General features: G+C 42.5%; 34 protein-coding genes (2 of these 34 cut by a window edge). 25 read left to right on the top strand and 9 right to left on the bottom strand.

All coding sequences use genetic code 11. The annotated features are described in order from the left end of the window. From KTO63_RS07930 to KTO63_RS07885, 10 genes are all read left to right on the top strand, one after another. Positions 1–414 carry the end of a sugar transferase gene (locus KTO63_RS07930; RefSeq protein ID WP_232373082.1) on the top strand. Its footprint begins 756 nt before the window's first position, so only the last 414 of its 1,170 coding nucleotides appear in the window; the start codon falls outside the window, past its left edge; the stop codon is at positions 412–414. Between the two features lie 123 nt (positions 415–537). Next, entirely contained in the window at positions 538–1,440 is a 903-nt protein-coding gene (locus tag KTO63_RS07925; protein ID WP_217790688.1) for a glycosyltransferase family 2 protein, read from the top strand. An 85-nt stretch (positions 1,441–1,525) separates the two neighbouring features. Further along, entirely contained in the window at positions 1,526–2,725 is a 1,200-nt protein-coding gene (locus KTO63_RS07920) for a glycosyltransferase (RefSeq protein WP_217790687.1), read from the top strand. 372 nt (positions 2,726–3,097) lie between these two features. Beyond that, positions 3,098–7,126 carry a PKD domain-containing protein gene (locus KTO63_RS07915; RefSeq protein ID WP_217790686.1) on the top strand — a complete coding sequence of 1,343 codons (4,029 nt, stop codon included), beginning with the start codon at positions 3,098–3,100 and terminating at the stop codon, positions 7,124–7,126. Positions 7,127–7,300: 174 nt separating this feature from the next. After that, positions 7,301–9,340: a T9SS type A sorting domain-containing protein gene (locus tag KTO63_RS07910; RefSeq protein WP_217790685.1), complete on the top strand. Its 2,040-nt coding sequence runs from the start codon at positions 7,301–7,303 to the stop codon at positions 9,338–9,340. 403 nt (positions 9,341–9,743) lie between these two features. Then, complete coding sequence (locus KTO63_RS07905) at positions 9,744–12,824, top strand: PKD domain-containing protein (RefSeq protein ID WP_217790684.1); 3,081 nt, start codon at positions 9,744–9,746, stop codon at positions 12,822–12,824. A 1,080-nt stretch (positions 12,825–13,904) separates the two neighbouring features. Next, positions 13,905–16,484: a PKD domain-containing protein gene (locus tag KTO63_RS07900; RefSeq protein ID WP_217790683.1), complete on the top strand. Its 2,580-nt coding sequence runs from the start codon at positions 13,905–13,907 to the stop codon at positions 16,482–16,484. 232 nt (positions 16,485–16,716) lie between these two features. Beyond that, entirely contained in the window at positions 16,717–19,614 is a 2,898-nt protein-coding gene (locus KTO63_RS07895; RefSeq protein WP_217790682.1) for a PKD domain-containing protein, read from the top strand. 853 nt (positions 19,615–20,467) lie between these two features. Next, positions 20,468–23,017, top strand: coding sequence for a PKD domain-containing protein (locus tag KTO63_RS07890; protein ID WP_217790681.1), 2,550 nt, complete (start codon positions 20,468–20,470; stop codon positions 23,015–23,017). 463 nt (positions 23,018–23,480) lie between these two features. Beyond that, the gene (locus tag KTO63_RS07885) at positions 23,481–25,400 is read left to right on the top strand and encodes a PKD domain-containing protein (RefSeq protein ID WP_217790680.1); all 1,920 of its coding nucleotides are present in this window, start codon (positions 23,481–23,483) and stop codon (positions 25,398–25,400) included. A 126-nt stretch (positions 25,401–25,526) separates the two neighbouring features. Here KTO63_RS07885 and KTO63_RS07880 read toward each other — a convergent pair whose 3' ends face one another. From KTO63_RS07880 to KTO63_RS07865, 4 genes are all read right to left on the bottom strand, one after another. Then, complete coding sequence (locus KTO63_RS07880; protein ID WP_217790679.1) at positions 25,527–26,117, bottom strand: HAD-IB family hydrolase; 591 nt, start codon at positions 26,115–26,117, stop codon at positions 25,527–25,529. Positions 26,118–26,300: 183 nt separating this feature from the next. After that, complete coding sequence (locus KTO63_RS07875) at positions 26,301–27,032, bottom strand: SDR family oxidoreductase (protein WP_217790678.1); 732 nt, start codon at positions 27,030–27,032, stop codon at positions 26,301–26,303. Between the two features lie 109 nt (positions 27,033–27,141). Next, positions 27,142–28,536 (bottom strand): FAD-binding oxidoreductase, encoded by a 1,395-nt coding sequence (locus tag KTO63_RS07870; RefSeq protein WP_217790677.1) that lies wholly within the window; start codon positions 28,534–28,536, stop codon positions 27,142–27,144. A 97-nt stretch (positions 28,537–28,633) separates the two neighbouring features. Then, positions 28,634–29,536 carry a decaprenyl-phosphate phosphoribosyltransferase gene (locus KTO63_RS07865; RefSeq protein ID WP_217790676.1) on the bottom strand — a complete coding sequence of 301 codons (903 nt, stop codon included), beginning with the start codon at positions 29,534–29,536 and terminating at the stop codon, positions 28,634–28,636. Positions 29,537–29,733: 197 nt separating this feature from the next. On the opposite strand from KTO63_RS07865, the gene KTO63_RS07860 reads away from it, so the two are divergent. Beyond that, positions 29,734–31,338 (top strand): hypothetical protein, encoded by a 1,605-nt coding sequence (locus KTO63_RS07860; protein WP_217790675.1) that lies wholly within the window; start codon positions 29,734–29,736, stop codon positions 31,336–31,338. A gap of 165 nt (positions 31,339–31,503) precedes the next feature. Here the strand turns inward: KTO63_RS07860 and KTO63_RS07855 are convergent, their stop codons facing one another. Then, positions 31,504–32,343: a glycosyltransferase family 2 protein gene (locus tag KTO63_RS07855; protein ID WP_217790674.1), complete on the bottom strand. Its 840-nt coding sequence runs from the start codon at positions 32,341–32,343 to the stop codon at positions 31,504–31,506. Between the two features lie 273 nt (positions 32,344–32,616). Between KTO63_RS07855 and recG the strand changes: the two genes are divergently transcribed. The 4 genes from recG to KTO63_RS07835 all read left to right on the top strand — a co-directional run bounded on the left by recG (position 32,617) and on the right by KTO63_RS07835 (position 42,725). Then, entirely contained in the window at positions 32,617–34,752 is a 2,136-nt protein-coding gene (recG, locus tag KTO63_RS07850) for an ATP-dependent DNA helicase RecG (protein ID WP_317195750.1), read from the top strand. 25 nt (positions 34,753–34,777) lie between these two features. After that, positions 34,778–38,428, top strand: coding sequence for a DUF7948 domain-containing protein (locus KTO63_RS07845; protein WP_232373080.1), 3,651 nt, complete (start codon positions 34,778–34,780; stop codon positions 38,426–38,428). A gap of 181 nt (positions 38,429–38,609) precedes the next feature. Further along, positions 38,610–39,689, top strand: a complete 1,080-nt coding sequence (locus KTO63_RS07840; RefSeq protein WP_232373079.1) for a PorP/SprF family type IX secretion system membrane protein — start codon at positions 38,610–38,612, stop codon at positions 39,687–39,689. 294 nt (positions 39,690–39,983) lie between these two features. Beyond that, positions 39,984–42,725 (top strand): PKD domain-containing protein, encoded by a 2,742-nt coding sequence (locus tag KTO63_RS07835; protein ID WP_217790672.1) that lies wholly within the window; start codon positions 39,984–39,986, stop codon positions 42,723–42,725. A gap of 375 nt (positions 42,726–43,100) precedes the next feature. Here KTO63_RS07835 and KTO63_RS07830 read toward each other — a convergent pair whose 3' ends face one another. Further along, positions 43,101–43,577, bottom strand: a complete 477-nt coding sequence (locus KTO63_RS07830) for an FKBP-type peptidyl-prolyl cis-trans isomerase (RefSeq protein ID WP_217790671.1) — start codon at positions 43,575–43,577, stop codon at positions 43,101–43,103. Positions 43,578–43,797: 220 nt separating this feature from the next. Between KTO63_RS07830 and KTO63_RS07825 the strand changes: the two genes are divergently transcribed. After that, positions 43,798–45,213 carry an FAD-binding oxidoreductase gene (locus KTO63_RS07825; RefSeq protein WP_217790670.1) on the top strand — a complete coding sequence of 472 codons (1,416 nt, stop codon included), beginning with the start codon at positions 43,798–43,800 and terminating at the stop codon, positions 45,211–45,213. A 53-nt stretch (positions 45,214–45,266) separates the two neighbouring features. Further along, complete coding sequence (locus KTO63_RS07820) at positions 45,267–45,839, top strand: hypothetical protein (protein ID WP_217790669.1); 573 nt, start codon at positions 45,267–45,269, stop codon at positions 45,837–45,839. Between the two features lie 317 nt (positions 45,840–46,156). On the opposite strand, the gene KTO63_RS07815 is transcribed toward KTO63_RS07820, so the two are convergent. Continuing rightward, positions 46,157–46,696 (bottom strand): LOG family protein, encoded by a 540-nt coding sequence (locus KTO63_RS07815; protein WP_217790668.1) that lies wholly within the window; start codon positions 46,694–46,696, stop codon positions 46,157–46,159. A gap of 253 nt (positions 46,697–46,949) precedes the next feature. Between KTO63_RS07815 and KTO63_RS07810 the strand changes: the two genes are divergently transcribed. From KTO63_RS07810 to KTO63_RS07785, 6 genes are all read left to right on the top strand, one after another. After that, positions 46,950–48,455, top strand: a complete 1,506-nt coding sequence (locus KTO63_RS07810) for a sodium:solute symporter (RefSeq protein WP_232373078.1) — start codon at positions 46,950–46,952, stop codon at positions 48,453–48,455. 222 nt (positions 48,456–48,677) lie between these two features. Next, the gene (locus tag KTO63_RS07805) at positions 48,678–49,310 is read left to right on the top strand and encodes an O-methyltransferase (protein ID WP_217790667.1); all 633 of its coding nucleotides are present in this window, start codon (positions 48,678–48,680) and stop codon (positions 49,308–49,310) included. 97 nt (positions 49,311–49,407) lie between these two features. Then, on the top strand, positions 49,408–50,643 hold the full coding sequence (locus KTO63_RS07800) for a glucosaminidase domain-containing protein (RefSeq protein ID WP_217790666.1): 1,236 nt from the start codon (positions 49,408–49,410) through the stop codon (positions 50,641–50,643). A 49-nt stretch (positions 50,644–50,692) separates the two neighbouring features. Beyond that, complete coding sequence (gene hpt, locus KTO63_RS07795) at positions 50,693–51,235, top strand: hypoxanthine phosphoribosyltransferase (protein ID WP_217790665.1); 543 nt, start codon at positions 50,693–50,695, stop codon at positions 51,233–51,235. Positions 51,236–51,505: 270 nt separating this feature from the next. Next, positions 51,506–53,278 carry a vWA domain-containing protein gene (locus KTO63_RS07790; RefSeq protein ID WP_217790664.1) on the top strand — a complete coding sequence of 591 codons (1,773 nt, stop codon included), beginning with the start codon at positions 51,506–51,508 and terminating at the stop codon, positions 53,276–53,278. A gap of 128 nt (positions 53,279–53,406) precedes the next feature. Continuing rightward, the gene (locus tag KTO63_RS07785) at positions 53,407–53,796 is read left to right on the top strand and encodes a SpoIIAA family protein (RefSeq protein WP_217790663.1); all 390 of its coding nucleotides are present in this window, start codon (positions 53,407–53,409) and stop codon (positions 53,794–53,796) included. A 238-nt stretch (positions 53,797–54,034) separates the two neighbouring features. Here KTO63_RS07785 and dnaJ read toward each other — a convergent pair whose 3' ends face one another. Next, positions 54,035–55,198, bottom strand: coding sequence for a molecular chaperone DnaJ (dnaJ, locus tag KTO63_RS07780; RefSeq protein ID WP_217790662.1), 1,164 nt, complete (start codon positions 55,196–55,198; stop codon positions 54,035–54,037). Between the two features lie 47 nt (positions 55,199–55,245). Then, positions 55,246–55,833: a nucleotide exchange factor GrpE gene (locus KTO63_RS07775; protein WP_217790661.1), complete on the bottom strand. Its 588-nt coding sequence runs from the start codon at positions 55,831–55,833 to the stop codon at positions 55,246–55,248. A gap of 320 nt (positions 55,834–56,153) precedes the next feature. Here KTO63_RS07775 and KTO63_RS07770 point away from each other — a divergent pair, with 320 nt between their 5' ends. Then, positions 56,154–57,338 carry a family 16 glycosylhydrolase gene (locus KTO63_RS07770; protein ID WP_217790660.1) on the top strand — a complete coding sequence of 395 codons (1,185 nt, stop codon included), beginning with the start codon at positions 56,154–56,156 and terminating at the stop codon, positions 57,336–57,338. 105 nt (positions 57,339–57,443) lie between these two features. After that, positions 57,444–57,671 carry the start of a class I SAM-dependent rRNA methyltransferase gene (locus KTO63_RS07765; RefSeq protein ID WP_217790659.1) on the top strand. It continues 945 nt past the right edge of the window, so the window shows 228 of its 1,173 coding nt (coding positions 1–228); it begins with the start codon at positions 57,444–57,446; its stop codon lies beyond the right edge, outside the window.

Below are 57,671 nucleotides of genomic sequence, written 5' to 3'. Positions count from 1 at the left end.
AACGAGCTTAAAAACCTCAATCAGTATAGCGTGTCAGATACAGGAGGTCCGGTGTTTTTCAAAATTAGTAATGATCCACGAATTTCTAAATTCGGATCATTCTTAAGAAACTCAAGCCTTGATGAACTTCCGCAGCTTATCAATGTGTTGATCGGCGACATGTCACTGGTAGGAAACAGACCTTTACCATTGTACGAAGCTGCAACACTCACAACAGATGAGTGGGCTCCACGCTTTCTTGCTCCTGCTGGCATGACTGGTTTGTGGCAAATTAAGAAAAGAGGACATGGAGATATGTCTGCTGAAGAACGCATCAGTCTTGACATCTGCTATGCAGATAAACATAATTTCATGTACGATTTGTGGATCATGGCCAACACGCCAACCGCTGTTTTCCAGAAGTCGAATGTTTAATGATCGATAATCGTGAAAGGTGAATGGTCAATCGTGAATGTTAGAACCTCCGGGTGTTTTATTCACGATTGACCATTCACCTTTCACGATGTACTAAAACTATAACAGCTTATAATATTCTCTGTGCAAAAAGAACCTCTTGTTTCCATAATAACGCTGAACTATAACCAGCTGGCTGTAACCTGTGAGTTCCTGGAATCCACACGCCACCTGACTTACAGTAACTACGAAATACTTGTATGCGATATGGCTTCAACGGAAGATCCCACGGAAGTTATAACGGCAAAGAATTTCCCCAACACAAGAATATTGGTAAGCAAGCAAAATCTTGGTTTTGCCGGAGGCAACAACTGGGGCATGTCTTACGCCAAAGGCGATTTTATTTTCATAGTCAACAATGATACCGAGCTGCCTCCCAATCTTCTAGAACTTTTATTGCAGCCATTTTATAAAGATGAAACGATTGGCGTTGTAAGTCCGAAAATAAAATTCTACTTCGCTCCCAACGTGATACAGTATGCAGGCTTCAACCCGATGAACCCCTACACGGGCCGCACTTCAGAAATTGGCAACAAGGAAGAAGACCGCGGGCAGTACGATATTTCCGGCTATACCAATGGCGCACATGGCTGCGCCATGATGGTAAAAAGGGAAGTAGCAGAAAAAGTAGGTAAGTTCCCTGAAAAGTTTTTCCTTTATTATGAAGAATGGGACTGGTCGGCCAGGATATTAAAAGCAGGCTACAAGATCTGGTACAACGCAGAAGCTGTGGTGTATCACAAAGAATCGATGAGCGTAGGAAAACAAAACCCGATGAAGGTTTACTATCACACCCGCAACCGCATTTTGTACATGAGGCGCAACGCAAGTAAGTTTCAACTGGTTTCATTCTATATGTTTTTTATGTTCCTAACCGTACCAAAATCATTGGTGGGTTATATAAAAAACAGGCAGTTCGAACATTTGAAATTCTTTTTGAAAGGAATAGCCTGGAATTTTTACTCTTCGAGCTATTCACCTATTTGAGTGAAGTTGTAAGTAGTAAGTTTTAAGTTATAAGTATGACTCAGAACTTGCTACTTACAACTTATAACTTACAACTAACAACCAAATGCTACACACAATACTTAACATAATCTTCGCTCTATTCTTTCTTTATCTCGCAGCAAGCGTTCTGTACCTGCTCATGTTGTCCATTGCGGCACGGTTCCGTAAAAAAGTGAACTATGGTGTGGTGGCAGAAAAGAAGAAGATCGCTGTGTTTATCCCGTCGTACAAAGAAGACGGAATCATTGTAGATACAGCGTTGCAGGCCAGCAGGCATTTTTATCCCTCAGAGAAATTTACTGTCATTGTAATTGCAGACAAATTACAACCGGAAACCGTAGCTAAACTAAAAGCCATTCCTGTTGAGGTAGTAGAAGTTGCATTTGATGTGAGCATGAAATCAAAGTCTCTGAATGCCGCGCTTAATAAATTTGCCGGCAAAGGTTACGATATAGGAATGATACTGGATGCGGACAATGTGATGGGAACGGACTGCCTTGAAAAAGTAAACGCTGCTTTTCACAAGGGCTTCGAAGTAGTGCAGTGCCACCGTACCGCAAAAAACCAGCAAACGCCGGTTGCATTGCTCGATGCGATCAGCGAAGAGATCAACAACCATATTTTTCGCCAGGGGCAAAGAGCAATGGGACTTCCTTCGTCATTGATCGGATCTGGAATTGCATTTGATTATTCCTTGCTTCACTATATTTTTAATTTGCCTGAAATACAAAACAATCCCGGGGAAGACAGAGAAATTGACGTGCAGCTGGTAATTAAAAAAATAGATGTTGAGTACATAGAAGATGCCTACGTATATGATGAAAAAGTAGCCAGCGCGGCAGTTTTTGAAAAGCAACGCGTGAGATGGCTCGAGGCGCAGGTAACACATATCAAAGGCTTTTTGCAACCAAAGCTTGCACCACAAAGGCTCAGTCGCGTGTTTATACATAAGTTTTTCCAGTGCTTTTTGTTGCCAAGGTTGCTGTACATCGCACTGTTTGGGTGCATGCTAATGCTGTTGCTGGTGCAATACTTTTTTTCAGCATCTTTCATTTATCCTTCACCGGAAATTTGGATTGCACTTACAGTTTTGTATTTTGTAACCCTATTGCTATCAGTACCAGGTCGTTTTTACACAATGACCACCTTTAAAGCTATATTGCACATTCCTTTATTGGCCGTATCGATGATTAAAGCGATGTTGAAGATCAAAACCAACAGGCGCTATTTCATTCATACTCCCAAGACCTTTTCCTCAAAGTAAATTTTGGGTAATGAGTTATGTGTTTTGAGTTATGAGTAGTTGGCTCAATTTTGACTACCCCTCATAGCTTGGAACATGTGTGCATAATTTGAACGTATTGAGTTGTGAGTCAGGAGTTACAAGTATTTCGCAATATTTCGAGGTGCTCTCAAAACTCAATACTCAGCACTAAAACTTGTCCAAAAATTAAGGCTCCGCCGGGCCTGTTTGGCATTATTTTTAGTGCTTAAAAAGGATTTTTACCTTCCAATGAAAAAAGCAAAGAATTAACCTTGTTTCTCTGTTCCATACCGTAGTTCCCTCCGAAAACAAAACTGACAATCTCCAATTGCCTTTGGTTTTCTTATTTTATTATGCTTAAAACTCCTTAACATGAGGTCGATTCTGCTCGTCGCTCTGATGACTGCTTATTCATTATTTGCCGTAGCCCAAACGCTTACGCCGCACAACATCCCGTCGGCGGGGCATTCAAACATTGGATTTTATGATTTTAAACCGGCGGATTACACCACCAATCCCGCCACCAAATTCCCTTTAATTATTCCATTGCACGGAAATGGGGAAAAAGGAAATGGTACCACACAGTTGGATGCTGTATTTACGTCTGGCATTGGCTACCTTGTGAAACACGGTGCCAGCATGCGTTTCAATTATCCTACCAACGGTGTAAAAGGTTCTTTCCTTGTATTGCTTCCACAGCTTGATCCGGCATACGGAGACTGGCAGCCATTCTATATAGATGAAATGATAAAATGGGCGAAGGCAAATCTTAATGTAGATACAAATCGCGTTTTTATAACGGGCTATAGTCTTGGCGGCGGCGGTACATGGGTGTATCCCGCTTCTTCACTTTTAGCCGCATCGCAGGTTACGGCTGTGATTCCTGTGTCCGGTACGGGGTTGTCGCAAGGTAGCACATGTAACATTGCGCAGGGTGGCACTGCCGTTTGGGCCATTCACACAACGGATGACGACCAGGTGTCTGTTTACAGTACCCAGGGCGTTGTGAACGGTGTGCTGGGCTGTAACCCAAAAAATCCGGTGTTCGGCTGGTACCCTGTAGGGAACCACCAGATATATGACCAAAAAATCTACCCAGACACGACAAACAGGTATTCGTACCCAACTGTATATCAGTATATGCTGGGCATGAACAAGAAGAACACAAAAGCAAACAACCAGGCACCCGTAGCAAACGTGGGTGCAACAGATACCACTGTGGTAGTGAATTCCAGCATGATGTTCTACAAAAAAAGAATCACTGCTGAATTTTCAACTGACCCCAATGATGTGATCTTTCATTACAACTGGCAGATCACTTCCAATAATTTATCTAAAGTTTGGCCCTTTGGTGGCTATCAGCCGATAGACACTTCAACAGCGTGGCCCGCACATGACCTGGATTATAAGAACTTTAGCTGGCCATGGCAGGACCTTGAGTTCCATGCCCTGGGCGATTATACATTCAAACTAACGGTTACCGATACCTACGGAGCCACCAGCACCCAAACAAAAACGATCCACATTACCAATAACGGACAAAACACTGCGCCTGTGGTAGATCTTGGACCAGATCTGACGCTTGCTTCCGGTGTGTCTACCGCTTCTTTCATTGGAACAAAAGTGTTTGACTGGGAAGCGCAAACAATGAGCTACAAAGTAACGCAGGAGGCGGGTCCGATAACTGCAACATTAAGCGCCAACAACTGGTACCAGTTCAATGTGAGCGGAATGACTGCTCCCGGCACTTATACCTTTAAAGTGGCTGCAACAGATGCAGGAGGAGCAACAGGGGTAGATTATGTAAATGTGGTAGTACCGGGGGGAACAAACAAACCGCCGGTGCCAAAAATCACTGCACCTTCGGGCATTGTATTACCGGTCGCCAGTATAACGCTTGATGGAAGCGGTTCTACAGACAGCGATGGCAGCATTGCAGCATATCTGTGGTCACAAACGGCAGGACCTAACACTGCTAACATTGTTACACCAGCCGGAAAAACAACAGTTGTAAATGGTTTGATCGCGGGAACATATACCTTCCAATTGAAAGTGACAGACAACCTGGGAGCAACAGCTGTAACAAGTGCATCTGTAACCGTTACCGCGGCAAATGTTCCACCTGTGGCAAATATCACAGGTACCACAACCATTACACTGCCAACAAACAGTACCACGCTTGATGGTAGTACTTCTACAGACATTGACGGCAGCATTGTGTCGTACAAATGGATGCAAACCACAGGAGTAAGCACAGCAACAATTGCAACGCCAACGGCTAAATCAACCGTGATTAGTGGTTTAATAGCAGGTGGCTACGGTTTTGCTTTGATTGTTACAGATAATCAGTCTGCAACGGATACCATGTACGTTGCGGTAACTGTTAAGGCTGCGGCAAATGTTGCGCCGGTGGCCAGGATAACTGGTGCTACTTCCGTCACTTTGCCTAAAGATTCAGTTGATCTTGACGGTAGTACTTCAACAGACAGTGATGGTAGCATTGCGGCGTATTTGTGGTCACAAACTGCAGGTCCAAACACTGCATCCGCAACAACTCCAACGAAGAATAAAACAACTTTCAAAGGTTTGATTGCCGGTAGTTATACGTTCCAGTTGAAAGTGACAGACAATGGTGGAGGAACGGGAACAACAACAACTACAGTTACTGTTATTCCTTCCGGTTCAACCAATAAACCGCCTGTTGCAAATGCGGGCAGCGATTTCACAACCACAAATAATTACGCTTACTTAAGTGCGGGCGGATCTTACGATCCCGATGGTAGCATTGCTGGTTATAACTGGATACAAGTGAGCGGACCAAATACCGCAACTATTTTGTCTGGCAACACGATGTTCCCAACAGTACAGGGGCTGGTTTCTGGTTCCTATGTTTTCAGAGTGACTGTAACAGATAATCTTGGCGCAACAGATATTGATGATGTGCAATTAACAGTCGGCGGCAACAAACCACCGGTTGCTGATGCAGGAGATGACTTTACTGTAAACGGCGCTACGACTGCAAGCCTGAGTGCAAGTGGATCATCTGATCCTGACGGTAACATCGCGTCATACAAATGGACACAAGTAAGCGGACCAAATACTGCAACCATCGTTTCAAGCACTTCTGTATCAACATCGGTACAAGGATTGGTTGTAGGTGTATATGTATTCAGAGTAACCGTAACAGACAATCTTGGCGCAACCGCAACGGACGATGTTCAGGTAACTGTTAGCAATAACACCAACAACAAAGCGCCAATTGCGAACGCAGGCAACGATTTCAACACAACAAATACTTATGCTTATTTAAGTGCCGGCGGGTCTTACGATCCTGACGGAAGTATTGCCGGTTATAATTGGGTGCAAGTGAGCGGACCAAATACTGCGACAATTTTGGGTGGCAATACCATGTTCCCAACAGTACAGAATTTGGTGTCTGGTGTGTATGTGTTCAAGGTGACTGTTACTGATAACCTGGGCGCAACTGCATCTGATAATGTTCAGTTAACAGTAGGCAACGGCGGCAACAAACCACCGGTTGCCAATGCGGGAGCGGACTTTGGTGTAAACGGCGCTACGACCGCAAGCCTGAATGCCAATGCTTCATCTGATCCTGATGGTAGCATTGCGTCATACAAATGGACACAAGTAAGCGGACCAAATACTGCAACCATTGTTTCAAGCACTTCTGTATCAACATCGGTACAAGGTTTGGTGGTAGGTGTATATGTGTTCAGGGTAACAGTAACTGATAACCTTGGAGCAACAGACACAGATGATGTTCAGGTAACTGTAACCAACAATAACAACAAATCGCCAATTGCGAATGCGGGCAATGATTTCAGCACGGCAAACAACTATGCATACCTGAGTGCCGGAGCTTCATACGATCCTGATGGCAGCATTGCAGCATTCCAGTGGATACAAATGAGCGGACCGAATACGGCGACAATTTTGGGTGGCAATACAATGTTCCCGACCGTTCAGGGATTGATCAAAGGAACATATGTCTTCCGTGTACAAGTAACAGACAATGATGGTGCGTCTGCTACGGACGATGTAGCGATGACGGTAACAAATGTTGCTACGGGTGCATTGATAACGCAAGCAGCTGTAGCAGGCAGAGATTCAGCGGCAGCCGCTGTGCAGATAAGCATTTATCCAAATCCAGCCACCACACAGATTACGGTGTCAAGCACAAACAACTTTGTGGGCAGCTACAAAGTGATAGTGTACGACGCGATAGGCAAAGTAGAAGCGCAATACAACTTTGTAAAATCTGCTGCAGGTTTGGTAAAACAACAATTGGATATTTCGAGACTGCCGATTGGTATTCATTACGTAGAAACAATCTACGAAGGCAATCAGCATTCGACAATTCAGAAATTTATGAAACAATAGAGGCGAAAAGTTGTTAGTTGTTGGTTGTTAGTTGTTAGAAGAATGGACCGTGAGTCTAGGCTAACAACTAATAACTAACAACTATCAACTATTCCAACATGAGACGCTTAACGTGTGGAATAACATTTTAAGCGTCTTTTTTTTGGTAACTTTAATTAAGCCTAAAATCTGTTTATGAAACCAGCTCTACTTACTCTGTTGCTTGTTGTAAGCTTTGGTATTGCGCGTTCGCAACTTGTCCCACACTATATACCGCAAGCACCGGGCGACACCATGGCCCTTGGATTTTACTCTTATACACCACCAGACTACAACAACAATCCTGCAAATAAATTTCCAGTCATCATTGCATTGTCCGGCGCGGGTGAAAAAGGAAATGGTACGACTGACCTTGATAAAGTATTTACTTCTGGAATTGGTTACCTGCTAAAGACTAAGAAAGCCACCATGCAATTCAGCTATCCCAATGGCGTGCATGGATCCTTTGTCGTGTTGCTGCCACAGCTTGATCCTAAATATCTCAACTGGGCACCTGGTTACGTGGGCAGAATGATTTCATGGGCAAAGGCCAATTTAAACATAGATCCAGATAGAATTTTCATAACAGGTTATAGTCTTGGTGGCGGTGGTACCTGGATATACCCGGCTTCGGGTAAGGATTCAGCGATGCGGATAGCTGGAATCGTTCCTGTGTCTGCTTCTGGTTTGCCGGCCGCTAACGCATTTGATTCGTGTAACATCGGCAAAGGAGGAACTGCAGTGTGGGCAATCCATACAAGTGATGATAACCAGATACCTACTACCACGACCAGTAAAATTGTAAATGGTGTCAATGCATGTCTTCCCGCTCCCATAACGCCAATACAAACATGGTATCCGATAGGCAATCACCAAATATATGATCTGAAAATATTTCCGGATACTGCCAATCAATACGCATATCCAAACATCTATCAATGGATGCTGGGCGTAAACAGAAAGAATGTTGGAACGGCAAATCAGGCACCTATAGCAAATGTGGGTGCAACGGACACCACCGTAGTGGTAACAACAAGTTATCATTATCGTAAAACGATCACAGGTGTTTTATCAACTGATCCCAATGATGTTATTATCAAGTACCTGTGGAGCTGGGTTTCGGGAGATAAAACCAAAATATATCCTTTCAACTCGCCCGTGTACTACTTGCCCGTTGATTTCAATAATACTTCCTGGCCCCGTAATGACCTCGACTACAGGAATATGACCTGGCCAGACCAGAACTTCGAATTCACCGCACTGGGCACGTATGTGTTTAATTTGACAGTTACAGATATGTTTGGGGCAACCTCTTCCGTTAACAAAACCGTTAGGCTTACAAACAACAGCGTAAACACCGCTCCATACGTGAGCCTTGGAAATAATGTTACATTGACTGCAACTGCATCCGATACATCAGTCAATATAAGCGCAACAGTTTTTGATTGGGAGACTGCTAACTTGAGTGCTTTTTCGCTAACACCTGACGGAGCAAATCCAACTACAGTCAAAAATGACGTTCCCGGATGGTACCAAACCAAATTGCATCCTTTCATTACACCAGGAGTGTATAAGTTTACATTAACAGCCACAGATGGTCAGGGTTTATCAAATTCCAGTACCATTACAATTACCAAACAGGCACCGCTTCCTGTAACATATCTCTACTTTAACGGAGCCAACAACGACGGAAAAAACATTTTAAAGTGGGCCACCAGCAAAGAACTCAACAATGATCACTTTGATGTGTTGAAAAGCGACGACGGCGTAAATTTTTCAACTGTTGTCACTATTCCGCCATCTACTGCAGCAACCGAAACCAAAGAATATACATTTACCGATATCAGTCCTTTTCCCGGCAATAACTACTACAGGCTTGCTCAGTACGATATTGACGGCACAAAAAAATTATCTGAAATCATCAACATCAGAAACGCAGGGAACACTGTAATAGCAACATACCCTAACCCCATAAAGGATCAACTGTATTTCACCTTAAAAAGCAGCGAAATTAAAGGTGTTGTGAAAGCACGTGTACTTGATGCTTCGGGAAAAGTGGTGAAGCAAATGAATTTTGAAAAGAGCACCAGCGTTTCCAATCAATCTATTCAACTGCCTGGTTTGCAATCCGGCATTTACATATTGGAATTGAGCCAGGACAATGGCTGGCAATCTGTACATAGGTTTGTGAAGTAATTAATAATTAATATAGGCTTCGAAAGGCTTAGGCTGGCATCTCATTTATGCATTCAGACTATGTCTTTCGAAGCCTTCTTGCAACCAGACAGTATCAATTTCAAATCATCACTAATCATGGCAATCATGACAATCATGAGAATCCGTTTTCTCTCTCTTCGAAACTATTTTTTTGCACTTTATAAACAATATCGTTCGAAGCGCTGTTTATAACTGCCTACCCCGTTGAAGAATCTCGATTAGTGTATAGGTATTAACCCTTCTCGTTTAATGTCAATCCGATACTTTTTCAATCTTACCATTTTCATGAACATGATAATCTGCGCCCATCAAATCCAATAGCTCTATCAAAGCATCCATTAGTAGCAATACCAATTATTTAAAAAAAATTAAATGGACTGTTATGAAAAGAATGCTATTATTATTGGCCTTATTCTCGTCCTATTTATCCTTCGGCCAGTTAACCCAGCAACATTTAACTGCCGCAAATGGAACCAAAATCGGTTTCTATCAATTCCTCCCCGCTGGTTATAACCCCGCAAAAAAGTATCCCATGATTGTGTTTCTGCACGGTTCCGGAGAAGTGGGAAATGGTACAAGTGATCTACCTAAAGTATTGAACAATGGAATTGGGCGCCTGATTAAGGCTGGCGCGACAATGACCTTTACAGTAAACGGAGAAACCAGCAGCTTTATAGTTCTTATGCCTCAGCTGGCTTCCAACTATGGTAACTGGCAGGATTTCTACACCGATGAAATGATGAAATATGCCAAGGCTAATCTTAGTATTGACCTGAACAGAATATACCTCACCGGGCTAAGCCTTGGTGGTGGTGGAACCTGGCGATGGTCCAGCAGCGACACCACTCACACTGCAATGTTGGCCGGTATGGCTCCAATTTGCGGAACAGGAGAAACTCAACAATATTTCTGTTGGGTAACATACGACAGGGTAGCTTGCTGGGCATTCCACAATATGGATGACGGTACCGTTCCGGTGGGAAACACACAGTACGCACAAATGACGCTCGATAATTGCGACCCTAACCACAACGAAGTGCGACAATTCACCTACTATCCAAGTGGCGGCCACAATGCCTGGGACAAAGCATACGATACCGGTCACGGTATTCAGAACCCCAATCTTTACGAGTTTTTCTTAATGAATCCCAAGAAAGGGGCGAACCCTGAAATACCAATAGCAGATGCCGGTCCGAATGTTATCTTGAATTTTCCACAAAACTCCACCAATCTCGACGGAAGCAAATCTCGTGATCCGAATGGAGGTACAATTGTTTCCTACAGATGGAGAGCTGTGGAAAGATCCGACCGCGGAACCATACAGTCGCCAAACAGCGCGAAAACAGTGTACAACAACCTGACTCCGGGACTGCACGTTGTTATTTTAGAAGTAGTCAACGACAAGGGCCAGCATGGGTTTGATGTTGTAAATGTTGCCGTTAAAGGCGATCCTAACACAGATCAACCACCGGTTGCCGTGATAATACCTAAGGATACAACCATCAACGCGCCGAGTGACAGCGTTCATCTGGACGGTGAAGAATCTTACGATCCGGATAATCTTCTTATTTATAATTTCCATTGGCAAAAAGCTTCCGGTGCGGCAGGTGATAATATCGTAACGCCTGACGGTTACAAAACCGCAGTTAAAGGACTGAAGCCCGGAACCTACTACTATACATTAACCGTATCAGATTTTGCAGGCAAGACCGATATGGATTCAGTAAAAATTGTTGTAAATCCGCCGCCGTCAAATAACAAACCACCGGTTGCGAATGCAGGTGATGATTTCTCCACCTCAGATAAATTTGCTTACCTGAGTGCGGGCGCTTCTTATGACCCCGATGGTAAAATCACGACTTATTTGTGGTCACAAGCCTCCGGACCAAATACAGCGACAATTCTTTCGGGCAATACAGTCTTTCCAACAGTGCAAGGGCTCGTAGGAGGTACATACAAATTCCGCGTAGTTGTGACCGATAATTACGGAGCAACAGATGATGATACAGTAGCGGTACAAGTGCTCGGAAGCAACAAAGCTCCAATTGCAAATGCCGGTCCGGATCAGAATCTTACATTGCCGGCCAGCACCGCCAAGCTTGATGGTAGTGGATCCAGCGACCCTGACGGTAACATTACCACATATGCGTGGACAAAACTTAGCGGTCCAGCCGGTGGTGATATTGCTTCTCCGGGAAGCGCTAAAACAGATGTGAGCAATCTTGTTGCCGGCACATATACTTATCAGTTAACAGTAACCGATAATATGGGGGCCACAAGCACTGCTACTACACATGTAACGGTGGGCGTATCAAGCAACAAGCCGCCGGTTGCCAATGCCGGTAACGACTTCAGCACAAACGATAATTTTGTTTACCTGAGTGCAGGTGCTTCCTATGATCCTGATGGTTCCATCGCTGGGTTCTTGTGGTCACAGGTGAGCGGTCCAAATACACCAACCGTGCTTTCAGGTAATACGATGTTCCCAACTGTACAGGGTTTGATTGCGGGCACTTATGTGTACAGAGTTGTAGTAACAGATAACCAGGGCACAACAGCACAGGATGACGTTTCGTTTACCGTAAATGCCAATAAGAATCCTGTGGCAGTTATTCCGGGCGAAGTAGTGATTACAATTCCGGGCGGAAAATTCGACCTCAACGCAACGCAATCTTACGATCCTGACGGCACCATTGTTTCTTACGAGTGGAGTGCTTCAAGAAATGGCGTCGTGAATTTGTCGGCAACAAACAAGAGTATGGTTTCATTGGAAGGACTGGTTTCAGGTGAAATTAATTTGAAACTAACCGTCACCGATAACAGAGGAGGTACCGGAACTGCGACCGTACACGTAATAGTTACAACCGATAAGTTGCCTGTGGCAAAAGCCGGATTCGACTTTGTAACATCTAATTCATGGGCATACCTGAGCGGTGCAGGTTCATATGATCTTGATGGCCATATTGTTTCATTTGCGTGGACACAGGCGCAAGGACCAAGCACAGCAAATATCTTAGGCGCAAATACAATGTTCCCAACCGTTTCATCGCTTGTGCCAGGTCTTTACAGGTTTAATTTGGTAGTAACTGACGATGCTGGTTTCTGGTCCAGCGACTACGTAACAGTTGTCGTGATACCATCAAACAGCGAAACTGTTGTTCCTAATGCATTAATCGTTGGAACACTCAGAAACGATCTCTCTGCAAATGGTTCTGCATTACTGTATCCAAATCCGGTGCGCGGAACAGCCAAACTATTGTTGAACAACACTCTTACCGGAAAAGTACAAATAGTAGTATTTGACGCTACCGGTAAAATGCAAATGACAGCGAATTATGATAAACGCACTTCAGACTTCCAGCAACAACTGGATGTTTCCAAGCTTGCTCAGGGCGTTTATTATATGCAGATAATGGTAGATGGAAAATCTGCAAGCTCAGTTAAAAAGTTCATCAAACTATAATTGAAAATTTCATCACTATAAAAAAAGGGCCTTCGGGCCCTTTTTGCTTTCATTACAACAGTCTTCATTTACTAACGTTTGTTAGTAAATGAAGAATATAATTTCAGGAGAATTCTTTTTTGTAGCGGCAAATCTTAGCAAACCTAGGCCCATATGCGTTCACCCCTTATCGTTAGCATTGTTATTTTGCGCAGCTATACATTACAAGTATATGTTATAAGACTTTTTCGGCTGTTGTTTTAAGGACTGTATGATATTAATCATCATCCAGACTAGCTTCTCACGCTTGAAGAATAAATAAGGACGCCTACCTTCGCGTCGCGAAAAGAAAAATTTCGATTTTTTGACAAGTAAAAATCAAATGTTTTTTGGTACAACGCAAAACGTTTGCCTGCTGCTATACTTGTCAAACAGACACCTATCCGCACCCCAAATGAATTTTCGCAATACCCGGATCAGCTTATTTATTTTAAAAATAAATAACTAAAAAGCTCATTTGCAACAGACTGAAAAAGTAGAAGTAAACGAAAACAAAACCTGTCGTTTATTTAGGGCAATTTTATATTTAAACTTCCGTTATACGTTGCAAAAAAATCGAGCTCGGTCCTTAATAGGTAGTCGCGATAAACTTATTCGGGCATTACAACACGAAGATGGGGAAGAATAGCGCCAACATTGAGATGCGCGCAAAATTTCAATAACATAAAAAACTTATACCATTATACACATTTTCCCCATTTTGGTATAGATATTGCTTTAGGAAAACTCCATGAAAACGGAACATTGAATGTTCGGAAGAGAATAAAGGTTTGAGGTTAAGGCACACCGTTAGATGTTCAATTGTCGAATCGCATTTTTGAAGTGGTAAAATGTAATGCGAGACTCACTCACGTACTGGATTTCTGCTACCCCGACCGAAAGCTTATTCAATTCTTATTTTATGTGAAAAAGCAGGACGAATGCTACTATTCATCCATGTAAAGTTTTGTTTGTGCAAAACAGCATGTGGACTGAAACAGGAAAGGTATGCCCTGTTGTTTTTGAAAGTAAATGAAAAATCTGAAAAAAATCTGATTGCAAATGAGATCCTTTTTACTCGGTCTGTTAGTGCTGATTAGTGCTTCCTCCTTCGCACAGCAAGTTGCGAAATCAATGACATCGTCCGCTGGTTTGTTCGTTGGCTTCTATGATTTTAGGCCACCTGGATACGTAGCATCCAACACAACCAAAAAGTATCCGTTGATCATATTCCTCCATGGAATTGGAGAGCGTGGCAATGGTACAACCGATCTTCCCAATGTTTGTGCAAACGGTATACCTCGCAATATTAAATGGGGTTCTACAATGACTTATACAGTTAATGGCGTTACCGAAAGCTTCCTTGTATTGTCTCCGCAACTGGATACAAAGTATGGCGGCTGGGTGAATGGTTATGTAGATGCCATGCTTGAATATGCAAAAGCAAATCTTAACTACGATCCGGATCGCGTATACCTTACCGGCTTAAGCGCCGGTGGTGGTGGTACTTGGGACTATGTGTCGAACAAGGCCGGTAATGCTGGCATTTTTGCTGCAATTGCCCCTGTGTGCGGTTCCAGCTACACTGCTTATGGCATGTGCTACATTGCACAGGCGCATTTGCCTGTATGGGCCTTCCACGCAGTGGATGATGGTACGGTGCCGGTAAGCATGACGCAAAATGCATTGGCGCTGATTAATAAATGCTCACCTGCTCCAAATCCTGCACCAAAAGTAACTTACTACGCTGCAGGTCTTGGCGGACATGGTATCTGGTATATGAGCTACGATGAAACGCACACCTATGCCAATCCAAATCTTTATGAATGGTTCCTCTCAAAAAGAAGAAGCACAAACGGCAATGGTGTAAACCAGGCACCTGTTGTGCAACTGACAAATGATATTTCCCTTGTACTACCAACAAATTCTACAACGCTTGATGCAAGCAAATCTTACGATTTCGACGGTACTGTAGCATCCTATAGCTGGACGCAGGTATCTGGTCCATCTACTGCTGCAATTGCATCTGCTACCTCTGCAACTACAAAAGTTAGTAACATGGTGGAAGGAACCTATGTGTTCCAGGTAAAGATCACTGACGATAAAGGCGCGAGCTCAACCGGTCAGTTAAAAGTATTGGTTCAAACAACTTACGGTGCTGACCTGGCACCAATATGTAAAGCTGGCGATGATTTTACTTCTGCAAACAGCACTGTATACCTAAGCGGTGCGGGATCTTATGATCCTGATGGTAAAATTGCAACGTACCAGTGGTATCAAATCGCCGGTCCTGCAACGGCAACTATTATTGATGGCACTACTCCTTTCCCAACTATCAGTAAGTTAGTTACCGGAAATTACAAGTTCAGATTGGTGGTAACCGATAATCTTGGCAAACCTGCCGATGACACAGTAGCGGTTAGTATATCAACCGGCTCTGTTGTACTTGTTCCGCCTGTAGTAAAGATCACCGGTACAACCACCATTACTTTGCCAACAAATACAACAACACTTGATGGTAGCAGTTCTATCAGTAGTAATGCCAATGGAACCATCAGCAGCTATCAGTGGTCAGAAGTTTCTGGTCCTAATACTGCAACGTTTGGCACAGCTACCGCAAAAGCTACTACGGTAAATGGATTGGTAGCGGGAACTTACAGCTTCCAGTTGAAAGTAACAGATAACCTTGGTTCAACAGGAACAACAGCAGTTTCAGTTACTGTGAAAGCATCTACCGGCAGCAACAAAGCGCCAATAGCTAATGCAGGCGCGGATTTCACCACACAATACAAAGACTACGCATACCTGAGCGGTGGTGCTTCATACGATCCTGATGGAAGTATAGCAACATGGGCATGGACGCAAATAAGCGGACCAAACACAACGAAAATCGTTGCAGGAAACTCTATGTTCCCAACGATCAACAATATGGTAGCGGGTACTTATACTTTCAGATTAACGGTAACTGATAATCTTGGAGCAACTGCTTACGATGATGTGAATGTATCTCTTGGTTCAACGGGTAAACCTCCGGTTGCCAATGCAGGTAACGATTTCAGCACATCTAACAACTATGCATACCTGAGCGGCGGTGCATCATACGATCCTGATGGCAGCATAACAGGATGGGCATGGTCACAGGTAAGCGGACCGAATACTGCATCAATACTTTCAGGAAACTCAATGTTCCCAACAGTTCAAAGCCTTGTTGCAGGAACTTACACCTTCCGCGTGAAAGTAACGGATAACAGTGGTCAGTCTGCAACTGATGACGTAGTGTTAACTGTAACAGCAAAAACTGCAACAACAGCGCTTGCAGGCACAGTGAACACACAAGCTCTGGGTGTAGATGTAAATGCAGGATCTACCAAGGTGAATGACCTGGCGAAAGAGCCAAGCATTTATCCAAACCCTGCAACCAACCAGATCACTGTAACATTCACTAATGATTTTGTTGGCAACTACAAATTCTTAGTGTACGATGTGAAAGGAAAAATTGTAACTCAATATAATTATTCTAAGCAAGCGGGTCAGGTACAGCAAAAGCTGGACATTTCAAAACTGCCTGCAGGAATGTATTATTTGGAAACTATTTATGAAGGCAACCAGAAGGCTGTCAGCAAAAAGTTTGTAAAACTGTAGCACCAGGTAAAGTGCTGATTTGAAGATTTGAAAATTTGAAAATTGTCTCTGTGTGACTTCTCAATTGTAGGTTCAATCTCTTTGAATATTGGAGAGTTGGCAAAACATTGGAAAAGATACACCAGCTGCATTTTCAAATTTTCAAGTTCTCAAATTTTCAAAATGTTCAAATTTGAAAATTGGGTAAGCCGTAGTTGTATGAAACAGATGTTTTTTCAAAAATGATTAAATTATGAAAAGTATTTTACTTATTGCGGGGATTTTGTGTTTGTCAGTGTTTGCGGGAGCGCAACAGGTAGCTCGTAGTTTAACTGCAACTAATGGTAAGAAGATCGGGTTTTATGAATACAAGCCCACAGATTATTCAAAATCAAAAAAATATCCCCTCATCATTTTCCTCCACGGGATTGGAGAGAGGGGCAATGGCACAACAGATCTTCCAAGAGTGTTGGCAAATGCAACGCCACGCATGATCAGGGCCGGTAACACAATGACCTTTACCAATCCTAAAACAGGGGTTAAGGAAACGTTTCTTGTGTTGACTCCTCAATTAGACGTACAATATGGTAGCTGGGAAAACTTTTATGTGGATGAAATGTTGAAGTACGCCAAATCAAACCTTAGCATCGATCCAAACCGTGTGTTTCTATGCGGGCTGAGCCTAGGTGGCGGCGGTGTTTGGAAGTATGCAACCAACTCATTAAAAAATGCAAATCAGTTCGCTGGCATCATTCCGTGTTGCGGAACCGGTGAAGGAACTGATTTTTGTAATTTAAATAAAGCAAAGGTTGGCGTATGGGCATTCCACGCCATGGATGACGGAACAGTGGGAGTGGGCAATACACAGTATGCACAAATTAAATTGGCCCAGTGCAGCCCCGCCATGACAGCGAAGTTTACTTACTACGCATCAGGCGGACATGGCATTTGGGAAAGAGCTTTCGATCCCGGTCATGGTTTTCAGAATCCTAACGTGTACGAATGGATGCTTGGTTTATCCCGTAATGGTAACAATAATGACAATCAGGGACAAGACAATGACAATCAGGGCAAACCTGAACCTGTTCCTAATGTGGTGCCGGTTGCAAACGCAGGCGGTGACCAGGCAATTACATTACCTGTAAATACTGTAACATTAAACGGAACGGGTTCAAAAGACAGCGACGGTACTATTAAAAAATATGCATGGACAAAAGTAAGCGGACCTGCGGGTGGCACTATCGCTTCTGCATCTGCGTCAACAACAAAGGTTAACGGTCTTACAGTAGGAACTTACGTGTTCCAGTTAACAGTAACAGATGACGAAGGTGCAACTGCTTCTGACAACGTAACGGTTTCAGTAAACGCAGCTGTAGTTGTTAACGTGCCTCCAACAGCAGACGCTGGCGCGGCACAGGCAATTACACTACCTGTAAATACTGTAACATTAAACGGAACAGGTTCAAAAGATAGTGACGGTAAAATCAAAAAATATGCATGGACAAAAGTAAGCGGGCCAGTTGCTGGTTCTATTGCTTCTCCATCCGATGCAACAACAAAGGTTAACGGCCTTACAGTTGGTACTTATGTGTTCCAGTTAACAGTAACGGATGACGACGGAGCAACTGCTTCTAAAAATGTAACCATTTCCGTAAATGCAGCTGTAGTGGTTAACGTACCTCCAACAGCAGATGCAGGCGATGCACAAGTGATTACATTACCTGTAAACAGTGTAACACTAAACGGAACCGGTTCAAAGGACAACGACGGTTCAATTAAGAAATACTCGTGGAGCAAAGTGAGTGGATCGGGAGCTTGCACAATTGCTTCTCCAAATAGTGCGACAACAAAAGTTGCAGGTTTGGTAGTAGGCGGTTATGTGTTCCGGTTAACAGTAACGGATGATGAGAACGCAACTTCTTATAGTGATGTAGTGGTTACTGTGAAGCCTGCTGTGGTGCCAATTAACCAACCACCAACAGCAGATGCCGGTAAAGCGCAGACCATCACATTGCCTGCAAATAATGTAACACTCAATGGTGACGGTTCAAAGGATAGCGATGGTAAAATTGTCGCTTATGCATGGACGAAAATAAGTGGACCGGCATCAGGCACCATTGCTACGCCGTCTGCAGTATCAACGCAGGTTACAGGTTTGGTTGCAGGCGCATACATTTTCAACTTAACTGTAACAGATAATGCAGGAGCAACTGCTTCGGCCACTATAGCAGTAACGGTAAAACCAGCTGTTGTAGCCAACAAGCCGCCAGTGGCAATGGCCGGAGATGATTTCTCTACCGCAAACACCTTTGCTTATTTAAGTGGTGCAGGTTCTTATGATCTCGATGGTAGCATCGTGACCTGGACATGGAAGCAACTGAGCGGACCAAACACAGCAACCCTTCTTTCCGGAAACACGATGTTCCCGACAATTGAAGACCTGGTTTTGGGTACCTATACCTTCAGACTAACGGTGACAGATAATTCAGGAGCAAGCGTTTCTGATGAGGTAAAAGTAAAAGTCATTCCGGGCAAGGCTCCGATCGCCAATGCAGGTAAGGATTTCAGTACATCTAACAACTATGCATACCTGAGCGGCGGTGCATCATACGATCCGGACGGAAGCATAAAAGGATGGGCATGGTCACAGGTAAACGGACCGGGCAAAGCATCCATACTTTCAGCAGATGGTATGTTCCCAACTGTGCAAAACCTTGTTGCAGGAGCTTACACGTTCCGCTTAAAAGTAACGGACAATAGCGGTCAATCTGCAACTGATGATATAGTAGTAACGGTGAAGGCTAATACGGCTAAATCTGCTGTGGCAGGCAGTGTGAGCACACAGGCGCTGGGCACAGATGTAAATGCGGGATCTACGAAATTGAATGAAATAGCGAAAGAACCAAGTATTTATCCAAATCCTGCAACAAACCAGATCACTGTTACGTTCAATAATGACTTTGTCGGCAACTACAAATTCGTAGTGTACGATGTAAAAGGAAAAATTGCAGCTCAATATAATTATTCTAAGCAAGCGGGTCAGGTGCAACAGCAGCTCGACATTTCAAAACTGCCTGCAGGAATGTATTATTTAGAAACTATTTATGAAGGCAGCCTGAAACCTGTCATCAAAAAGTTCGCGAAACTTTAAATAATTTGAAAATTTGAAGATTTGAAAATTTGAAAATTGTTTCTGTGCCGTTCTCAGCGTTAGATTCCATATCTTGGAATATCTGAAGGGAAACAAAATGAAGGAAGGGCACACCGGTAGCATTTTCAAATTTTCAAATTCCCAAATTTTCAAATCGTCAAACCTTATCCATCTAAAAAAAGTCCGGCTGTGGCTTGCCGTTAAGTGGCCTGCCACGCTGAGAAAGTGTGTTAACCCTGATTTCTCTTATTGCATAATACTTTGTAAAAGAGATCAATAACATAGTTTACTATGTATAAATGATCTTGCTCGTAATCCAACATCCGGGATGGGGATTGCCTGAGCACAAGGTGATGCTTACAGCGTGCTATTGCTTGCCCGCATTTTTCTGCAAACGTGAAGAGTGATTCGAGACTAAGTTCCATTTCCCCCAGGGGGAGTGCTTGTACACGTTTGTGCCATGCGGTTAGTAGAGCAATGAAAGGCTTAAGTTTTTTCAGTCGACATCCGAAAACGGCATCCCTATTGGCTTTCGGGATAACTCAAATGGATCAATGCAACGTCGGTGTGTAGTCGGTTCAAAAAATATTCGAATCGGATATTTTTTTAAGATTGAAGTTATGTGGTATAGAAATTGGTGCGTAATCGATCAACCAAAAAAACCGTTTGAAACTGATCCGGTACTTACTTTCGAGGTGAAATGTTTTGAAGACGTTATTGCAAATTCACAAAAGAGTTATGTCAAGGATTTGAAATCGTGTTGAAAGGTGTTTTGATTTCGTTAGAAAAGTAGTAGTAAACAGTATTGTATAAACAGGTATTTTTTTCAGTGAATCCTTGAATTAATTTTTTTATGAAAAATCTTTTACTCATTGTGGGCATAGTATGCCTATCCCTATTCGCTAATGCGCAACAAGTTGCACGTAGCTTAACTGCCGCTAATGGCACAAAAATCGGGTTTTACGAATATAAACCCACGAGTTACACGACCTCGAAAAAATACCCTCTTATTATTTTCCTGCACGGAATTGGGGAGCGAGGTAATGGTACAACTGACCTGTACAAGGTAAATGCAAACGCCGTACCGCGCCTTATCAATGCAGGCAATACCATGACATTTACTAACCCTAACACAGGGATAGCCGAAACATTCCTTGTACTTACTCCTCAATTAGACGTACAATATGGTACATGGGAAACATTTTATGTAGATGAAATGTTGAAGTATGCCAAAGCAAATCTTAGCATCGATCAAAACCGTGTATTCCTTTGTGGGCTTAGCCTTGGTGGTGGTGGCGTTTGGAAATATGCAACAGCGTCACTAGCAAACGCTTCACAGTTTGCCGGTATTATTCCATGCTGCGGTACAGGAGAAGGAACTTACTACTGTAATCTTGCCGAAGCAAAAGTTGGTGTTTGGGCGTTTCACGCAATGGACGATGGTACAGTAGGTGTGGGAAATACACAGTATGCGCAAATCAAATTGGGGCAGTGTAACCCCACTGTAGCCCCAAAGTTTACTTATTATCCTTCTGGCGGACATGGCATTTGGGAATGGGCTTTTGACCCGGGTCATGGTATTCAGAATCCTAACGTATATGAGTGGATGCTTACGCTCTCCCGTGCTAATAACGGCGCAACTCCACCGGCAGTTCCTGCGAACGTTCTTCCGGTAGCAAATGCAGGCGCAGCACAGGCAATTACTTTACCTATAAGCACAGTAACATTAAACGGAAGCGGCTCTACAGATAGCGACGGTACAATCGCCAGCTACTCCTGGACAAAAGTAAGCGGACCGGCTGTAGGTGTGATCACTTCTCCATCTACTGCTTCAACAACAGTAACTGGTTTGATCGCAGGTACTTATGTTTTCCAACTAACAGTAACCGATAACTCCGGCGGAACTTCTTCAGCTAATGTAACTATCTCGGTTAACTCGGCTGCAATTGTGAATGTTCCTCCAACTGCAGCGGCAGGTACAAATCAAACAATTACATTGCCTACAAGCGCAGTAACATTGGACGGTAGCGGTTCAAAAGATGCAGATGGTAGTATTTCAAGATATGCATGGGCACAGGTAAGCGGTCCTTCTGCATCAACTATAGCTTCTCCAACCACAGCATCAACACAGGTTACAGGACTTATAGCAGGAACTTATGTGTATCAATTAACAGTATACGATAACAACGCGGCAACAGCTACATCTAATGTAACGATTACTGTAAACGCTGCGGTTAACAATAACAAAGCACCTGTTGCAAACGCGGGAAATAATTTCACTACCACAAACAACTATGCATACCTGAGCGGTGGTGCGTCTTATGATCCGGACGGAAGCATAAAAGGATGGGCATGGTCACAGGTGAGTGGTCCAAACACAGCTACAATGCTCGCGACTGATGGCATGTTCCCAACTGTAAAAGACCTTGTTGGTGGTGTATATGTTTTCAAATTAACAGTAACAGATAACCAGGGAGCTTCAGCTTCTGCGAACGTTTCCCTTACTGTGGGCACAAACAAACCACCGGTAGCAAGCGCAGGCGGTAACTTTAATGTACAGCTTCCGCAGGGAACTGTAACATTGGATGGTAGCCTGTCTTACGATCCTGATGGCACCATTTCAACTTATGAGTGGACAAAAGTGAGCGGACCAACCGGTGGAACTATTGTTACGCCTTCTGGTAAAACATCTCAGTTGACAGGATTGATCGCTGGTACTTATGTATACCAGGTGAAGGTGACTGACAATGGTGGCCTTACCGCAACGGCACAGGTGACAGTAACGGTACTTGCTGCAAACAACAACAACAAAGCGCCTTATTGCAACGCAGGAAACAATTTCACTACTGCAAACACTTACGTATACCTGAGTGGTGGTGCATCTTATGACCCTGATGGAAAAATCGTAACATGGGCATGGAGCCAGGTATCCGGACCAAACACAGCGGCTGTAATTGGAGGAAACTCAATGTTCCCAACAGTTCAGGGATTGGTAGCAGGAACCTATGTATTCAACCTCACCGTTACAGATGACTTGGGTGCAACAGCTTCCGCGCAGGTTTCATTCACTTCCAGCACGACAGTGAAATCAGCATCTACACTTTCTACAACAAGTATCGTGTCTGCTGATACAAAAGCAGTGGCTACAACATCTTCACTCAGCCTGAGCCCTAATCCGGCACAGAGCTATGTGAACCTTGTAGTGAACAACGAAACAACTGGTAAAATGAAAGTGGTGATCTTCGACGCAACCGGAAAAGCTGCGAAGACAATTGAATACAGTAAAGGACAATTCGATTTCCGTCAGCAAATTGATATTACAAGCCTTTCACAAGGTGTGTACTATTTGCAAATAGTGCTGGATGGCAAATCACTTCCAACGCAGAAATTCGTTAAACTATAAACGTTAAGCAACTCCGTTTTTTGGGCTGGCAGGTTTTAATACTTGTCAGCCCTTTTTTAATTAATAATTAATAATTAAGAATTAACAGGTGTGGCAAACTGTATAATCGACCTTTAAGTATCTTAAACAGAATAGGACACTACAACCTGTAGTAATGATGCCCTATTAATTACTAATTATTAATTATTAATTTGAATTTCCTTCTGTTCGCCTCTTTACCACGCATTTCTACGTTAAACTACTATCATGCTCCGTATTTTCCGAAGTGCTAACGCGCTGTAATAAACGAAAATCTGTGTTAAGTCTTCAAAACAAATATTCTGATTTCTAATCATTTGTATTTTTTATGTGGGAAAATACTTGCCTGAGCGGCAATTCCACAGACGATCTTGTACATGTTTTACGTTTTACAAGCAGCTTGGGCAATGCTTTATACCCTGATTTTTTAATCCAATGTACGAGTATGAAAACAATTCTCCTCAGTGTGGGGCTGCTTCTGGTAACTCTTGGTATTTCTGCGCAGCAGGTGGCAAAGTCTCTTACCTATAACGGGCTATTTGTAGGGTACTACGAATACAAGCCTACTTCTTACGGTTGGAGTTCAACAAAAAAATACCCTTTAATGATTTTTCTTCACGGTGTGGGAGAAAGAGGAAATGGTACTACAGACTTGTATAAAGTTGCTTTCAATGGTCCCCCAAAGAACATTGCAGCAGGTTCACAAATGGCTTTTACTGTGAATGGCGTAAAAGACACTTTTCTCGTATTGTCTCCTCAGTTGAGCCTTACTTACACCGGATGGATCAATAATTATGTGGATGCCATGTATAACTATGCAACGGCCAATCTGCAGGTAGACCCCAACAGGGTTTATCTGACAGGGTTGAGTGCCGGCGGTGGCGGCGTTTGGGATTACGTTACCAGCGATCCTGCCAATGCGCCAAAGTTTGCCGCTGTCGTAGTAAGCTGCGGTGTGGCTCCCGCCAACACAAACGGCATCTGTTACATGAACCAGGCGAATTTGCCTGTATGGGCATTTCACGCCATGGACGATCCGACTGTGCCGGTAGGCTATACGCAAGCCCTTATAGATAAAATGAACAACGGCTGTACACCTTCGCCCGATCCATATCCTCTGGCAAAATATTTTCCTTCAGGCGGGCATGGCATCTGGGGTTGGGTATATGATGAAACACATGCTCTTCAAAATCCAAACGTTTATGAATGGATGCTGATGCATACAAGAGGTGTTGCTCCTGTAGATCAGGTGCCTGTTTCAAAAGCGGGTAACGATACGATCATTGTACTTCCTTCAAACAAGGCCTCGCTAAATGGTGGCGCTTCCTATGATAACGACGGTACCATTGCCGAATACAAATGGACAAAAATTTCCGGTCCGGATAACTTTACTATTACAACTCCTGCCGCGAGCGCGACAACAGTAACAGGCATGGTTACCGGAACATACACTTTTGTTCTGCGCACATTGGATTATTACGGCAAGGCAGGTTTCGATACAATGACTGTGACCATTAAACCCGGTATTGGCGCCAATATACCGCCAGTGGCAAATGCGGGAAATAATTTCAGTACCACGAATAACTATGCCTATCTGAGTGGCGGTGGTTCGTATGATCCTGATGGTAGTATTATTGCTTATACCTGGAAACAACTAACGGGCCCGGCAATAACACTTGTAAATGCCCAAAGTTCCTTCCCAACGGTACAAAGTGTTGTAGGTGGTGTATACAAATTCCAGCTTACAGTGTATGATAACATGGGGGCTTCCGCTTCCAATTTTGTGACGATGACCAATCCTACCGGATTACTGCCTGTAGAATTTTTATACATAAAAGCCACTAAAGTAAACGGCAAAAACACCGTGCAGTGGGCAACCGATAAAGAAACCAACACAGATCATTTTGATGTGCAGAGAAGCGAGGACGGAACAACATTTACAACTATTGGAAATGTAACGGCCGCGGGCAATTCCACTTCTTCAAAAGAATATTCGTTCACAGATAACCAGTACACAAAAACAAAATATCTGTACCGACTGCAGGAAGTAGACAAAGACGGATCGATCAAATTTTCAAAGATTGTTTCCGTAGCTGATGATAATAACAAAGGCGGTGCAACAATTTATCCTAATCCTGTAAAGGAAAGCTTAAACATAGCCGTTAACAATACTGAAAAAGGAAATGGTGTGATCAACGTGTATGGTATTGACGGTAAACTAATACAACGCCAGGTATTCTATAAATCACAAACGGATTATTACACCAGCATCAATGCACAAAGCCTCAAAGCCGGCATTTACCTGGTAGAAGTAAGCGTGGGAGATAAGTATAAGACAGTGGAGAGGATGGTGAAAACGAATTAATAATTAATAATTAAGAATTAATAGGGTAGCATTCCGCATGTAATCGACCTTAATGAATGTCCAACAGAGAGGGAAACAACAACCAAACGAATGGCGCCCTATTAATTATTCTTTATTAATTATTAATTACCTGAAGGGTTTATAAAACGTCTTCGTCCCCAGCGCCAGCATTGGTTTATCGCCGCTGGTGTCGCCGTAGCAATAAATTTCGTCGTACTCTTTCAAGTTGTAGCGTTGATTAATCAACGCTACTTTTTCTTCCCCGTAACAGTTATTGCCGGTTATTTTTCCTGTTACTTTATTGTTGTGCACTTCCAGCGTCGTGCTGATCATTTTAAGGTTGTGCTCATTCGCCCATTTGCGAAACCAGTTGGACGCAGATGCGGAAACAATTACCACTTCAGTGCCTTGCTCCAGATGTTTTCTTATTTCATGAACAGCTTTCGGGCGAATCATTTCAGGAAGCTTTGCAGTCGCAAAATCGTCGCATTTTTTTTGAAAAGAAATTTCATCGCTGCCGCCAAAAAAGAACTTCAATACTTTTTCCTTGGCTGTTTGGTTAGAAATAACCTTTGCCTTGAAAGCCACTAAATATGGGCTGTTGAGCAAAAAGCCAACATAAAACCATAAGCTGCCTTTATGAAACTTTATATTTTCCAGCAGCGTATCTTTTGTAGTGATCGTTCCGTCGAAGTCAAAAAAAGCGATACGTTTCATGTGAGAGAGATTGGAACGCAGATTTTCATGGTTGTCATGATTTGTTATGATTTTTTTGAAAAAGCCCTTTCAAAAAGCCGTTCTATTAAATCTTAAATAACCATCAAAATCATTATCTGCGTTCTATTTTTAAAATCTTGATAAATCATGACAATCATGACAATCAGCGTTCTGTTGTTTTCATCAGATGTTCATTTTCTTAAACACCGGCTCCGGTACATTCTTGATGATCATCATAATGTACTTCCACATCCACTTTGTGTAAATGGTATTTTTCTTTTTCTCAACGGCTTTGAAAACTGCTTTTGCAACTTCTTCAGGTTGAGCGGTAAGCGGTTTTGGTAAAGGAAGTTCTTCCGTCATTTTGGTATACACAAAGCCCGGTTTTACAGAAACAACGTGCACGTTGTCTTTAAATAATTTATTTCTTAAACCCGCAAGATATGCGCTGAAAGCGGCTTTGGCGCTGCCATAGATCAATTTGCTCTGTCTGCCGCGTTCGCCTGCAACAGAACTGATGCCAACGATCGTTCCTTTCTTTTGTGCGCTGTAATACTTTGCGACAATATTTAAAATAGAAACGGCACCGGTGTAGTTGGTGTCGATCATGCGGTGCGTTAGCTTCCAATCGTTCCATGCATCCTCCTCCTCATACATCACACCGAAAACGCATACTGTAACATCAGGCTTCACAGAGAGGCTGTTAAAGAAGCTTTGGTGACTATCGTAATTCAATGCATCAAACGCATGAATAGTACAATCAACATTGTATCTGATCTGAAGATCAGATTGAATAGGTAAAAGATGTTCAGTATTTCTGGCGGCAAGTTGTAATGAGTATCCATGAGCGCCGAATTCTTTTGCAATAGCAACGGAAATGTCAGACGTAGCACCTAATAAAAGTACAGTTGGCATGTGTGTGGTTAAAGAGTTTTCAAAAAAGGAAAAAAGAAAAAGTAAAAAATTAAAAAGAAAAGGGTGACTGCTCTGTGACGATTTTTCTTTTTAATTTTTTCTTTTTTATTTATTTAACAGCGGCTTCCATCTTCGGCAATACTACCGCAGTGCCGTTTACCTTAGAGTCTTTTTCTTTTGTCAGCAAAAGCCTATCAGACTGATGAGATCTGAATTTAAAATCCGGGTTGAATTTTTTAATAATCGCTTTAAATCTGTCAAGATGCGGATAGCCTGCTTTTAAAATTTCAGGTTTCATTCTTGCATCTTTAGACATGTACAAGCGGCCGCCATATTTCAGTACGATTTGATCAAGCTCATCAAGAAATTCAAAAAGGCCCTTGCGCACAGGTATATCGAGCGCTAGTGTGTAGCCTTCTGTGGGAAATGAAATCAGGCTTTCCTGTTTGCCAAATACTTTCAAAACCGCAAGGAATGAACCAATGCCTTCATCGCTGATACGATTCAAAATATCAATCAAACCTTGCTTTGCCTGCAATGGCAAAACGAATTGATATTGTATAAAACCCGGTTTACCATAACCACGGTTCCAATGTAGAATAGCATCGAGCGGATAGAAGAATGGTTCGTAAGAAACAACATTGTTGATTTCCTTTTTGAAATTTTTTCCGTAATAAAGGAAGTTGAAAGCCTTTACTGTAAAGGTGTTCAACACCCATGAAGGAAGATTGAAAGGAAAGGTGATCTGTTTCTTTTTGGGTAATTGTAAAGGATCGTTTTTTTGCTTGTCGTCCAGGTCCTCTTTTTTCGCATGTTCACCAAGGATAAGAATGCTTCTTCCGAAGTTCTTTCCTTTTTTCAAACAATCGATCCAGGCAACAGAATAAGTATAATGAGCATAAGTATCGAAGAGTTGTAGTATTTCTTCGAGATTCTCTGCTTTAACCTGTTTCTGTTTTATAAATGAAGTTTCTATTTTTTTCAGATCAAAGATCACTCTCTCGATCACACCTGTAAGTCCCATGCCACCACAAGTTGCCTCGAAGAGGTCGGTGTTCTCTGTAGGAGAACAGGTAAGGGTTTCGCCGCTTGCCAGCAAAACATCCATTTCAATAACGTGATGAGAAAATGCACCGTCTACGTGGTGATTTTTTCCGTGCACGTCACTCGCAATGGCGCCGCCTACAGTGATGTATTTTGTACCCGGCGTAACAGGAAGGAACCACCCTTTAGGTACAATGATATCAAGTACCTGGTCAAGCGTAATGCCACTCTGCACTTCCAGTAAACCTTTCTCAGTGTCGAACGATAAAACCTTGTCGTACTTAAGTGTGGAAATAGTATTGTCAGCCAACGATGCATCACCATAGCAGCGGCCATTTCCGCGTGCTATATAGCTTTTTGGCTGGGCAACTAGTTTGTCGAGCTCATCTGTGTATGAAAACGATTTTTCATCACTCTCAATTACCGGATAATTTCCCCAGTTAGCGATTTCTTTTTTCATAAAAACGTTTTATGATTCTGTGGTGTATCATACAACAGCAATTGTTTCAACAGGCGGGTATGGATTATGAAATATGTGTCGACTGTTGAAGCCTCTGCTAGTACGATTTTAAAAAGGTTAATTCCTTAAGGTAAACAATCATGTAGAAACTGGCTATCCACAGTAATAATGTGACTTGTATGAATCGGTCTTTGTAAAGGATTTCGGTTGGAGATCCGGCTTTGTTCTGAACCAATGTTAATTGCAAATATCGCATCAAGCCGGCAATTACAAAAATAGAAGTATAATAAAGTTGGTATGTACCCAGTTTTTCTATTGTGAACGGTGATACACAATACATTATGTACGTTACAATGATGATAGCGCTGAACAATCCAAGCATTGTGTTTAGAAAATCGAGGTTATACCCTTTGATCGACTTGCGCATGTCGGCACCGGTTTCAATCTTCAAGAGAATGTCATCGCGACGCTTGGCAATAGCCATGAACAATGAAAGCAGGAACACCATAAGGTTTAACCACAATGATAGATTGATGTGCGCAATAAGTCCGCCGCCCTTTACGCGAAGCACAAAGCCCACTGCGATGATCATGATATCGAGTATCGAAATGTTCTTGGCTCCAAACGAATAGGCAAGGTTCATGACGAAATAGAAAGCCAGCACAAAAGTGAAGTGCAAACTTTTATCCGCTAAATAAGATAAGATAAAGCCAACGATAGGAAGTAATATAAAAATAACAATGGCTGCCTGCTTGCTTACCGCGCCGCTTGCCAAAGGTCTTTTGCTTTTTTTAGGGTGTTTGCGGTCATCCTCAATATCACGATAATCGTTGATGATATATATAGAGCTCGCAACAAAGCTAAACGCGAAGAAGCCGATAATCAGTACAAGAATATTTTCTTTTGTGAGATAAGCAAAGCCCGAAAAAATCAGGGGTATAAAAAGAAATAAGTTCTTGGCCCAGTCCTTAGGTCGCAACAATTTTATGTAACTGCCCATCAGTACGAATTTGGTTGGTTGTGTTTAAAACTCCGGAAAATGCTGTTTAGCAAGCAGAAAGGATATTGAACCTGCAAGGTCCCGGTGGATTGATTATAAATTAAGTGCCAAGATAGTATATAAAGGTAGTTTGTGCAATACTTTGTAAAGAGATAACCATGTAGTAATTTTCGCCATCATTGACCAACCACCTTATTATGAAGAGATTATTAGCCTGGGCCGAAATTTTCCTGATCATAATCATAGCAATCATACCTGTTTTTGGAACATTTCCGTATCGCTTGAATATTTTTCTTTCCTATGAAGGCGCCTACCGTTTATACCTTGGAGAAATACCTTTCAAAGATTTTGGCATTCCCACAGGGTTTATGTTTTGGGTAATTCCCGCCATGTTTTTTAAAATTTTTGGACCACAATTAATTACGCTTGTGAAAGCGCAGGTGTTGATCAATGTTATATCTGGCCTGGCTTTCAGATCAATTCTTAAAAGTCTTTCCGTAAAAGAGGGAATACGATTTGTATGTGTGTGCCTTTATGTTTTTTCTTTTTCATTTCTCAATTATTGGCCGTGGTACAATCACACAGTTATTGTGTATGAGTTTGTAGGCATCGCTTTTATTTTGAAATTCGTTTTTGGTGAAGGACGAAAATGGCGTTACACGTATATGATAGCAGGCGTCCTGTTTACCCTCTGTTCGTTTTTTACCAAACAAGATGGTGGCGCATTGGGTTATCTTATTTGCACTGCACTTATTTGTTATACCTCATACAACGAAAAGGACTGGAAACAACCGATGTATTTTCTCGCAACTACAATAATTATCGGATGTTTATTTGTTTTGCCATTTCTTAAATATGGTTTTGGCTATTGGTTCAATCACGGCCAACCACCGCACTCATCACGTTTTTCAGCAATGGACATAGCCGATGAATTTTTCAGCGCTTCACAATGGATAAAATTTTATACAGGCGTTATTGTCGTTTTGTTGTTCATTCAGTACAAGCGGAAAGGTGGCGCTGATTTTTGGGCAAATAAAACGCTCATCATTTTTTCATTGCTTGCTTTAGGTATCCTTGCAGAGGCAGCTGTGTTCCAGGTTACGAGTTATGTGCCGCAAGACAATAATATTTTCTTTCACAGTTTTGCCATTGCATTTATACTCGTGATGCTTGCAGAATATTTACCAATAAATTTCGAATCTGCTTCTACTGTTGTCGTTTGCACGTTGGCTGTAATGCTTTGGTGGAGCCAGGTTTACTGGAGATACGTTTACAAATATGCAGAAATAGTTTTGGGAAAAAAGAAAACTGATCCTGCCATTGTAAACAAAAATACTTACCTCATTTTACCGGCGGACACAACAGATGTTCCAATGAACGAATGGCGCGGGATAGAACTTCCCTCATTCAGAAAAATGCTCTTGCCTGGTCCCACAGTTGATGGTATTCACCGCATCGTGCAGATGCCCGAGATCAAAAGGCCCGATGCCAAAGTGCTTAACATGACTGAACTCACGCCACTTGCCAACGATCTTCATTTTTCGTTGGAAACAGGAAGCGATTATCCATTATGGTTCCATAAAGGCGTGGGTATGTTTGAAAAGCAAACACAAATGTTTTGCGACCGCATTAAAAACAATTATTACGACATCGTATTGTTTGAATACATTCCTTACCTCAACAATTTCTATCCCTTCGAAGTGCGAGACACACTGATGCAATACTACAAACGCGTAGATTCATTTACTGCGCCGCGCAAGCCGAGTGCGCAAGCGTGGGTGGAAGTGTATGTGAGGAAATAGGGAATGCCTGCCCGCACGCTGTTGGCGGGGATATGCAGCCTAGCCTGTGCAGTAGAGCGTATCTGTGCCAACAGTGTGCGATACGCGAAGTAGCAGGCACAGATACGCATCGGCACGGGAGCCAGGCTGCATACCCGCGCCGACATTCATTAAGTGCCAACAGTATTAAGATTGACTCTTTTCTAAATTGCTCGTGTCTATCTTTTGCGTCAATGCTTTTCTGAAGCGTTTCGTAAACGAAGCGAACACCCCGCCGCCTTCAATCAATCTTCTGTCGCTTGTCCATGCGAGGGCTTTGTTAGAGGTGACTTTGTATAATTTGCCAAACTTTGTGCGTAGTTTATAACCTAGATAACCGTCTTCATTTGTTCCCGGTGGATGTTCGAAACCATTCACGGCGATCGCTTGTTCTTTGCGATAACAAGAGGTGCAACCGTATACAAACATGGCTTCTTCCTTTGTCTTTGCCAGCCACCATTTATAAGGATCACTTGATGTTTCGTAAAGAAAATACAACAATCTCGGTGCGCCGCTTTCGGGGAAGAAAGCAAATTTGCCATAGGCCATCGAAATATTTTCGTTCTTCAAAGGGCTGGTCATGAGTTCCACCCAGTATGGAGTGTAGATAGTGTCCGCATCTGCGTTGATGATCAACTTTCCTTTTGCGGCGTGAAGGCCCGCGGTACGTGCATTTTGAACACCTTGTTTGGTTTCTGTAATCACCGTCGCGCCAGCAAGTTCAGCAAGTTCTTTTGTTTTGTCAGAAGAATTGTTATTGACAATTAGTATCTCAACAGAAAGAGCGGTTTGTGTTTTAGAAAGAGATGCCAGCGTGCGCAATATTTTTTCTTCTTCATTGTACGCAGGAATAACAACACTCACATCAATCTGATCTCCTTTTACAAGCCCACGAATGCCGTTTCTTATTTCATCAATATGTTCTAAAAAATAATTTTTATCGTGGTAATGAGTGGTAACGTATGATGGTGTGGTGATTGGGCGCATAGGTGCTTAATGATAAGCCAAGATAGCAAACAATTTGAAAATTTGAAGATTTGAAAATGAGAGAGAATTGAAAATTGAAAGTTGAAAATTGAAAATGCTCTGTGTAAGATGTCGAGTATGTTGTGAAATTAATTCTGTGTTACTAATTGCTAAGTGTTATATCCTTAGTTTAGCGAGCTGAGGCATTCTTCATTTTCAAATTTTCAAATTTTCAAATTGCCACATTCTGCCCTCCCATTTTCAATTTTCAACTTTCAATTTTCAATTTGACCTATTTTTGTCGATAAACACTTTAGTATAAACGCTTCACAGTCCATATTATCTAATCCGATAGAGTACCTGAAAGGTGTAGGTCCTTTGCGGGCAGACATTCTGAAGAAGGAACTTAATATTTTTACTTTTAAAGACCTGCTGGAGCATTTTCCGTTCAGGCATGTGGATAAAACGCAGGTTCAGCTGATCAGGGAAATCACACCCCAAACGGACCAGGTACAGGTTGCGGGCCGGCTCGTGAGTCTCCAGGTGCTTGGCGAAAACAGGGGAAAAAGACTGGTCGGAGAACTAAGAGACAGCTCTGGCACGATGGAACTTGTTTGGTTCCAGGGAATTAACTGGGTACAAAAATCGCTTGAGATTGGGAAGGAGTATCTTGTATATGGAAAAGCCAGTTTTTTTAGCGGCTATCCGCAAATAACGCACCCCGAAATAGAAGCTTTCAGCCCCGAAAAATCTGAAGGAAAAAGTTTTTTGGAGCCTGTTTACCCAACAACGGAAAAATTAAAGCAAAAGCAGCTCGGCGGCAGGCAAATTGGTAAATTAACCTGGGGCCTTTTAACAGCTTTAACGCCCGCTGATATACCGGAAAATCTGCCTGATAAAATTTTGCAATCACTTAACTTAATTTCCAGGTACAAAGCGTACAACGATATCCATTTTCCAGCGAACTTTAACGCCTATCAGGATGCGCTTAACAGGCTCAAATTTGAAGAGCTTTTCATGGCTCAGTTAAGATTGAATCTTATCAAATCTGAACGTCACCGTTTTTCGCATGGCGTGGTTTTTAAACAAGTAGGCGAATTATTCAATTCATTTTACAAAACCTGTTTGCCTTTTGAACTTACCGGGGCGCAAAAAAGAGTGTTGAGAGAAATAAGACAGGACACGGCGCATGGCAGACAAATGAACAGGCTTTTGCAGGGAGATGTGGGTAGCGGAAAAACCATTGTGGCATTGCTGAGCATGTTGCTGGCAGTGGACAATGGATTTCAGAGTTGCATGATGGCACCCACGGAGATATTAGCCAATCAACATTTTGCGGGAATCAGCGAGTTGGTAAAGGACTTGCCGGTAACGGTGAGGTTGCTTACCGGTTCTACAAAAGCGAAGGAAAGAAGGGAGGTTTTGGCTGCGCTGGAAAGCGGAGAGCTTAACCTTATTATCGGCACACATGCCTTGTTGGAGGACCCGGTAAAATTTAAAAATATCGGTCTTGCAATAATTGACGAACAGCATCGTTTTGGAGTAGAGCAGCGGTCAAAATTATGGCGAAAAGCGAACATACCACCCCATGTTCTTGTTATGACTGCAACACCTATTCCCCGTACCCTCGCCATGACTGCTTACGGAGATCTTGACTACAGTGTAATTGATGAATTGCCACCCGGCAGGCAACCTGTAACCACAGTTCATCGTTTTGAACAGGCAAGGGGTTCTGTAATGGACTTCATGAAACAGGAAATTGCCAAAGGCAGGCAGGCGTATATAATCTTTCCTTTGATCGAAGAATCAGAAAAAATCAACTATGAAAACCTTATGCGCGGGTATGAAAATGTAAAAGCATTTTTTCCCGAGCCAAAGTATTGGATCAGCATGGTGCATGGACGGCAGCCAGCTGAGCAAAAGGATACCAACATGCAACGTTTCATTACACGCGACACTCAAATAATGGTATCAACTACGGTTATTGAAGTAGGCGTAAATGTGCCGAATGCAAGCGTAATGGTAATCGAGAGCTCTGAGAAATTTGGTTTGTCACAATTGCATCAGTTGCGCGGAAGAGTAGGACGGGGAAGTGATAAAAGTTATTGTATCTTACTAACGGGCAATAAACTTTCCAGCGAGGCGAAAGAACGATTGAAAATAATGACCGCAACGAACGATGGATTTAAAATTGCCGAAAAAGACATGGAATTGCGCGGGCCGGGAGATATTGAAGGTACAAGGCAAAGTGGGATGCTGAATTTTAAACTGGCGAGTTTGTTACAAGATAAACAGTGGCTGGATGCTGCAAAGCAAATGGCCCAACAGATATTGGAGGCAGATCCGGACCTTTCAGAGAAAGCGAATGAAAGATTAAAACACTTTTTGCAAGCGCAAAAAGGAAAAACGGCTTGGAGCAAAATTTCGTAAATTAGAAATAAAGCTAGACAACTTGATGAAAACTACAACTATCATATTATGCCTCCTGGTAAGCAGCCTGCAATTGCTGGCGCAATCGGGTGGTAATTTTAATAGCCTCGAGTTTGTTGAAAATAAAGGACAGTGGGATAAACAAGTTCAGTTTCAGGCAGATTTTGGTTCAGGCGCTTTTTTTCTCCGGAAAAATGGTATCGCCGTATTGCAACGCAATACACAGGATATGGAAAGTTTGGGCCACGTAAAATATAATCCGGCAGACACCTTACACGCTCGCCCTATTCGCCCGGATGGTTCGCAGTCTGGCTCAGCAGATGATAACACCCAACACATCCTCCACTCTCACATGTACTTCATGGATTTTGTAGGCGCCAACGAAAACGTGGAGATAGTGGGAGAGAAACCACAGGACACTTACTACAACTATTTTATTGGAAATGATAAATCAAAATGGGCAGGTGGCGTTAAAGTTTATCAGTCTGTTTTGTACAAAAATATTTATCCGAATATCGATGTACGTTATTTCACCAACGACGGGTTGGCGAAATATGAATTCATTGTAAATCCTGGTGGCGATCCTTCCAAAATTGTAATGCAGTTTCGCGGAGCAGATAAATTAAGCATCACCAAAAACAATGAACTTGTTATAAAAACATCCGTAGGTGATGTTACAGAACTGGCTCCTTACACTTACCAGTTTCAAAACGGAACAAGGGTAAAGGTCGATTGTAAATATGTGATCAATGGCAATAATGTAACATTCAAACTAAAAAGTTTTCAGAGCAGTGAAGCATTGATCATAGATCCTGCTTTGATATTTGCAAGCTTCACCGGTAGCCGCGCAGACAACTGGGGCTATACGGCAACTTACGGTGGCGATGGTTCTTTCTATGCAGGTGGTATCGTATTTGCCAATGGCTTTGTTACAACCGCAGGCGCTTTCCAAAGCACCTATTCAGGAAGAGGGCAGGAAATGTTTAACATGGGCATCATGCGTTTCAACCCATCTGGAACACAACGCATGTTTGGAACATATATAGGAGGGACTGGAAAAGAGCAGCCGCATAGTATGTTTGCCGATGGTGATGGAAATTTAGTGATTGCAGGAAGAACCACCTCTAAGGATTATCCTTCCACCATTCGCCAGGTAAATGGTGGTGACGGCGATTGGAACATTGTTCTCACAAAGATCAGCGCAAACGGCACGACATTAATGGGCTCTCTGGTGATTGGCGGTTCCGGCGATGACGGACGCAACATAGGAGATAGCCATAGCAGCATTACACGCAACCAGAGCCTTATTAACTTTTACGGAGATGATGCAAGAAGCGAAGTGATCCTTGACAGAAGCGGAAACATCTATCTCGCTTCCTGCACACAATCAACAAATTTTCCAACCACATCTAATGCAGTGCAGTCGGCTCCTGGTGGTAAACAGGATGGTGTTTTCATAAAAGTAAATGCGGCATTTACACAACTTTTGTATAGTTCATACATTGGCGGAAATGGAGACGACGCCGCTTTTGTTCTGGCATTGGATCAAAAATCACAAGACGTTTACGTTGCCGGTGGTACCAATAGTACCAACCTTGCAGTAACAAGCGGAGTTGTACAAGGCACTTATAGCGGAGGCGAAAGTGATGGGTTTGTTGCAGCGTTTTCCAATGATGGGGCTACACTGAAAAAATTAACATATCTCGGCACATCAAAAACAGATGTAGTCTATGGTATACAATTCGATCGCGATAATTTTCCTTACGTAATGGGCATTACCACCGGTGATTGGCAGCCGATCAATGCTGCGTGGTCTCAGAATGGCTGTCAATTTGTAGGAAAGCTAAAAGAAGATTTATCTGACTGGGTTTTCAGAACGAAATTCGGAACGTCTCTGAGTGCACCCAATATGTCGCCGGTGGCCTTCCTTGTGGATCGTTGCGAAAACATGTATATCTCCGGTTGGGGTAAAGCATATGGAAGCTTTAATATGCAAGGTGTTCGTGGCATGAGTGTAACACCGGATGCCATAAAAAGCGATGCGCCCGATAATGCAGATTTTTATTTTATCGTAATAAAAAGAGATGCATCCGCTCAATTATATGGAACATTCTTTGGCCAAAACAGTGGCGGTCCTGAGCACGTGGATGGTGGTACCAGTCGCTTTGACCAGAATGGCGTGATTTACCAGGCTATGTGCGCAAACTGTTTATCCTCTGCCACTGCACCAAGACCTCAGTTTCCGATAACAGCCGGTGCGGTGTGTTGTTCAAACAAATGGAGCGGAGCAAATGGAACCGGCAGTGGTGCAGAATGTAATTTGGCTGCAGTAAAAATTGTATTCAACTACGCAGGTGTGGGTAGTGGTGTAAAATCATTTGTGGCCGGCAAAGTAAGAAGCAAAGGATGTGCCCCTGCAGAATTTGAATTTAAAGACACAGTACTAAATGCCGTTAGTTATGTATGGGATTTTGGTGATGGCAGTCCTCAACTCTCTACAACCAACTTTGATGTAACGCATACTTATCAAAATGTTGGCAGCTACAGGGTTATGCTGATCGGTATAGATTCCAGCAGTTGTAACATCCGCGACACTGCGTACACAATCGTTCGGGTAGGAGATGACCGGGTGAACTTCGCATTTGATTTTCAAAAATTGCAACCTTGTGAAGCACTCGATTATCAGTTTAACAACAAATCAACTGTTATTAGCGGTAAACCATTTACCAATACGTCTTTCATCTGGGATTTTGGTGACGGTACACGAATACCAACCGGCACTGCTCCTCAAACGCACTCATACGCTGCACCGGGAACTTACAATGTAACATTGATACTTGCAGACACCGGTTATTGTAATTCGCCCGATTCTCTGACAGAGTCTTTACGTGTGTCGCCGTTGGTGAGGGCGCAGTTTGAAACACCGGCAGAAGGTTGCGCACCATACACTGCAGCCTTCCACAATACATCTTTAGGTGGAGATACATTTGATTGGGATTTTGGTGATGGTTCAGCTATTTCACACGATATAAATCCGTCACACACCTATCCTCCGGGACCAAATGTTTATACAGTGAAGTTGACTGCGTATGATGAAAACACTTGTAACAAAGTGCATGATACAACATTCACCATCACCGTGCATACGAGCCCTACAGCCGCATATACATTTGCGCCTGTAACGCCGGCCGAAAACAGGCCAACAACATTTACCAACAATTCATCTACCGATGCGATTCAGTTTGCATGGAGATTTGGTGACGGAGATTCGCTGATCACAAGCAGCCGTAATGACATCGATCACCAGTACAACATTTCCGGCACTTTCGAAGCATGTTTGGACGCAGTAAATGCCTTTGGCTGTCACGATACTGTTTGCAACAATATCCAGGCAATAGTTGTTCCTAAATTGGATGTGCCGAATGCGTTTACGCCGTTAGGACCAACCTCTGCCAGCACGATATATGTGCACGGTTTTGGTATCAACACCATGAAGTGGGTTATTTATAACCGCTGGGGACAAAAGGTTTTTGAAACCAATGACAGGAGGAGAGGCTGGGATGGAAGATTTAACGGTGTAGTACAACCGATGGATGTATATGGCTATACACTGGAAGTAGAATTTGTAGACGGTGAAAAGCTGAGCAGGAAGGGGGATATTACGTTGATTAGATAAAAGCGAATTAATAATTAATAATTAAGAATTAATAGTGTAAATCGCTGACAAAATGCATCTTCAAGACGGTGGAGAGTTGAAAATACTTAAAGTCGCTTCTATTAATTGTTAATTATTAATTATTAATTCGACAATCATAAATGTTGAAAAGATTTGAAGAATGATCGAAAAAAATAGACCCATGAAAATAGATGCATTAAACAGTTCAAGCGTTAGAGCGAGCCAGGTGATGGTGAAAATGTTGTTGCTTCTATGCCCTGTAATGTTTTTGGTGACAAAAAATATTCAGGCACAGGATCTTCATTACTCTCAATGGTACGCCTCGCCGTTGCTGGTGAATCCTGCAAATACTGGATTTATACCGGATGCGGATTATCGCCTGGGTGCTAACTACCGTAGCCAATACATGAATGTTCTTTCTTCTCCATACAAAACAATGAGTATCTGGGGAGATGCACAGATAATGCGCGACAGATTTGATAATGGCTGGCTCGGCGTGGGTGGTGTGATTCTTCGCGATCAGGCAGGCAGCGGCAATCTTACCTCTACAAAAGTTTACGGATCGCTGGCTTATCATCAAATGCTTGGTTTATCGAGTTTGCTTACCGCTGGATTTAACCTCGGCTGGGCTCAGAAAAGAATTGATCCTACCAAGCTCACCTTCCCCGATCAGTTTAACGATGCAACGGGTTTCTTTGAATCTGGCATGCCGACAAGCGTAGTGTTTAATACGACGTCCATCAATTACATGGATGTTCAGGTAGGAGTAAACTATGCATATTTCCCAACGCAAAATATTTACCTGAACGGCGGTTTTTCAATTCAGCACATTAACAGGCCCAAAGAAGGGTTTTTTGTGGAAAGCTCAGTGTATGACAACAGGCTCTCCGCAAGATATATAGGTTTTGTGAACGCCAGCCTTAAGGTAAGCAACCTGGTCATTCTTAATCCCATGGCATATTATACCAACCAGGCAAGTGCCTCTGAATTTACGGGAGGATTAAGCATGGATTATAATTTGTCCGGCGATGGTAATACCATTGTGAGCGCAGGCATATTTTATCGTCCCGGAGATGCGTTTATACCACAGCTGGGTTTTGAGGTCAATGATTTTCGTCTGAACTTCACCTATGACGCTACTACCTCTGGTTTGAAAGCATATAATGGCGGACGTGGCGCAGTGGAATTTTCCCTTATTAAAAAAGGATTGTACCCTGACAAAGAATCGAGACAGTCATGGTGCCCAACGTTCAAAATGTAGTAAAACTATTCAATGTTTAACGTCCCGAATAGTTGCCGCTAAGACACTAAAGGCACTAAGTTTCACTAAGAGGTGTTTAAATTTTTACGAACCCTTAGTGTGGCTTAGTGCCTCAGTGGTAAAAATTAGGGAGCTGCACACTTTACCAAATTCTTTATAAAAAAGCGCTTCCAGACGAAGCGCTTTTTTTGTTTCGATCCTTTTTAAGAAAATTACTATTATTGCTCACCGTTAGATAGATACTTCTCAATGTGCCTGCCAGATACTTGCTTTCATCATTCAAACAAAGCAAGTATGCGTCAACTCGTTTTTTTATTGGTCACAATTTTCTCTTCTCAATTACAAGCGCAGCAAACGATCGAAAACAACATCTCTGCAATTGTTGATTGTAATAATAGAACGGCATTTACTTTTTCAGATACAGATCCTCATGATGAATGGCAGTTAGTAGAGTGGAACTTTGGAGACGGCACAAGCGTAAATGAAATGCCGGTTGCCGCTTCGATTGCACACATCTATAGCAATCCCAATTCAGCGACATATGTTGTTTCTGTAAAAAAGAAAAATGTCATCACACAGCAGATCTCCACAGCCACCAGAACCGTTTTTGTGGTTAACGAAGAGCCTTCATTTAGTGCAGACGTGTTGGAAACCTGTCTTCAAAATAAAGTAACTTTTGTTCCCGTTGGAATCAAATCGCAATTCATCAACAAATACCAATGGGACTTTGGAGACGGAAAAATAACAGTTAAAACAAACACGAAGCTTTCCCCCAAGTTTGACGCCAGTATTTCTTACACATTTGATGATCCCGGAGCATACAATGTAAAGCTTGCCATTGCTGATACAAACGGCTGCTCAAGATCATTTGAATGCCCTACTGCTATTCATATTAAAGGGCCGGTTGCGAAATTTAAAGCAACAAGCGTCACGAGCTGCAAAGAAGAAAATTTTACAAGAACCATAAAGGACGCGTCTGTACCAGACAAGACTACCGCGATTAATAAATGGGAATGGTACGTTTGGGAATCCGGCTCCGCGGTTCCTGCCCGGCCGACAATGATATTTGACAATGCCCATCCGATGAGTGCGGGCGGCGTCGTATTTCCTTTTTCAAATATTGTTCATGCATACAAGGGATATTCTGTAAAGCTGATTGTAACAGATAACGAAGGTTGTATTTCTGCAGCCAAAACATCTTCCTCATACATTAAAAGTTATTGGCCAAAAGCGGCATTTGAAGCAGGTAAAACTTTGCTCTGCAACGAAAACGATGCGCAGTTAAATGATGCATCATCAGGAAACAAGCTTGATTATACGTGGAGTTATGGTGATGGAGAAACCGGTTCAACAAGTGTATCTCATTCGCACACATTTATAAATGACGGGTTGTATAGTGTAAAATTAACAGTGGCCGAAAAGCAAATGAACACCTGTAAAGATGAAGTTGTAAAAGACGATTACATCAAGATTGTAAATGTAAAAGCCGCGTTTGAAATGAGCGACATCAGGCAATGTGCGCCGGTGCCGGTGAGCTTTACTGATCATTCTATCAACGCTGCGTCATACAACTGGGATTTTGGCGATGGTGCAGTATCCACTGAGAGCCAGCCTGCTCATACATTTGAAGCTGGTGATCAATCAATAACGCTTACGGTAAAAAGTCCTGGAAACGAATGTGCATCTTCTGCTGCAATCCCACTACATGCATATCAAAAGCCGAACGTTTCAATTGAGGGTAACGAGGTGGTATGCCTCAAAAAAAATGTGACTGCATTGGCCTATAGATCGGAGATAAAAGGTAACGATGCGCCAACTGCATATGAATGGAAACTAGATGGAGCGCCAACAAGCAACGAAGCTCGTTTTATAAATGATTGCAGACAACCCGGTGCTCATAACATAACGTTGACTGTTAACACTTCCGAGCATTGTGCCGGTAGCGCCGAAAAAAACATAAAGATAGATTCAGTGGTATCGTCATTTACTTTTGACAACACCAATCATTGTGTTGAAAATAACAGCGTTGTTTTTAAGAACAACTCGACTTCATTTTATCCTGCAATATTTGATTGGTCCTTTGGCGATGGTATTGCTTCTGGCGACTTTGCGCCACAACATACGTATGCAGCATCAGGAGAATATGCAACCATGTTAACCACAAAAACACCATACTGTTCAGCGATATTCCCCGGTGAGTATAAAGTTGTCATCTATAACAATCCTTCGATAGAAATTAGTGGTGATCAAAATGTTTGTGTTGGCGTCCCGGTAGACTTTACATTGCTCAATAAAGGGAATGATGTGCTGACAAAATATGTGTGGTACGTTGATGGGGGTGAAGCGAGTGCTACAAATTCAGGAAAGCAACAATATAAATTTGATCAGGTTGGTAGCGTTAAGATAGCGGCTTCAGTTACATCTCTGCAAGGCTGCTCGGCAAATGCTCCTGCAGTGAATGTTAACGTGAAACCATATCCTGTACTTGATGAGACAAATGCCTATACTGTTAAGAGTGGTGACGTCGTTGTCCTGAAATCCGGCACCAACAGTGATAATTTACAACATAACTGGTCCCCTCAAACAGGCCTTTCATGTTATGAGTGCGCGAGTCCGGTTTTCAATTCAACTGCGAGCATTCAATATCATCTCGCTGTATCAACACCTGAAGGTTGCGCTGTAGAAAAGGATATCGTGGTGACTGTTATTAAAGATATTGACGTACCTGTGAATAATCCATGCCCCGGTATCACAATGCCAAACGCGTTCACTCCAAATGGCGATGGCCAAAACGAAGTGTTTTACGTTAAAGGATGTTCGATAAGTTTTGTAAAAAAACTTAGTATCTACGACAAGTTTGGAAGATGTGTTTTTATGAGAGAGAATTTTTTGCCGAATGATAAACAATTCGGTTGGGATGGCAAAGTGAATGGCGTTACCGTTTCTCAAACAGACACTTTTGTTTACATCGCAGAGTTCGTCGACAAGCAAGGGAAAACACAATCTTTAAAAGGAACAGTGTTGTTGCTAAAGTGATGTAGCATTGGCTTTCGCGCTGAGATTGCTTCGGCCGATCTCCGCTGCGAAGCATTGTTTTCGTTCATAACCTTTATGCTCAGCCGGTCTCGCAATGACGTGTGGCTACGAAATTTTTTCAGTTGCCGATTGCTCTCCGATTTGTTTTCAATAAATACGCTGAAAGACCGCACCGTCATTGCGAGCCCCTGCCTAACAACCAGCAAAAATAAAATGAAGAATCTTTCACAATAAAGAATGCGGGGCGAAGCAATCTCGTCGCTGTAAGATTGCATTGAATTGCCTCAGCGTTATTAAGAAACATCATTTCAACAAAAAAGCCCAACTCTCGTTGGGCTTAATATAGAAACCGTCCATTATAAAAAGGTTGATCTTCTATTGTTTGCTGTTTCTAACATCCAGCAATTTGATAGAAAAATACAAAGGACTGTTTGGTGGGATTCTTGAGTTGCCGTTACAACCGTAAGCAAGGAAGGAAGGCATTACGATTTGCAATCCGCCACCTTCTTTTACCTTTAATAATCCCCACTGAAATCCTGGAATAAATGTTCCGGCATAAGCCATCACAGAATCGCCTCTGTCAAACACCACATTATCTAAAGTTTTGCCCACATAGCTGATAACAACAGTATCGTATGCGCTCAATACAGAAGGGCCAGTGCCCAGAGAATCTATCTGATAATAGTTGCCAACAGTGTCAATCTGGTAATTCAAACCCTGGGTCACGCAAAAAGCTTGCATTGCCGGAGCTTCTACCGAAGGGTCCTGATCTTTACATCCACTATCTGATTTCTTGGAACACGCTAAAAACAAAACGGGAACGGCAAGCATCAGCAAAAAAAATCTTTTCATCTTGGTCACTTGTTTTTTTAAATGGTACTACTAATATACGCTAACTGCAAAAGTCAGAAAGCTTTTTGTCTTAACACTCATTTTGACCTAATTTATTCTTAAATCGTTGCGTATAATTTTGACAGTCAAAGTATATATTCTAAAATTATATTTATGCAGCAGACTGTGAGCTCGCTCTGCGCATGGTTTCTTATATTTGCGCCACAAAATTCTATTATAGATGCAAGCGACCTTGACGAGTAAAACTGCTTTAACTGCTGAACACATCAAATTGTTTATCAATCTGTTAGGAGAAAACTACGTGCTTTTTGACCAGGAATCACTGCACGATTACGGTCACGATCAAACCGAGCACCTTCTCTTTTTACCCGAAGTTGTATTAAAACCACGTACAACAGAGGAAATCAGCGAAATAATGAAGATTTGTAATGCCAACGGCATTCCCGTAACCCCACGCGGTGGCGGTACCGGCCTTAGCGGAGGAGCATTGCCTCACCTGGGCGGCGTAGTGTTGTCCACGGAAAGACTAAATACCATTCTAAGCATAGATGAAAAAAATCTTCAGGTTACAACTGAACCAGGAGTGATCACAGAGGTTTTACAAGAGACGGTGAAAGAAAAGGGACTTTTTTACCCACCGGACCCAAGCAGTAAAGGATCTTGCTTTATCGGCGGAAACATTGCCGAGAACAGTGGTGGCCCTAAAGCGGTAAAATATGGCGTGGTGAAAGATTATGTGTTGAACCTTGAAGTTGTTTTGCCAACCGGCGACGTAATCTGGACCGGGGCAAACGTTTTAAAAAATTCTACAGGATATAACCTTACTCAATTGGTTGTAGGCAGCGAAGGGACGCTCGGAATTGTCACTAAGATAGTACTGAAGCTGATTCCCCTTCCAAAATACGACCTGCTGATGTTGGTGCCGTTTACATCACTGGAGAAAGCGGGTGAGGCAGTAAGCGCTATTTTCCGTGCTGGTTTTACACCAAGCGCGTTGGAGCTGGTAGAATATGATGCGTTGAAAATTACTGCAGCAATGGTTGACAGCACTGCAGTTCAGGTAACAGACGATACAGCGGCGCACCTGATCATTGAAGTAGATGGAAACCACATGGATGCATTGATGAGTGAGATGGAGTCAATTAGTGAGTTATTAACACAGTTTGATTGTGGAGAAGTGTACTTTGCAGATGACGCACAGCAAAAAGCAGAATTGTGGAAGCTTCGCAGGCGTGCTGCTGAAGCCGTGAAATTACAAGGTTATACGATCGAAGAAGACACAGTGGTGCCAAGGGCAGAATTGCCAAAATTGATCAGAGGAGTAAAGGAACTTGGCCGCCAGTATGACTTTCATGCGGTGTGCTACGGCCACGCGGGAGATGGCAACTTGCACATTCGCATTAAGAAAGAAGGCCTTCAAAACAGCCAGGATGATCCGCAAATGGTGCAGTGTCTCAGAGCTTTGTTTGAGTTAGTGAAAAATCTTGGCGGAACGATCAGTGGCGAGCATGGCATTGGGCTGGTGCAAAAAGGGTACATGGACATTGTATTCAGCAATACACAGCTTCAAATCATGAGGGACATCAAAAAAGTATTTGATCCGAATAATATATTGAACGCCGGAAAGATTTTTTAAATGAACCCTGACCAGTACCCCTGAAATCTTCGGTACCATTTAAAATTTTAAGTATGAAATTATTGAAACTGGCTACTTTATGCTTACTCTGTATCTGTGTGTCATCGGCGGTGCATGCTCAGGATGAACCAGCGCCGGAAAAAGGGTTTGACAAGAACAAGCTTTTCTTTGGAGGTAACTTCGGTTTAAGCTTTGGAGATTATACGATTGTAAATATTTCCCCGCAACTGGGTTATCGTTTCAATCGTTACATTGCCGCAGGGGTAGGTATTAACGGCCAGTATTATTCATACAACGATGGATATGGTAAGAACCAGTACGGAATTGCAGGATTAAATGTTTTTGGAAGGGTTTACCCGATACCACAATTGTTTGCACAACTTCAGCCAGAGGCAAATTATACCTGGGGAAAATATATTCCTAATAATGCGGCTGATGGCCCTACGCAAACAAAAGATAGCGAAGTGCGTCCTGCATTGTTGATTGGTGCCGGTGGCGTTATTCCAATAGGTGCGGGTAGTAGCGGAATAATCTTAATGGTGCAATACGATCTGTTGGGAGAAAGAGATATGCCTCCCTATGGCAACAAACCGTTCTTTAGTTTCGGTATAAATTTGGGATTGTAGGGACGTAAAAATTAAAAAGTCAAAATAGAAGCCTGGGTTTACCCCGGGCTTTTTATGTGCAGGCTCACCTTTAACCACAGAATGCACGGAGGTTTTTTCAAAGAGGAAAGGAGGGCGGCTAAATTGAAAGCAAAAAAGTAAAAGGGAAGGAGAAATTTGTAAAAATTTCTTCTTCCCTTTTATTTTAGAAACTGCCACTATTCACGAAGCAAACCCTCCGTTCCTCTTTGAGAAAAACTCCTTTCCTCCGTGGTTAAAAAAAAGCTTCTTAGTGAGGCTTAGTGTCCTTAGTGCCTTAGCGGGAATCATTTTCGCACTTACTCAATCTTGTTAAAAATATCCACCGGCGAATCGCAAAAAATAATACGTTCTTCCACCGGCTCGTAAAGAAAGCCCTCTTTCTCTGCTTGTTTAAGATAGAGGATGAGGTTATTGTAATAACCATCACTGTTTAATATGTAGATCTTTTTATCGTGAATTTTTAACTGGTTCCATGTTAGCATTTCGAAAAACTCATCCATTGTGCCGAAGCCACCGGGCATCACAATTGCCGCATCGCTCATATCGTAAATGGTTTTTTTTCGCGTATGCATATCTGGTACAATGGCGAGCTCTGTTAGACCATCGTGCTGTTGCTCCCATTCAGTAAGAATTTTTGGAATAACACCCATCACTTGTCCCTGGTGCTCAAGCACAGAATTGGCAATCGCACCCATAAGTCCTTTTTTACCACCGCCATAAACCAATTTCAATTTAAGAATGGCAATCAACTTACCCAGCTCTGCCGCATGCTGTAAAAAAATGGGATTCTTTCCAGTATTGGAACCACAAAAAACCGCAACCGAAGAAATATTCATAGAAAAATGGGTTTAATTCTAAAGCTTCATGTCAGTTAATACGAATCAAATGTAAGCATACTCCTATTTTTTGATAAAGATTTTTATATCTTCATTTAAGATGGAACGCAGATTGTCATGATTTTCATGATTAGAATGATTTGAGATTTGAAGTTATATTAGGTTATCGCCTAAAATTTCTAATATCAAATAAGTTATCATAACAAATCATGACGATCATGAAGATCTGCGTTCCTCTTCCTCTAAAAGAAACATGATGTCATCTATTCTACTGTTTGCTGTTGTTATTGCATATTTTTTAATCCTTTTGTCCGTTGCCTACGTTACCTCGCGCAATTCTACCAACGACACTTTTTTCATAGGAAATAAAAGCTCCAACTGGATGCTCGTGGCATTTGGTATGGTGGGCACTTCCTTATCTGGAGTAACATTTGTTTCCGTGCCGGGGACAACCGGAGATTTTGCGGGAAATGCATTCAAAGGCTTTGGATATTTCCAGGTTGTGATCGGCTATTTCATTGGTTATTTCATAGTCGCTTATGTATTGCTGCCATTGTATTACAAGCACAACCTCACATCGATATATAATTACCTGCAAAAAAGATTAGGCATCTTTTCCTATAAAACAGGCGCATTGTTTTTCATTATATCCAGAACGATCGGCGCAACTGCACGCTTGTATTTGGTGATCAATGTATTGCAGATATTCATTCTCGATGAAATGGGCGTGCCTTTCATTGTTACGGCATTTGTGATCTTGTTGATGATTTTGCTGTACACATTTGAAGGGGGAGTAAAAACAATTGTATATACCGATACTTTGCAAACGACATTCATGCTTCTTGGTCTTATCGTTTGTATTGTTTACATCATGAGTCAGTTGCATCTGGGCGCAGGCTCTACCATGCAAACGCTCGCTGCAAAGGGCTACACCAATATTTTCAACTTTGATGTCAAGAGCAAAGGATTTTTTCTAAAACAAATATTGGGAGGAGCTTTCATCACTATTGCAATGACGGGGCTTGACCAGGAAATGATGCAAAAAAATATCAGTGTTGAAAGATTGAAAGATTCTCAAAAGAACATGCTCAGTTTCAGTACTGTGATACTGCTGGTGAATCTATTGTTCCTTGCGTTGGGTGGGTTATTGTACATTTTTATGATCAACAAAGGCGCTTCTTACGATTTTACAAAACACACGCTGATGTTGGGTGACAAAAACATTATCGGAGACGATTTGTTTCCTTACACCGCATTGAAATTACTACCTCAATCAGTCGGCTTGATTTTTATCATTGGATTGATATCTGCATTGTTTCCAAGTGCAGACGGTGCATTGACAGCATTGACCTCATCTTTCTGCATAGACATATTGGGTATTAAAAGAAGAACCGATATTCCGGAAGAGAAAAAGAAAAGAACACGCATGATCGTGCACATTACATTCACCTTGGTTTTTATGTTGTGCATTCTCATATTCAAATGGATTAACAATAAATCCATCATCAACATTATCCTTGATCTTGCCGGCTACACGTATGGTCCGTTATTGGGATTGTTTTCATTTGGCATATTGAGTAAGCGCAGATTAAATGATGGCATTTTAGTGACAATCATTTGCCTGCTGTCACCGGTTATTTGCTTCTTTTTGAGTAAATACTCTGCAAGTCTGTTCGGCGGCTACCAAATAGGCATCGAATTGCTTATTATCAATGGCTTGTTAACTTATCTCGGCTTGTTAACAATTTCTAAAAAATAGACGTTCCGTTTGATATGGCTCAATATTATAGCTTATTTCAAAGCAAATAAGACTGATTTGTATAACTACTCGAATCTGGTTGAGTTATATTTGCAAAAAATTAAAGTTATGAGTTGTGGGTTTTGAGTTGTGGGTTTGCGGCTCAAATTCAAACAGAGCAACAGGACTCAAACAGGTTGATGCCTCGACTCAAAACTCATAACTTAAAACTCAATACTTAAAATGGAATTGATTTCTTCATTAGTAGAAGCATATGCCGATAAATTTACTTCGCCGGAAGACGAAGTTATGCAGGGTATATCTGCAGCTACGCAAATGCACGATCATGCCCATATGCTCAGTGGCCATGTGCAGGGGAAATTTCTCGAATTGATAAGCCGCCTTGTTGCTCCCAAATACATTCTCGAAATAGGAACATTTACCGGCTATAGTGCCGTTTGCCTTGCAAAAGGCTTACAACAAGATGGCATCTTGCATACTATAGAATTAAGGGAAGAAGACGCCGCTACTGCGCAAAAGTATTTTACAGCGGCGGGCGTTTCAAACATTCAATTGCACATTGGAAATGCAATGGAAATTATTCCAACATTTACCGAAGCATTTGATATTGTATTTATTGATGCCGATAAAACGGGCTACCTCGATTATTACAAAATGGTGTTGCCCAAAGTGAGAAAAGGCGGATTGATTGTTGCAGATAATGTGTTGTTTCACGGGCAGGTGTTGGAAGAACCTTTAAAAGGAAAAAACGCAAAAGCCATTCAGGCTTTCAATGAATATGTGCAGCAGGATGCATCTGTGGAGCAGGTATTGCTTACGGTGAGAGATGGCCTGTTGTTTATTGTAAAAAAATAATCGGGGATCGTAGGGGCGAATTGCATTCGCCCTGTTGCACTGAAAACAAATTTCAAGTCCTCGTAAACACGAGGAATATTGATAAAAATAATAAAGAATGCAGTTGAAGAGATTAACAGTTTTATTAGCGGCGCTTTTTTGTATGCATTACGTGCATGCGCAAAAGCCTGACGTAATTATTCAATACATCAATGCCTATAAAAACATCGCCATCAGTGAGGAGCAACGTACCGGAGTGCCTGCTGCCATTAAGCTGGCGCAAGGTATCCATGAAACACAGGCCGGCACAAGTGACCTGGTGATAAAATCCAACAATCACTTTGGTATTAAATGCAAGAATACATGGCAGGGTGACAAAGTGTACCACGATGATGATGCAAGAGGCGAATGTTTTAGAAGTTACAGTTCTCCGGCAGATTCTTACAAAGATCATTCGGACTTCCTGAAAGGCAGCCCGCGTTATGCATTTCTGTTTCAACTGGATCCTACAGACTATAAAGCATGGGCCTACGGATTGAAAAAAGCGGGCTATGCCACCAATATCCGTTATTCGCAGATATTGATCAATCTTATCGAAACATACAACCTCGAAGAATATACGTTGATCGCATTAGGCAAAGCCAAACCAACGGACGATGCGATCGCATCCAATACTATTGAAAACAAGCCAGCCAATGTGCCGACGGTAACAATGGATCAGCCGGTGAACAACGTGCAACCTGTAACTGCAATAGCATTGCCCGCTCCAAGTTATCCCGATGGCGAGTTTGAGATAAACAAGACACGGGTTACATATGTTAAACAAGGAACTTCTTTGCTGGCACTCGCAGAATATTATCATTTATCATTGAGCCGTTTGCTGGATTTTAATGATATGGAGCAAGGTGAAGGCGATGTATTGTCAGAAGACCAGCTCATTTTTCTGCAACGCAAAAGAAAAGTAAGCAACAACGAATTTCACGTAGTGCAAATGGGTGAAGACCTATACGACATTGCGCAGAAAGAAGGTGTTCGCTATGAGAGTTTGCTGGAATTGAACTTAATGAAAGAAGAAATGGACCCGGCAGTTGGAGAAAAGATCAGTTTACAAAAGAAGCTAAATGCACGCCCTGCGCTGATAACAGAAAAGTCCAATGTCGTTATAAATGCTGCGAGTAATAATGCATCTTTGCAGCAGCCTCAATCGACCACTAAGCACATTGTTCAAACGAAGGAAACGTTGTACAGCATTTCAAAAAAATACGGTGTGGATGTAGAGCAGATCAAAAACTGGAACAATTTGCAGGACATGAGTTTGAAGGTGGGGCAGGAGCTGATTATATATAGAAATTGAAAGTAGGGGCGAATTGCATTCGCCCAGATTCACGATTAACATAAAACACATGGCTAACACGAACGTAAACGGTAAGTTTTTTAAACCTTATTTGTCTGACGGTGACATTCAAAGTGCAATTGCAAGAATTGCGGAAGAAATTAAAGCTGAGTATAAGGATAAACGTCCTTTGTTTATCGCTATTTTGAATGGCTCGTTCATGTTTGCCTCCGATCTTTTCAAAAAGCTGGAAATAGACGCTGAAATTTGTTTTATTAAACTCGCTTCATACAAAGGCACTAAATCTACCGGTCATGTAATTACCGCTATTGGTTTGGACATGGATCTTTATGATCGTCACGTGGTGATCGTTGAAGACATCGTAGACACCGGTAAAACACTGAATGAATTTTTACCGCAACTGACTCACCAGCAGCCGGCATCCCTTAAAATTGCCGCGTTGCTTCACAAACCAGAAGCCACTTTATTTCCCATTCCAATAGACTACCTGGGCTTCTCCATTCCCAATAAATTCGTTGTAGGCTACGGCCTTGATTATGATGGACTTGGAAGAAATTTGCCGGAAATTTTGCAATTAGCAGACGGAGAATAATTGAAAGTTGAGAATTGAGAGTGCTTGGTTTGCAAGAGACCTGCATGTAAGACGCTTTTGCATTAACATTTTTGAATTCGCCAGGTGAATGCCTCATTTTCAAATTTTCAAATCCTCAAATTTTCAAATTGGCCCCGGCTCAATATATTTTCCATTTTTTCGTTAAATCAGTTGTTTATGGCGAGAACCTGAGTAAATTGCAACGAGGCTAACTGTTGGCGTTCCGGTTATTTGCGAGGAATGAGAATTCAAACAAATCAATTTAACCCGTTGAAATCAACTGCTTGCATATTATTACTGCTGATCAGTTTTCACACCAAACTTTTCTCTCAATATTATTTACGAGGTGAAATAATAGATGAGTCGGGGAAACCACTTTCCAACGTAAAAATGTTGTTGCAATCGACCGGGTATGTTTATTACTCCGGCAGTTCCGGCTCGTTTGGGATTATGTCCAACGTTGCCAACGATTCCATTACACTTTCTCTTGACGGTTTTCGCTCAGCAGGGGCAAGATTGGACGCCAAAAAATATCTTTCCATTACAATGAAAATGTTGAGGGCCGTAGGTAATACCGCAAAGCCGCGACTTGCATCGGTAACGAAAGATCTGAAAATGGATGAAAAACTCCGATGGACATTTGCCGGTGAAACCTACAGCACACTTCTCGAAAATAATTTCATTCCTGCTTCCCGGTTTCCTGAAACCGGCTTTGCCATGAATATTGATAAAGCCGCCTACAGCAATGTGCGCCGTTTCCTCAACATGCAAAGTACAGTGCCACCCGATGCTGTGCGCATGGAAGAAATGCTCAACTACTTCAACTTTAGCTACAAGGAGCCTGGCAATGGAAAAGATTTTGATTTCGAATCGCGGCTCAGCAGTTGTCCGTGGAACAAGGAAAACGAGTTGCTGTTCTTAAAAATTTGTGCCCGTAAAACAGATCCCGACAAAGTACCGCCAAGTAATCTTGTTTTTCTTATAGATGTTTCTGGTTCTATGGACATGCCTAACCGGTTGCCTTTGCTGCAATCGGCTTTTAAGTTAATGGTAGACAACCTGCGCGAAAAAGATACCATTTCCATTGTAGTGTACGGCGGAACAACCGGCATATGGCTGCCTCCAACTTCAGGCGCGGAGAAAGCCAAAATACGGCAATCGATCGAGGAGCTGACTGCGGGCGGAGAAACACCCGGCGAGTCGGGCATACAGCAGGCATATAAAGTAGCTCAAAACAAATTCATTAAAAAGGGCAACAACCGCGTTATTCTTGCCACTGATGGCGATTTTAACGTAGGACAAAAGAACGATGAAGAGCTGGAAAAAATGATCTCGAATTATCGCAACTCCGGCATTTACCTGACTTGTTTGGGAGTGGGAATGGGCAATTATAAAGACTCGAAATTAGAGATACTGGCTAAAAAAGGTAATGGCAATTTCGCTTATCTCGACAATGAACGCGAAGCAGAAAAGGTGTTGGTAAGGGAACTGATGCAGACGTTGTATGCTGTTGCAGATGATGCCAATCTGAAAATTATTTTCAATCCTGAAATGGTAAGCGAATACCGGTTGATAGGATTTGATAATAAAGTAAACGCTGTAATTGATTCCAGCAGTGAATTGGAAGGCGGTGAAGTGGGTAGTGGTCACACGTTGATGGCCATGTTTGAGATAAAACCAACTGTCATCAACAAAGGCCACATAACAGACTCGGTAGCCTCTGAGCGATTATCAACAGTGGTTCTCGATTATAAAAAGCCTCGCGACAGTACTCAATTAAAGTTGTCTTACGATTGCCCTTTATTATACACAAAGTTTGATCAGTTGGATTCCTGCTATCGCTTTGCCTCTGCCGTCGTGATGTTTGGTTCTATATTGCGTGAATCAAAATTTGTGAAGACAATTGGCTGGAATGATATAAGCATACTGGCTGCATCATCGTACGATTCAAAGGATGTGGTGCAGCGGGAATTTCTCACGCTGGTTGAAAAAGCCAAAAAGATCTACGGCAAAAGAAAAAAGGACAGGCAGAACCAGGACTAGGGAAAGCCAAAATTTAAAAGTAAAAAGTAAAAACAGCAACATCCGATATGAGCTGATAGCACTTAAACCTTTTTGACTTTTTAATTTTTACTTTTGACATATCCTAATTTCGCCAAAATGCAACTTCAATGAATCCCCCTTCTGACATACAACTTATTCACGGAGAAATTGCAGATTACTATCTGGACAACGATGGTATACTGTATTCGTATTCAAAAAGCATTTTAAGAACAGTTGATAACATTGCTGGCAATGTTGCGCTGGTAAAGCAAATAACGGGAAATAAAAAAGTGCCGTTGTTGATCTATTTGAAAAATTCACCCGTTCCCGATAAGGCCACGAGAAAATTTTCCACAGAACAACTACCAAACATTTACAGTGCTATGGCGATGGTTTCAAAACCCGGACTGGCGCAGTTCATCATGAAAATATTATTCAAGTTGAAGCCCCCACCAATTCCCATGAAATCATTTGCTGATGATAAGGAAGCGAGAGAGTGGTTGTCGCAGTTTTTGTAACCCCGTAGAGACGCATGATAATGCGTCTCTAAACCCGCACGCATGATAATGCGTCTCTAAACCCGCACGCATGATAATGCGTCTCTGAACCCGCACGCATGATAATGCGTCTCTGAACCCGCACGCATAATAATGCGTCTCTGAACCCGCAACGTGTATATTGTTTTAATAAAAAGACCCCGATTGTTTGGGAACGATCGGGGTCTTTGCATTTCAGGAGACGGATTATCATCCGTCTCTACGAAAACATTTCTCGCACTTTATCGAAAAAGCTCTTCTCGTCTTTACCTGGTTTAGGTTCGAAGTTGGAAGACTTGTGCAGTTTTTCCATCATTGCTTTTTCCTCTGCGTTCACATGTTGTGGTGTCCAAACATTCACGTGGATCAGTTGATCCCCTTTTTCATATGAATTAACAGCAGGGAATCCTTTTCCTTTCAGGCGGAAAATTTTACCGCTTTGTGTACCGGCGGGAATTTTAATTTTCGCACGACCATCGATCGTTGGTACTTCCACATTTGTTCCGAAAACAGCGTCAGGGAATGAAATGTACAGATCGTACGCAACATTCAAACCATCGCGCTGCAATTCCGGATGTTTTTCCTCTTCGATCAAAACGATCAAGTCGCCAGGAGAGCCGCCGCGTTCGCCGGCATTACCTTTGCCGCCAACGCTCAACTGCATACCTTCCTGAACACCAGCCGGAATGTCGATAGTTACTGTTTCTTCACCGTACACTCGACCTTCACCTTTACAGCTTCCGCATTTCGCAGTAATCGTAGTGCCTTCTCCGTTACAGGTTGGGCAAGTAGTTACGGTTTGCATCTGACCAAGGAAGGTGCTGGTCACCTTACGCACCTGACCGCTTCCGCCGCAAGTACTACATGTTTGCACACTGCCTTTATCTTTTGCTCCGCTGCCACTACAAGTGGTACAGGAAACGTATTTTTTTACCTTGATGCTTTTGGTAACACCTTTAGCGATCTCTTCGTAATTCAATTTTAGTTTTACGCGCAGGTTGCTTCCACGAACACCGCGTGATCTTCCGCCACCGCCTCTGCGGCCGCCACCGCCACCAAAGAAGCTACCGAAAATGTCATCACCAAACACGTCGCCGAACTGGCTGAAAATATCATCCATGTTCATGCCGTGGCCACCATTGAAGCCACCTCTGCCGTTACCGCTCACCCCAGCGTGGCCATAACGGTCGTATTGGGCTCTTTTGTCAGCGTCGCTTAGTATTTCATAAGCTTCTGCTGCTTCTTTGAATTTGTCTTCCGCGGCTTTGTCTCCAGGGTTACGGTCGGGGTGAAATTGCATAGCCACCTTGCGGTAGGCCTTTTTAATTTCGTCTGCCGAGGCTCCTTTCTGCACACCGAGTATTTCGTAAAAATCTCTTTTCATGCCTCAAGTAAATAATTGAGTGAATATTACTGAATGATTGAATTAGTTTATTTTCCTACTACTACCTGCGCGTGACGAATGATTTTGTCACCCAGGTAATATCCTTTGGTTACTTCATCAAGCACTTTTCCTGCAAGGTCAGGCGTAGGAGCTGGAATTTCGGTAATCGCTTCGTGAAGGTCCGGGTTGAACTCTTCGCCTTTTGATACCATTAGTTTCAAGCCTTTTGCCTGCAATGCTCCTCTTAGTTTGTTGAAAACCAGCGTCACACCTTCTTTTAAATTATTATCTTCAGATGCATCTATCTGTTTCTGAGCACGGTCGCAGTCGTCGAGTACAGTCAATAAAGATGTCATGATATCTTTACCCGCTGTTTGAATCAGCTCCATGCGTTCTTTTGCCGTTCTTCTTTTATAATTATCAAACTCAGCCGCCTGGCGAATGTATTTGTCTTTCATTTCTGCCAGATCCTGCTCCAGTTTTTCTGTAAAGCTCATATCTGCCATCGCATCGCTTAAGTGTGTGCTGCCCGGAACATCAGAATCAGAATTGATATCCATTCCAGAATTGTTTTCCTGCTCATTTTTGACATTCTTAATGTCTTCTGCTGAAGTTTTTACATCTTTTTCTTCCATATCTATACAAGTTGACAGTGAACATAGGGTTGACAAGAATTTTGCCAACCTGTTTTTCGGGACAAATTGTCCTGAAAACGGCTGCAAAATTAAATCAAATGACTGGCTTAATTAAGGAATTTCAAATGTAATTGAAGCATTTGTCTGTTTAAATGGATTTTTTAACAAAAAATGGTCGTGTAACCAGTATAAAACGATTAAATGACGCTCTTTTTTATGTACTGATATTTGTTAATCAACAGGTTTGTGAATAGTGACAGGTGCCCAAGACAGAATGTATAACCTGCCATAAAATCTCATCAAAAAATCACATGCGACCAATGAATTTGCTTGCCTTACTATTATCGTTGTCTTTGTTTTCGTGTAAAAAAAATGACAATGGAACGCCTGCCAACAACCAGGTTCCGACCGTACAGCTGAGCGACGTAACGCAACTGAGAAAAACCGCTGATGTTTCGGTTCGGTTTTACGTAACTGTATCTGCATCAAGTTTTACAAAACCTATTTCAGTTACCTACGCTACACAGGAGGGAACGGCTAAACAGGGCAAGGACTTTGTAGCGGCAAATGGTACACTCACTATTCAACCGGGCTCCAGCCAGGCGTATGTGGATGTGACCGTAAAAGGAGATAGCCTGCGGCAAAATGACCTCCAGTTCTATTTGCAGTTCAGCAATGCACAAAATGCGTTGCTGAGTGCAACAAAATCAACGGCGACGATCTTGAATGGCGATAATTCGTATCTGCCTACAGCCAACGATGGCTACTCTACGCCGGGTACCTATCCGGGATATTCTTTGGCATGGACCGATGAATTTAATGGCTCAGCGCTCGACACAAAAGTTTGGAACACAGAGTTGGGCAACAACAATGGCTGGGGAAATCATGAGCTGGAATGCTATACCGGCAGACCGCAAAATGTTTTTCTATCCAACGGAAACCTGGTCATTGAAGCAAGAAAAGAAAGTTACGAAGGCTTTAATTACACATCGGCACGTTTGACTACGCAAAACAAAAAGACATTTACGTTCGGGAGAATCGACATTCGTGCAAAGCTTCCGGTTCTGAAGGGCATGTGGCCGGCAATCTGGGCGCTGGGCAGCAATATTTCGACTGTCAGCTGGCCCGAATGCGGCGAAATAGATATTATGGAGCTTGTGGGACAAACACCGGGAACTGTTTTTGGAACCGCACATTGGAAAAATGCAAACAACGGACATTCTTACAAGGGTGGTCAACAGGCATTAACCAGCGGCGATTTCTCGCAAAACTTCCATGTATTCAGCATATTGTGGGAAAAGGACAGTATACAATGGTTGGTTGACGACAAGCCATATTATAAAGCAACAAAAGATATCGTTGACGGAATTTATCCTTTCAACAACCCCTTCTTTTTCCTCCTAAACGTAGCCGTGGGCGGCGACTGGCCAGGCAACCCTGACGGCACTACGCAGTTTCCGCAACGAATGTTTGTGGATTATGTGAGGGTGTTTCAGAAAAACTAGTTGAGAGTTGAGAGTAGAGAATTGAGAGTTAACTTGTAGCTGGCTATATGGCTAACTCTCCACTCTCCACTCTCAATTCTCAACTTTCAACTACCTTTGCCCGCTATGACAAAGTTGTTTTTAAAGAAAAAGATCAGCAGAAGGATTGAAAGTGGTCACCCGTGGATATTTGCTAATGAAGTGAATAAGATTGAAGGTGAGGTAAATGGCGGCGATATTGTGGAAGTGCTCACGCACGAAGGAAAATTTGTGGGTCGTGGTTACATCAACCCGAAATCGCAGATCATTGTGCGACTGCTGACGCGTGACAAGAAGGAAGAAATCAACGAAGAT

The organism is Pinibacter aurantiacus, from assembly GCF_019130065.1.
Lineage (GTDB): Bacteria > Bacteroidota > Bacteroidia > Chitinophagales > Chitinophagaceae > Pinibacter > Pinibacter aurantiacus.
This window is presented reverse-complemented; position numbering and strand designations above follow the sequence as displayed.

What these genes read in the sequence shown, in the direction of transcription:
- hpt (WP_217790665.1), top strand. Translation starts at nt 50,693, where the DNA reads ATGGCTAACACGAACGTAAACGGTAAGTTTTTTAAACCTTATTTGTCT.
- KTO63_RS07885 (WP_217790680.1), top strand. Translation starts at nt 23,481, where the DNA reads ATGAAAACAATTCTCCTCAGTGTGGGGCTGCTTCTGGTAACTCTTGGT.
- KTO63_RS07815 (WP_217790668.1), bottom strand. Translation starts at nt 46,696, where the DNA reads ATGAATATTTCTTCGGTTGCGGTTTTTTGTGGTTCCAATACTGGAAAG.
- KTO63_RS07900 (WP_217790683.1), top strand. Translation starts at nt 13,905, where the DNA reads ATGAGATCCTTTTTACTCGGTCTGTTAGTGCTGATTAGTGCTTCCTCC.
- KTO63_RS07895 (WP_217790682.1), top strand. Translation starts at nt 16,717, where the DNA reads ATGAAAAGTATTTTACTTATTGCGGGGATTTTGTGTTTGTCAGTGTTT.
- KTO63_RS07775 (WP_217790661.1), bottom strand. Translation starts at nt 55,833, where the DNA reads ATGGAAGAAAAAGATGTAAAAACTTCAGCAGAAGACATTAAGAATGTC.
- KTO63_RS07920 (WP_217790687.1), top strand. Translation starts at nt 1,526, where the DNA reads ATGCTACACACAATACTTAACATAATCTTCGCTCTATTCTTTCTTTAT.
- KTO63_RS07840 (WP_232373079.1), top strand. Translation starts at nt 38,610, where the DNA reads ATGAAAATAGATGCATTAAACAGTTCAAGCGTTAGAGCGAGCCAGGTG.
- KTO63_RS07800 (WP_217790666.1), top strand. Translation starts at nt 49,408, where the DNA reads ATGCAGTTGAAGAGATTAACAGTTTTATTAGCGGCGCTTTTTTGTATG.
- KTO63_RS07810 (WP_232373078.1), top strand. Translation starts at nt 46,950, where the DNA reads ATGATGTCATCTATTCTACTGTTTGCTGTTGTTATTGCATATTTTTTA.
- KTO63_RS07770 (WP_217790660.1), top strand. Translation starts at nt 56,154, where the DNA reads ATGAATTTGCTTGCCTTACTATTATCGTTGTCTTTGTTTTCGTGTAAA.
- KTO63_RS07830 (WP_217790671.1), bottom strand. Translation starts at nt 43,577, where the DNA reads ATGAAAAGATTTTTTTTGCTGATGCTTGCCGTTCCCGTTTTGTTTTTA.
- KTO63_RS07880 (WP_217790679.1), bottom strand. Translation starts at nt 26,117, where the DNA reads ATGAAACGTATCGCTTTTTTTGACTTCGACGGAACGATCACTACAAAA.
- KTO63_RS07890 (WP_217790681.1), top strand. Translation starts at nt 20,468, where the DNA reads ATGAAAAATCTTTTACTCATTGTGGGCATAGTATGCCTATCCCTATTC.
- KTO63_RS07860 (WP_217790675.1), top strand. Translation starts at nt 29,734, where the DNA reads ATGAAGAGATTATTAGCCTGGGCCGAAATTTTCCTGATCATAATCATA.
- KTO63_RS07915 (WP_217790686.1), top strand. Translation starts at nt 3,098, where the DNA reads ATGAGGTCGATTCTGCTCGTCGCTCTGATGACTGCTTATTCATTATTT.
- KTO63_RS07870 (WP_217790677.1), bottom strand. Translation starts at nt 28,536, where the DNA reads ATGAAAAAAGAAATCGCTAACTGGGGAAATTATCCGGTAATTGAGAGT.
- KTO63_RS07825 (WP_217790670.1), top strand. Translation starts at nt 43,798, where the DNA reads ATGCAAGCGACCTTGACGAGTAAAACTGCTTTAACTGCTGAACACATC.
- KTO63_RS07855 (WP_217790674.1), bottom strand. Translation starts at nt 32,343, where the DNA reads ATGCGCCCAATCACCACACCATCATACGTTACCACTCATTACCACGAT.
- KTO63_RS07845 (WP_232373080.1), top strand. Translation starts at nt 34,778, where the DNA reads ATGAAAACTACAACTATCATATTATGCCTCCTGGTAAGCAGCCTGCAA.
- KTO63_RS07785 (WP_217790663.1), top strand. Translation starts at nt 53,407, where the DNA reads ATGAATCCCCCTTCTGACATACAACTTATTCACGGAGAAATTGCAGAT.
- KTO63_RS07805 (WP_217790667.1), top strand. Translation starts at nt 48,678, where the DNA reads ATGGAATTGATTTCTTCATTAGTAGAAGCATATGCCGATAAATTTACT.
- KTO63_RS07820 (WP_217790669.1), top strand. Translation starts at nt 45,267, where the DNA reads ATGAAATTATTGAAACTGGCTACTTTATGCTTACTCTGTATCTGTGTG.
- dnaJ (WP_217790662.1), bottom strand. Translation starts at nt 55,198, where the DNA reads ATGAAAAGAGATTTTTACGAAATACTCGGTGTGCAGAAAGGAGCCTCG.
- KTO63_RS07905 (WP_217790684.1), top strand. Translation starts at nt 9,744, where the DNA reads ATGAAAAGAATGCTATTATTATTGGCCTTATTCTCGTCCTATTTATCC.
- KTO63_RS07910 (WP_217790685.1), top strand. Translation starts at nt 7,301, where the DNA reads ATGAAACCAGCTCTACTTACTCTGTTGCTTGTTGTAAGCTTTGGTATT.
- KTO63_RS07875 (WP_217790678.1), bottom strand. Translation starts at nt 27,032, where the DNA reads ATGCCAACTGTACTTTTATTAGGTGCTACGTCTGACATTTCCGTTGCT.
- KTO63_RS07865 (WP_217790676.1), bottom strand. Translation starts at nt 29,536, where the DNA reads ATGGGCAGTTACATAAAATTGTTGCGACCTAAGGACTGGGCCAAGAAC.
- KTO63_RS07835 (WP_217790672.1), top strand. Translation starts at nt 39,984, where the DNA reads ATGCGTCAACTCGTTTTTTTATTGGTCACAATTTTCTCTTCTCAATTA.